We start from the raw sequence: 57,671 nt of genomic DNA, 5'->3' as shown, positions 1-57,671 counted from the left end.
TATATATATAATGTATATATGGGCCTTCTTCTTTTCCGGATGCAACGGAATTGAAGACCATGAAACCCGCCTATCCTCCGGAATAAAGATTCTGGGGAACGACGTTTACGGCTTCGGCCCGCAAGGCAGATCTGCAGGCAAGACCGCGTTTCAGACAGGCGACCGGATTCTGTTCTTCAGCGACGGAACCACAAGTCCGGACGGCTGCATCCTCACGTTCGACGGGAAAGAATGGGTGCCGGAAAAGCCCTTCGGACCGAACGGAAACGGAAAGATGCGCTACACCGCCGTCTTTCCCGTCATGGATACTGACGGAGAAGGGCTTTTCGGAAAAGAGCAATTGTACGAAAGCAGCGGAAAGACATTGAAAGATGTCCTGTTCTGCCAGGACTCGTGCGCATACGGCAACGTGATCCGCCTGAAGTTCAGGCACCGCTTTTCAAGAATAGACTTCAATACCGACAGCCAGCTGAGCGAAAAAGTCACAGGCATGATCTGCAAGACTGCCGGCATCGAATCGTTCTGCCCCATAACCGGAAACATCATCTACAGCCGGGATTGCCATGAAAGCGAACTGCACGGTTCAGAAGAAAACACTTACAGCTTCATCATTCCGCCCTCCCCTGCCGGTGAAACACCTCCTGTAGAACTATCCTTGACCGGTTCCGGGCAAAGCATCTGCCAGACAACGGTCGAAAACATAACCTTTAAAGAAGGAACAGCCTATTCCTGCAACTTGAAATCAAAAGGTTCGGGACGCGGAATATATACGGCAGAAGATTTCATCGCCTTCACTCACCTGATAAACGGAGAAGCATACGATGGCAGGAAGCTGGAGGAGTTCGGAGAAACCGCGGACGGAATCACCACGTACCGCCTGAAAAGCGACATCGCGTTTTCTGAGGAAGAGTCTGCCCGGATAATGGGAATCGGAATCAACTACAAGATGAACAAGGCATTCAGCGACATATTCGACGGAGAAGGGCATACGCTGTCGGGCATCCGCCTGAACAGGAAGCTCAACGGATATTCCAATTATGGTGTCTTCGGTGACATAGCACCGGATGGGATTGTCAGAAACCTGAATGTCTGCAACATATCTTACACCCAGAACGGAAAGATTGCATACGTCGGACTGCTGGCCGGAATAAACAGAGGGAAGATTCATAACTGCACCCTCCAAAACGGATCGATGGAATTGACCGACGCAAACCAGTACAGCGGATTTATAGCCTACAACCAGGGTGATGTATTCAACTGCCTGGCCGAAAACGTCACAATATCAACCGATGACGCCAAAGACCCGGCCGCCGGACTGGTAAGGACCAACGCCGGGAATATCCTGAACTGCGGCATCGGACACGCAAGCTTCAAAAGCCCCGAAAACGGAGCGCACTTATGCTTCGAGAACAAGAAAAATATACAGAACTGCTATGTATACGGCCCGGAAGGCAAATACAACGCTCTCTGCTTCAACACATGGGAAACAAGCTACATGGCGTACTGCTACCTTCCGGACACTTACAAGAAAGACTTTATAGGAAATGACCACAATTCGGCCTACGAATTTATCCTGAGATACGACAGCCGGACATTCGTTCTGGAAGAAGGCGGGCGGAAACTCCATGAAAAGCTGAATGAGTGGATCGGCAGCACAGGTGCATCTGCTTATCCCGAACTGGAATTTTGCAGATGGAAACAAGGCGACACCCGGCCTGCCACCTTCATATTGCCCTGACGTTATGTTTTTTTTAATCAAATAAAAGAGAAGGTCTATCTAAATTGTTGTATTTTTGCGCCAAACGCAAAACTGATAGAGAAATGAACAAGAACAAGAGCCTTATTACAGTTATCGTGATCCTGGCAGTTATCGTAGCGGGGGTTTCATTCTTCGCTTTCAACCAGACTCAAAAGAATAAGGAAATGACTGAACTGTTTGCCATCGAGAAACAGGAAATGGAAAACGAATACAGCAATTTTGCCACACAATACGACGAACTGCAAATCCAGATAAACAACGACTCACTCCGCGAAAAGCTGGAAAGCGAAAAGCTGAAAACACAGCGGCTGCTGGAAGAACTCCGTCAGGTAAAGACCAGTGACGCAGCAGAAATCATGCGCCTGAAAAAGGAGCTGAAAACCGTGCGTGCAGTACTGCGCACTTACGTCATACAAATTGACTCGCTCAACCGGCTGAACGCGGCCCTAAAGCAAGAGAATGAGGAAGTAAAAAACAAATACTCGGCAGCTACCGTGCAAATAACCAACCTGTCGCAGGAAAAAGAAACCCTTCACCAAAAGGTTTCTCTCGCTGCGCAGCTGGATGCCACAAACGTTACGGTGCAGACGCAGAACAAACGCGGAAGAAACACTTCCAGGGTGAAAAACGTAAAGAAAATAGCCGTCACATTCACCATCGTGAAGAACATTACGGCAGAAACGGGAAACAAAACCATCTATGTGCGCATCGCCAAGCCCGACAACAGCATCCTGACAAAAAGCGACGCCAACCGGTTCAAGTATGAAGACCGGGAAATAGGCTACTCCATCAAAAAATACATCGAATATACAGGAGAAGAGCAAACTGTCACCGTATACTGGGATGTCGAAGAGTTCCTGCCGGCAGGAGAATACCACATCTATATCTTTGCCGACGGAAACATGATCGGACAGGGAGCTTTCTCAATGAAATAAGAGCAATGTTATGAGGGCGATTTTCAACAGACTTGTGTTGGCCGGAACTGTTCTGGCAGGACTGCTGTCTTCATGCGGTGAAGACCGCTCGGGAGAATATTATGCGCTGATAACTACCAAAACCTGGATATACAATGTCATGCAGGAGAACTATCTGTTTTATGAAGACATCCCCTCGGAAGACGAACTGGACTTCTTCGACAGTCCGCAGGATTTCCTGTCATCGGCAGCCTCAAGCAAGGACAAGAAAAACGGCGTGCTTTTCTCTCATGTGGATTCAATAGCCACCGGTTCGCGAGCCACAAGCACTTACCCGTGCTTCGGATTCGAAGCGGCCCTTGTCCGCACAACTGAAGGAACAAATACCATGCGCATCCTTTATGTCCAGCCGGACTCGCCTGCAAAAGAAGCCGGACTGAAACGCGGCGATTGGGTCATCGCTGTGGACGGAGAAGAAATCTCCCAAAGTTCATATTATGAAGACTACATCGAACGTCCTTCGGGAGCGCATACCTTCACATTGGGCAAATACAATCCTTATGTAGAAATTCCAGATGATGGCACGGCTGAAGACGACTACAACTATGCTGAGTTCGACACCATCGGAGTTGTCCAGCTTCCGGCTCCACGCTATGTGGAAGAACAGGATGTGCTCGAAGCAAAGCCCATCGAAGTAGGCTCGCATAACGTGCTATACATCTTATATAATGAGTTCGGCGAGAATGCCGATGCGGTGGAAAGCATATTCACACAATATGCAGGCCAGTTCAGCGACATCATTCTCGACCTCCGCTACAATCCGGGAGGCTATGTTTCAACATCCCAGGTGATAAGCACGCTCCTTGCCCCACAAAGTGCCATGGGGCAGCCTTTCCTGAACATGACATACAACGACAAAATCAACAAAACGGAAACGTTGCTTTTTGACCCGAGCCTCCTCTCAACAGGAACTCCCGCTCAATACAACAACCTGTATGTCATCACGTCCGGCAATACGGCTTCTGCCTCTGAGATTGTGATCAACTGCCTGAGGCCTTACATCAACGGACGGCTTATCCAAGTGGGAGCGCCGACCTTCGGAAAGAACGTGGCCCAGCAATTGTTTACAGACACAAATTCTCCAAATATCGAACTTTGGCTCACAACCACTTACTTGAGCAATTCGCAAGGATATTACGAGTATTACGAAGACGGACTTCTTCCTGACTTTGAGATTGAAGAGAACTTGGGAGAAGATCTAGGAGAGTTCGGCACTCCGGGAGATTCGCTGCTGGCTCCGGTATTTTACCACATAGCCAATGGAAGCTTTCCTGTCGCCGAAGTCCCGGGAGAAGGATCAAGCAACACAGGCAGCAGTCTGTCAAGCCGAAACGGACACGGTTCATTCGCCGGCAAATGCAAAATCATAGACAATTCCATAAATCACAGACTGAAACTTAATCTGCTGAACTGAGATGCGCCCATCTCGGTGCAACTTAACAAATTTATAAGCTGCATTGAGAATCTTTACAACAAATCTTTTTGGTTATTTGTTATAAAAGTATACATTTGCAATGTTGCATAAGCAACCAAATAACAAAGTTCTTCTGACAATGAAAAAGTTTTTTAGTCTTATTCTGGCCATTGGTACTTCCTTAAGCGTTTTTGCACAGCATACGCTCACTTTGGACAGTTGCCGGACACTGGCTCTGAAAAACAACAAAGAGCTGCTCATATCGCGAGAAAAAGTGAATGCAGCTCATTATGAGAAAAAGGCAGCGTTCACCAACTATCTCCCAAAAATTGAATTTGCGGGCGGATATATGCGCACTCAAAAAGAAATTTCCCTGCTAAGCGACGAACAAAAGCAGACAATCGGAAATCTGGGGACAGCTGCCGGATCGCAGCTTCAGCAAGGGCTGCAGGCACTTGCCGCCCAAAATCCCGGTCTGGCCGCCGGACTGCAAGGACTTCTTCCCGGTGCTGTTGCAGGAGTTACAAACGGACTGAACGCTGTAGGCGAAGGAATCGTAAATGCGCTCCGCACCGATACAAGAAATCTGACTGTCGGAGCGGCTACACTCACCCAGCCGATTTTCATGGGAGGAAAAATCATAGCATACAACAAAATAACCAAATATGCCGAACAGCTCGCCGAAGCTCAACATGCGACAGGACTGCAAGACATCATTCTGAACACAGACCAAGCATATTGGCAGGTGGTTTCGCTTGCAAACAAGAAGAAACTTGCCGAAAGTTTCCTGAATCTGGTCCAGAAACTGGACTCTGATGTCAGCAAGATGGTCAACGAAGGAGTGGCCACAAAAGCTGATGCTCTAAGTGTAAAAGTAAAGGTGAACGAGGCAGAGATGACACTGACACAGGTTGAAAACGGCCTGAGCCTTTCAAAAATGGTTCTCTGCCAACTGTGCGGCCTCCCATTGGATACAGACATCACACTGGCCGATGAAGACATGAGCAGCCTTACGCTTCCAAACGCTTATACAGAAGCCAATGTCAACACGGCTTTAGCCAACAGACAAGAGCTGAAAAGCCTGGAGCTCGCATCCGAAATCTATCGCCAAAAGGTGAATGTCGTACGCTCCGACTTTCTCCCTTCAGTTGCAGTCACAGCAAACTATCTGGTAACGAATCCGTCCCTCGTCAACGGGTTTGAAAACCGTTTCCGCGGAATGTGGGCAGCGGGAGTCATCGTAAAGATTCCGGTATTCCACTGGGGAGAAGGCATATATAAGGTAAAGGCAGCCCAAGCAGAAGCGAACATCGCCCGATACAAGCTGGACGATGTGAAGGAAAAAGTGGAGCTTCAGGTTACGCAAAGTTCCTATAAAGTAAACGAAGCGGCCAAAAGGCTGACCATGGCTGAAAAGAACATGGAAAAGGCTGAAGAGAACCTCCGGTATGCCAATCTGGGATTCAAGGAAGGAGTCATACCGACAAGCAACGTGCTTGAAGCTCAAACGGCGTGGCTGTCTGCACAGTCTGGCAAGATAGACGCCCAAATTGACGTAAAACTTAGCGAACTTTATTTAAACAAATCAATGGGAACATTAAAATAACATCGATATGGAAAAGACACAACGCAACAATATCATGCTGGCATTCATCACACTTGCAGGAGCCGTAGCAATCGTCAGCATCATCGGATTCTTCACTCTCGGAAAAGGAACAGAAATCATTCAGGGAGAAGCCGAAGCGACAGAATACAGGGTATCCAGCAAAGTTCCGGGACGTGTCCTGAAATTTTTTGTCCATGAAGGCGACAAAGTCAAAGCTGGAGATACACTGGCAATCCTCGAAGCGCCCGATGTCATGGCCAAGCTGTCGCAGGCGCAAGCCGCTGAGCAGATGGCACAGGCCATGAACGAAAAAGCGATCAGAGGAACACGAAGCGAACAATTGCAGGCAGCTTTTGAAATGTGGCAGAAAGCAAAAGCGGGACTGGAAATAGCCGAAAAATCATACAACCGCATAAACCGGCTGTATGAAGAAGGAGTGATGACCGCACAGAAACGCGACGAAGCCAAAGCACAGTACGATGCCATGAAAGCGACCGAGCGTGCCGCAAACGCACAGTATACAATGGCTAAAAACGGAGCGCAGCGGGAAGACAAGGCTATGGCTGCCGCACAAGTCGAACGGGCGAAAGGGGCTGTGGCAGAAGTTTCATCCTACATCTCGGAAACATACCTTACGGCCTCGGCAGATGGAGAAGTTTCTGAAATATTCCCGAAAGTGGGAGAACTGGTCGGCACCGGCGCACCGATAATGAACATAGCCCAGCTCGATGATATTTGGGTTACGTTCAATGTGCGCGAAGATTTCCTGAAAGACTTCAATGTAGGCAATGAGATAAAGGCATATATCCCTGCTTTGGAAAGGGATGCAACATTCAGAATAACCTATATGAAAGATTTAGGGACTTATGCCGCCTGGAAGGCAACCAAGACAACCGGACAATTCGACCTGAAAACGTTTGAAGTGAAGGCAAAGCCCGTGGAAACCGTAGAGAATCTGCGCCCGGGAATGTCTGCAATCATCGAAAAATAAGATTCAACAATGTCATCTGATATGTGGAAAAGTTTGTGGAACATAGCCCGCAGGGAAACATACCGTATCGCAACGAAGCCGATGTATCTGTTCTGCATCATCATCGCTCCGATATTCTGCTTCGTGTTCTTCTCTACCCTCATGAGCAAAGGGTTGCCGACCGACATGCCCGCAGGAGTGGTAGATCTGGACAATACGGCTACCACACGAAACATCATCCGCAATCTCGATGCGTTCCAGCACATTGAAATCACCGCTCATTACAGCAGCGTTACAGAGGCAAGAAAAGCCATGCAGCGGGGAGAAATCTATTCATTCTACTACATACCCAAGGGTACTACGGAGAAAGCACTGGCAGGCAGACAGCCCAAAGTGTCTTTTTATATCAACTACTCTTACCTGATAGCTGGGTCGCTGCTTTACAAAGACGAACGAACGATGTCCGAACTGGCCTCTGCTGCTGTCGGACAAGCTACTTTGCTGGCAAAGGGAGCCACCGAAGCACAAGCCATGGCTTTTCTCCAGCCAATCGTAATCGAAACCCACGCGCTGAACAACCCGTGGCTCAACTATTCGGTATATCTGTGCAATACGCTGTTCCCAGGAATATTAATGCTGCTCATATTCCTGACAACAATTTACACACTGGGGACAGAACTGAAAGAGAATACGGCAAAAGAATGGATGCAGATGGCCGGAAACTCTATCGCGACGGCTATAAGCGGCAAACTGCTTCCGCAAACCGTCATCTTCTTTCTGATTGCTGTTTTCTATAATATCTATCTCTACGGATACCTCCACTATCCATGCAACAACGGCATCTTCCCCATGCTGCTGGCCGGACTGCTTCTCGTGATTTCCTCGCAGGCATTCGGAATATTCCTGTTCGGCTTGTTCGGCAATTTCCGCCTAGCCTTGAGCGCTGCGTCATTGTGGGGAGTCATCTCGTTTTCGATATCAGGCTTTACCTATCCGGTCATGGCCATGCACCCCGTACTGCAAGGCATATGCGTACTGTTTCCGCTGCGGCATTACTTCCTGATTTATGTCAATCAGGCACTCAACGGATACTCGGTCGTTTATGCCTGGGAGCCGATAGCAGCTCTGCTGCTATTCACATTGTTGCCGTTCTTCGTGCTGAAACAGCTCCGCACAATCATGCTGCACTATGTCTATCTACCTTAAACATTGTATTTCATGAACAATCATACACTTCCACATATCATCAGACAAGGTTTGGCTGGCTTATTCCATATCTGCTCGCATGAACTGAAACAGGTGTTCAAAGACCAGGGCGTGCTGATATTCTTTCTTCTGGTTCCACTGGCTTACCCTTTAATATACGCATTCATTTACACCAACGAAGTTGTAAGGGATGTGCCGGCGGCAGTGGTCGATTTAAGCAATACGGCACAAAGCCGGGAATTCCTCCGCCTTGTTGACGCGAGTGCAGACGTAAGAATCCAGTCGCACTGCACCGATATGGAAGAGGCAAAGACATTGCTGAAAGAAACAAAGGTATATGGCATAATCTATATTCCCGCCGATTTCAACAAAGACCTTTCGACAGGCAAGCAGGCAACTGTCAGTCTGTTCTGCGACATGAGCGGAATGCTCTACTACAAATCGCTGCTCCTTGCCTGCACCAATGCGTCTTTGTCTGTCAACAAACAGATACAGATTGAAAGGGCTGGAAACACAACCGACCGTCAGGATGAAATAACAACAGCACCGATCGAATACGAAGACATCTCGCTGTTCAATCCGCAAGACGGTTTCGCCAGCTTTCTCATTCCCGCCGTACTCATTCTTATTATCCAGCAGACGTTGCTGCTCGGCATCGGAATGTCTGCGGGAACTGCCAGAGAAAACAACCGTTTCCGCGACCTCATTCCAACGAGCAAACATTACCAAGGCACACTGCGCGTGGTAGCAGGCAAATCTTTTGCCTACCTGCTGATATACCTCATCGTATCAGCCTACATATTGTGTCTGGTTCCGAAGATATTCAGTCTGGTGCAAATCGCCCAGCCGTCCACATTGCTGGCCTTCATCTTCCCATACCTGCTGGCATGCATCTTCTTCGCCATGACCTGCTCGGTATTCATCCACCACCGCGAGTCGTGTCTGATGATTTACGTATTCACTTCCGTTCCGCTGCTGTTCATATCCGGAATTTCATGGCCGGGAGCAGCCATCCCCGAATTCTGGAAAGCGTTTTCTTACCTGTTCCCTTCCACATTCGGCATCAACGGATTTGTACGGATCAATACCATGGGAGCGGAACTCAACGAAGTGCTTCCCGAATACCGGGCATTATGGATCCAGGCCGGAGCATACTTCATCACCACATGCCTGGTATACCGCTATCAGGTTACATTAAGCCGTAAACATGCCATCGAACGGCTGCACCTGCTCAGACTCCGCAGAATGTCGGCAAAAATGCGGAAGGCGTGACACAAAACCCGCCTGTTCAGCTTTATTAACACAACGGCAATATTGAATCAAACAGAATACTTGTAGCTTTGTAACAATTTAACTGCAAGCATTTATGAAACACTATATTGCCACAGCTCTCATATTGGCTGCATCCGTCTTCGCAGGGAACAACTACGGACGGGCACACGTTGCGGAAGAAAAGAAACAAACGTTCCGCATCACCGTGCTCAATACCGACGGGGCTCCCCAAAACGGAATGATTCTGAAAATTTCAGGCTATGGAACAGAATATACCAGCAACGAGGAAGGGCTGTTTGAATTCGAACATGAAATCAACGAAAAAAATATCCGGACAGGAAACTTCTATTTCCCCGACGACAAACAGAAATCCGTAAAATCGCTGCGTCTGGACAAGGCAGCGACAGACACCATAATCCGCATCAACAGCCAGGAAGATCTGATACGCTACAAACAAAGCGGAAAAACTTTTCAGATCAGCGGCATTGTCAAAAACAGCGGACGCCCCATAGCAAACGCGGAAATATCCATCCAAGGTACAGGAAGACGGGCCTCGACAGATGCGAACGGTGAATTTGTCATCGAGGCCGACTACAACCACGTGGTTATGATACGCGCGGAAAAAATGGAAAACAAATACCTCGATGCAGATGTCTTTCTGGAGCATTCCGAAAAACCTTATACAATCAATATGATACGCAAGGGGGCCGACCGCATCTATGCAAGCGTAGAACAGATGCCCCAATATCCCGGAGGCATGAAACAGTTCTTCAACTATGTCCGACGAAAGGCACACACAACCGAACTTGCGGAAAAGACGCAGACCGAAGGAACCGTCATGATACAGTTTGTAGTGGAAAAGGACGGAAGCATTACATCACCTCATATCGTGCGCAGCCTGAAGGCAGAACTCGATACGGCTGCTTTGGATGCAATCATCGTGATGCGCGACTGGATTCCGGCAAAAGACCACGGCACGACCGTCCGCTGCAAATATTCCGTACCGGTTCCTTTCAAGCTTCCGAAACCGAAAGAACCGGAAAAGAAACCGGTATTGCCGAAAGATTCGCTCCTGGCCGACAGCATTGCAGCCGACTCAACGCACACCGACTCGCTTGGACTCTTTGCTCCCATAGCTGCCGGAGATTCGCTGAAACTCGATTCTCTGCAGAAAAAGCTGGCATTGGCTAAAGACTCACTTTTCACAGACAGCCTGAATGTTCACCAGAAGAATGACAGCCTGCAAACCGATTCTTTAAAGGCCGTACAGCAACCTGCCGCCGAAGTGAAGCCCAAAAAACGGAATGCTTTTGTAAGATTCTTCCGCTGGCTGTTCGGAATCAAAGACAAAGAAGCGAAACCGCAGGCAGATGTTCCCGGGCCGGAGATGACGGAGGAGAAAGAAATTCCAGCTGCGGAATCGACAGAATGAATACAAACTTAAAAAAGATAGATGATGAAAAAGATTCTCACACTTTTGTTTTCGCTGCTTGTTCTCGCATCGGGAACAACGGCAAAGAACGTGACACTGAAAGATGCGGCCGGCGGAACTTACCGGGCACAGAACATTTACGGACTTAAGCCGATGCTTGACGGAGAGCATTATACACAGATAAGCTCCGACCACAAGCGCATCGTGAAATACTCGTTCAAGACAGGCAAAGAGGCCGGCACGATTTTCGATGTAGCGACAGCACGCAATATCGAACTCAAATCATTCGACGGATACATCATGTCGCCCGACGAAAGCCTGATCTTAATCCAAACAGAAACCAAGCCGATCTACCGCCGTTCGTTCACTGCGGTCTATTACATCTACAACGTGAAGAACCGCACGCTGGAACCGCTCTCCAACAACGGCCCGCAGCAAGTTCCGCTCTTTTCTCCCGACAGCCATCAGATTGCCTTTGTACGGAACAACAACATCTATCTGGTCAAGCTGCTGTTCGGAAACAGCGAATCTCAGGTCACAAAAGACGGAGAATACAATAAAGTCATCAACGGCATTCCCGACTGGGTATATGAAGAGGAGTTCGCGTTTAACCGCGCATTTGACTTCAGCGCAGACAGCAAGATGATCGCCTATATCCGCTTCGATGAAAGCGAAGTGCCCATGTATTCTTTCCAATGGTATAAGGGACTGGCTCCGGAAAAAAAAGCGTACGCCACTTATCCGGGCAGCTACGACTATAAATACCCGAAATCCGGAGCAGACAACTCTAAAGTAAGCGTACACACATACGACATCAAAAGCCATGTAACGCGCAAGATGGACCTGCAAATCGAAGCAGACGCCTATATCCCGCGCATCAAGTTCACATCTGATCCCGACAAGCTGGCAATCATGACGCTGAACCGCCACCAGAACCGGTTCAACATCTACATGGCCAATCCGAGAAGTGCCGTCTGCCAGGTAGCTGTCCGCGACGAATCGGAGCAGTATATCAAGGAACAGGCTTACTCCAGCATCGTGTTCTATCCGGAGAACATCATTATGATGAGCGAACGCGACGGATACAACCACCTGTATCTCTATACCATCGGAGGGAATCTGGTAAAACAAATCACCAAAGGAAAATTTGAAGTGAAAGATTTTCTAGGATGGGACCAGAAGACAAACGAATTCTACTATACAAGCAACGAAGAAAGCCCGCTGAAAACAGCAGTCTATAAAATAGACGGGAAAGGAAAGAAAACCAAACTGTCCGCACGCACCGGAACAAACACTGCAATCTTCAGCACCAACATGATGTATTACATCAATACCTTCTCAAGCATCAGCACTCCCACCCTCATCACACTGAACAACAACAAGGGAAAGGAACTTGTCACGCTGCTCGACAACAGCCGGCTGAAATCACAGCTGGCCGAGCTGAACATGCCTCAGAAAGAATTCTTTACATTCAAGACCAGCGAAGGAGTTGAGCTGAACGGATGGATGATGAAGCCGGCAAACTTCGACCCCAACAAGAAATATCCAGTCATCATGCATCAGTACAGCGGACCCGGATCGCAGCAAGTGCTCGACAAGTGGGGCATCGGCAGCTTCGGCGACGGCGGAATGTTTGAAGCCTATATGTGCGACAAGGGATTCATCATGGTCTGCGTAGATGGCCGCGGAACCGGAGGACGGGGAGCGGCTTTCGAAAAATGCACCTACCTCTCAATCGGCGTGAAGGAATCCACAGACCAGGCTGAAGCCGCCAAATACCTCGGAAGCCTGCCTTATGTAGACGGCAGCCGCATCGGAATATGGGGCTGGAGCTATGGGGGATACAACACGCTCATGTCGATGAGCGAAGGCTCGGGGGCATTCAAGGCCGGCGTAGCGATTGCAGCTCCCACCGACTGGCATTTCTATGACACCGTATATACCGAACGTTTCATGCGTACCCCGAAAGAAAACGGCGAAGGATATAACGCCTCCTCTGCCATCGGCCGTGTAGACCAACTGAAAGGCGACCTGCTTCTGATTCATGGCAGTGCAGACGACAACGTTCACTTCCAGAACTTCATGGAGTATAACGAAGCCCTCATACAGGCCGACAAGTATTTTGAAACGCAGATTTATACCAACCGCAATCATGGCATATCAGGAGGAAACACACGCAACCACCTGATGAACCGCGTTGCCGAATTTTTCATCAGAAAACTTTAAGCCAACGCTATGGAGCATTTGAGAAAACCGGACTGGTTGAAGATAGATATCGGGACTAACGCCCGCTACACAGAAACGAAACAGATTGTAGACACACACAAGCTGCATACAATCTGCACAAGCGGACGTTGCCCGAACTTAGGAGAATGCTGGGGAAGAGGTACGGCAACATTCATGATAGGCGGAAACATATGCACCAGAGCGTGCAAATTCTGCAACACGCTCTCGGGCAAGCCGCTCCCGCTGGACCCTTCCGAACCGGCACAAGTGGCAGAGTCTGTCCGCCTGATGAAACTCCGCCACGCTGTCATCACTTCGGTAGACAGGGATGACCTGGAAGACTTGGGCGCACATCATTGGGCGCAGACCATAGAAACCGTGCGCCAAGTTAATCCACAGACCACGATAGAGGCCCTGATTCCTGATTTCCAGGGAAGAACAGAGCTGGTACAGCTTCTCATCGAAGCGCATCCGGAGATTCTTTCACACAATGTGGAAACCGTGCGCAGGCTCACTCCTGAGGTCAGAAGCGTGGCCCGCTATGACACCAGCCTGGCCGTGCTCCGGCAAATCGCAGAAAACGGAATCAAGTCAAAATCAAGCATCATGGTGGGATTGGGAGAAACTCCGGAAGAAGTGGAAGAAACAATGGACGACTTGCTTGCAAACGGCTGCAAACGGCTGACCATCGGACAGTATCTGCAGCCAAGCAGAAAACACTATCCGGTAAAAGAATACGTCACTCCCGAACAATTCCGGAAATACAAGGAAACCGGTATGAGCAAAGGCTTTGAGATGGTAGAGAGCGGACCGCTTGTACGCTCTTCCTATCATGCGGAAAGGCATCTTTGAGCCAACAAGTCCCGGCAGGTTTTCCGGTCCAAAGAAACCGGACAGACTGCGCGACAAACTGTATCTCCAACCTAAAGATATAAATCTCCAGCCTGAATATATGCATCTCCAGCCTGAACACACATATCTTCAGGCTGGAGATAAACTTTTTACGGAAAAGCCTCCGCTTTTTCACGCAAGCTATCAGATTTCCGGACAACAAAACAATAGCTCTTAAAGCCCTTTCCTCAGGAACTTCTGCCATACACTGCAAGAATCCCGGGCAACGCCATCTGCACAAAAAAACTCAAATCCGGAACGAACAAAACAAAAAACGAATTTGTTGCATAAAAAAATGCCATCACTATGAAACTGTTGATAAAATATAGACACAAGATCGTATCCTTCGGCCTGCTGCCTACTATAATCACACTGATAGGGCTGCATTTTTTCCCCGCCACAGCAATGCTCGGCATCGGACTGGCAATCAGCCTCATCGGTTTGGCCTACGATTTCTTCCAGCTTAAGTCCCTCAACTTTTTTCTACTGCAAGGAACCGCAGGCATAGGCACCTGCTTCTTGCTCCGACTCTTTACCGGCTACGAATACATACCGCCCCGCAGCATTACTCCCACGCTGGAATTCATGCTCCTTATCTTTGCCTTCATCTATTTAACGGCACCGGAAACATACCACAGCCTGCTCAAAAAGTTCCGGCTCGACTCCAGCATATCCTACCGGCTGGAGGCGAGAGTGATAGTCATTCTGTCGGGACTGCACCTGCTCAGCCTGTTTCTGCTCCAGAACGTGATTTCCATTCACACCAACTATGTGCATTACACCCTCGTCTTTTATGCTCCAGCTTTGATCTATATCATTTGCCTGATAATAAACATGACCGGAATCCGCATGGCGGCGTCAACTTACGCCCCCCCCTGCTGCGTGATAAGGATAGCCCCCATATGCAACGGAAAAATTTACCTTATCCCCTATGCCAAGGCTGACTCCGGAAAACGCGTATGGGATGTTCCGCTGATCTTCCCCTTCGAAAAATGTCCATACAAAAGCGAAAGGTTTGCCGCCGAAAAGGTGAAGGCGTCTCTGCAAAAACAGCCGGGAAAGTGTTCGTTCATCTCTCCCCGCCTGATCCTGAAGTACCGGATTGACAGACTGACTCCCTATCCGATACAACTGTTCATACTTCCGATTGACAAAGAAGAGAAAAGCATTGCTCCGGAAGGCAGATACTTTACTTTTGCAGAGCTGATCGAATCGCCCGAAAATTTCAGCGAAATACTGCTGGCAGAGAAAGAACACCTGCAAATCTCTGCCAATCTATGGAAAGAATTCAATTTCAGATAATTCCGCAACATGCCGATGAAGTGACAGATACAGTCCATGCCTTCGCCGGAAAGCTGCATCTGCCCGCTTTGCATGCCATCACCGGCAGACCGGTTGCTGCCGGCAGCATGAGAACCATTCAATCAGACACATCACTGCATGTCAAGCGTAACCTTCAGCACATAGACCGGATAATGCTTCTCGCCGGCATCCAGCGCAATATGCAGTCCGCCGGCATCCTGCCTCCATTCGGCAGTCTGATGCGAATCCATGCATTCCACCGAAACAACCCGGTCCGAAAGACGGAAAGCAGACAAGGTGAAAGACGGAGCCGTCACATGGCGCACGATGACATAAACGGCATTGCCCTTTTGCGTATAGCGGAAGTCCGGCACAATTTCCTGAGGCGTTCCGTCGTACACCGCATCATGAAAAGCCTTCTCATTGCTTTTTTCCCGAACAGAAGGGTCATACAGTTCGCCATACGTATGCCACGGGCGTGTGCCGTAGATGGCTTCGCCGTTCGTTTCCAGCCACAGATGAAAAGCGTCCAGCCCCGGACGCGCCAATGCCGGGAAACAGCCCTTGCCGTCCGGACCGATATTCAACAGCAAATTACCTCCCTTGCTCACAATGTCGGCCAAATGACGTATCATTACATCCGGTTTCTTATAGACCGTATCATGCCGGTTGTAACACCAGTTCTTGCCCATGGTCAGGCAAGCCTCCCAGGGACGGTTGTCTATCCCGCCGGTCAGTTTCTGCTCCACAATGCTATAGTCGCCCATTCCGTTGCCGATGCGGCTGTTGATAAGACATTGCGGCTGCAGCGAGTGAATCAGCTCTCTGATCTCACGGCTCATGTCCTTCGTGACCAGCTCCGGCGTATCAAACCACAGAAAGTCGATACGGCCGTATTGTGTAAGCAGTTCGCGCAGTTGCGGCTTCACTTTCCGTTCCATATAGCGGGGCAGTTGCTTGGCATCTTCGTCCGGATAATCCCACGTGTTGCTTCGTCCGGCTTTCACGGGCCAGTTTGTCGGCACGTCAGGATCTTCCCAGTCACGTCCCAATGAATAGTAGAAGCCGAATTTCAGTCCTTCCTCCCGGCAAGCCTCCGCCAGTTCTTTCATGGGATCCTTTCCCCATGGAGTGCATTTCACTATGTTATAGCCGCTGCATTTGGAATCATATATGGCAAAGCCATCGTGATGCTTGGATGTGATAATGACATAGCGCATGCCGGCCCGGCGTGCATCCTTCGCCCACTGGCGGGCGTTGAATCCCGTCGGATTAAAGTCGTTAGCAATCAGCGCATACTCTTTCAGCGGAATGCGCTCGTAGAGCATGAAGTGCTCTCCCCCTTTGGCCGGATGCCCTTTCCAGTCGCCCGCCGTCTGTGAGTAAAGTCCCCAATGCAGGAACAAGCCGAACTTGGCCTCCTTGAACCACGCCAAAGAAGCCGTGTCAACAGATTGTGCGTTTCCCATAACCAGTACAAAGCCCAGCAACAGAGCGCACCCGATTCGCTTAATGTTTTCCAATCCCATATGCTCTTAAATATTAACAAAGATGATCGATCAATAACCAGATACATCCGGAGAAACATCCTTATTTGTAAATAAGGAATATGCACGGAATCTTATTCAGATCGGGCAAATGTCCCTTCCATTCCTTTACGGTGCGTGTCTGGATATACTCGCCTTCACAGGTGATGTTGGCAGCAATGCACAGGCGAGTCTGAGGACGGCACACATGCAGGATTTCTTCCATCAGCTTTTGGTTGCGATAAGGCGTTTCGATGAAAAGCTGTGTCTGGTTTTCCTGATAGACACGATTTTCAAGTTCCTTCAAGCGTCTGGCGCGCTCGGCGGGATCTATCGGAAGGTAACCGTTGAACGCGAAATTCTGTCCGTTAAATCCGGCTCCCATCACCGACAAGATAATAGACGAAGGCCCGACCAGCGGAACCACTTTCAAACGCTTTCTCTGCGCAATGGCCACAACATCCGCTCCCGGATCGGCAACCGCCGGACATCCCGCCTCTGAAATGACTCCCATCGAATGCCCGTCGGCCAAAGGCCGCAGATAGTCAGATATAGCCTCCGGAAGCGTATGCTTGTTCAGTTCATAGAAAGTCAGGCTATTGATGTCAACCGAGGCATCCACCTTCTTCAGAAAACGGCGTGCCGAGCGCACATCCTCCACAATAAAATATTTGATATTCAGAATAATCTCCTTATTATAAGACGGAAGCACCCGCTCTATTGGAGTTTCTCCCAATGTAACAGGCAACAAATACAAAGCTGTTTCCATAATATTTCTCAATCAACTAATTGGACGGAGCCAGCATCTCACGGAAATCTGTTTTCTCAAGCAACTGGGCTACAGACATATCCTCATGGCTTTTCATCCATTTCTCAACCAACTGCATTCCGATCCATATGCCAAAAGACGGAGGCAACTGCTGTCCGGCAAAGACAAACCCCGGATTGGAAGAAATGTACGAGCGGATGATCATCGGGTCCGTGCTCATCAAGTGATTGCTGTCGGACATCCATTTCCACAGATCCTTGCCATGACTCCTGCACCATTTCAGTTCTTCGTCCGTATATCCCAAGGCAAACGCACCCGATTTGTTCTCTCCGAAGATATGCTCCACAATCCATGCTATTTTCCCGCGATGCATCATTATGTCAAACAATGCCCTGTGCCCCTCCTCCCAAGAGAAAGGGTATTGTCCCAAAAGATAAAATGCAAAGCAATCCGGAACGATACGCTCCGGCGACATAAACCGCCGCTGATAAGAATAGTAAAATTTCTTGTACAAAGGATAATCCGCTCCCATGTATTTGTCAAGGCTGAATCCCAGCAGACTGTCAGTTACGACAACCGACTGGTTCAAGGCAGCTATTTGAGAATAGACACGAGGAATCCTCAGCGAAGGGATTTCCTTTTTCAGTTTTCTGAAGCCTTTCGTCAATTCCTTTTCAACCGGCGTCATGTCTTTGAACTTCAGGCCGGCATCTTCCATCAGCCTGACCAATATGGAATCGGAAAAGAATGTGCAGAAACGTCCGTTTATATCCGGCTGATCCACCGATCCAAGTTCAAGCACATCTTCAATGAGCAGACGGGTGGCATGCGACCATTCCGTGCTCATCCGCTGCCACGCCAACAGGCTGTTGAGCTCTGTAGCCTCAAACTGCAGGCGGTCATAGCGGAAGACTTTTATATCCACATCATCAGCCGGATTGCCCTTCCGCCTGTCCAACTGACAGGCAGAAAGCGCAACCAGACTTATTAATATGAATAAAAGCCTGTTCATTTATCCGTAAATGATATTGCCGTTAGCGTCTTTATATTCATCCAGCCCCTTTTCGTAGGTCGCCATCGCACGCAGACTCATGCCCACGCTGGAGAATCCTCCGTCGTGATACAGGTTTTGCATTGTCACCTTACGGGTCAGGTCAGAGAACATCACAATGCAATAATCCGCGCATTCATCGGCCGAAGCATTGCCCAGAGGCGACATACGGTTTGCAAAGTCGAACAGCTTGTCCATCCCTTTCACTCCCGATCCGGCAGTAGTCATGGTAGGCGACTGTGAAATCGTATTGATGCGGACATTGTGTTCGCGTCCGTAAATGTATCCGAAGCTGCGGGCGATCGACTCAAGCAAAGCTTTTGCGTCTGCCATATCATTGTATCCGTAGAACGTGCGCTGTGCAGCCACATAACTCAAGGCTATAACCGAGCCGTAATCATTGATCGCTTCCAGTTTCTTGGCGGTCTGAAGCATCTTATGGAATGAAATGGCCGAAATGTCAAGTGTCTTGTCCAACATATCATAATCCAGATCATCATACGTGCGTTTTTTGCGCACATTCGGCGACATGCCGATCGAATGCAGCACAAAATCTATCTTACCGCCCAACACTTCCATCGAACGCTTGAACACGTTTTCCAAATCTTCCACGGAAGTAGCATCTGCCGGAATCACTTCGCAATTCAGTTTTTCTGACAAAGCTGAGACTTGTCCCATACGCACTGCAACGGGAGTGTTCGACAAGGTTATTGTCGCACCTTCTTCCACTGCACGTTCAGCAACCTTCCAGGCAATCGACTGCTCGTTCAAAGCACCGAAGACAATGCCTCGTTTTCCTTTCAATAAATTATAACCCATATTCTTTTTATTTGATATTGATGGGCAAAGATACAAACTTAATTTTCATTTCTCACACTTTTTAAAAGCAAAATATCTGAAACAGAACAAGAGGCTGTCTGAAACCTCCAGTAAACCAACCGAATCAGCCGCTTCACGACGGAGGCTGGACGCTTTTCCACAAAAGCAAAAAAGACGGAAAGCGGCTGCATGCCCGCCTTCCGTCTTTTCATCTGCCGGAAATCTCCAGCTCTATTCTGCCTTGGTTTCCCAGCCCAACGCACTGGCGCCCAGCACTGCGGCGTCAGCGTCTTTCAACTGCGAAAGAAGCAGTTTGGTCTTTCCTGCATATATTTTCAGCACATTCTCATTGATAGCCTTCTGAATCGGTTTCATCAGGTAATCGCCAGACCTGGCCAATCCGCCGAACAGAATGATTGCCTCAGGGCTGGAGAAAGCAATGGAGTTGGCCAAAGCCTCACCAAGAACACGTCCTGTAAATTCAAATATATCCAGAGCGAGCTTGTCACCCTTAACGGCCGCATCATACACATCCTTCGACTGGATCTCATCGGCCGGAATGTTCCGCAGAAGACTCGGTTCGGTGCTCTGCACCAGCATCTCGCGTGCGGTACGAGCCACACCGGTAGCAGAACAGTATGTCTCAAGACAGCCCTTACGGCCGCAGCCGCACTGACGTCCTCCGCGTTCCACAATCACATGCCCCAGTTCGCCGGCAAAACCGTCGTGTCCGTAAACCAGTTGTCCGTTGATCACAATACCGCTTCCCACGCCAGTGCCCAACGTAATCATTATAAAGTCTTTCATGCCGCGAGCAGCGCCATATGTCATTTCACCGATAGCCGCCGCATTGGCATCATTAGTCAATGTAGTCGGAATGCCTAACTGCTCTTCAAACATGGAAGCAAGGGGAATAATGCCCTTCCACGGCAAATTAGGAGCAAACTCAATCGTTCCGTTATAATAGTTGCCGTTCGGCGCACCGACACCCAGACCTTTGATCTTTTCAGCTCCGCCAAACTGAGAAATAAGGGGAATCAGCTTTTTGCAAACAGCATCCACATAATCTTCAATCTGCTCATACTGCTGAGTCTTTACAGAATCGGAAGCCAGAACATTTCCGCGGGAATCAACGACACCGAACACTGTATTCGTTCCGCCGATATCCATACCAACCACATAAGGTTTCTCTACATTGTTTATTGTCATGACATTTTAATGTTTAGGGTTAATTATTTGAAGCAAAAATAAAGAATCACATCATACAGAGCAAATTTTTCCCGCATTTATTTAAACGTTTGTGTAACTTTTTTATACCTTAGCAGCGTCTAACACGACAAAAAGGCTAAAAATAAAAGGAAAAGAAACAAGACTGATATGATCCGGCTGAAAGACATCAACAAAACCTACCATAACGGCGCTCCGCTTCATGTACTGAAAGGCATCAACCTCAATATCGAAAAAGGGGAATTTGTTTCTATCATGGGAGCCTCAGGATCCGGAAAATCAACGCTGCTGAACATCTTGGGCATTCTGGACAATTATGATTCGGGTGAATACTATCTCAACGACGTGCTGATACGCAATCTGAGCGAAACCCGGGCTGCCGAATACCGCAACCGGATGATCGGTTTTATCTTCCAGTCGTTCAACCTGATATCATTCAAGAATGCCATGGAGAACGTAGCGCTTCCTTTATTTTATCAAGGAATGAACCGGAAGAAAAGGAACCTGCTGGCCATGGAATACCTCGACAAGCTGGGACTGAAGGAATGGGCGCACCATATGCCGAACGAACTTTCGGGAGGACAGAAGCAGCGTGTTGCCATCGCCCGGGCCCTGATATCGAAGCCTCAGATTATTCTAGCCGACGAACCGACAGGCGCTCTCGACAGCAAGACATCCGTAGAGGTGATGAACATCCTCAAGGAACTGCATGACAATGAAGGCCTGACCATCGTTGTAGTGACTCACGAAAGCGGCGTGGCGAACCAGACCAACAAAATCATCCACATCAAGGACGGACTGATCGAACGGATAGAAAACAACACAGACCACAACGCTTCACCTTTCGGACAAAACGGATTCATGAAATAAGCATTATGACCGATCTTATACAGGAAATCTACGGAACCATCATGCGCAACAAACTGCGCACAGCCCTTACGGGCTTCTCGGTAGCATGGGGAATATTTATGCTTATCGTGCTGCTCGGAGCCGGAAACGGACTGATTCACGCTTTCGAAGGGCAGTCTGAAGGAATGATGATGAATTCGATGAAAATTTTTCCCGGATACACGTCACGCCCCTACAAAGGCATGCAAGAAGGAAGGAGCATTTCACTCGACAACAGCGACCTGCAAGTCACAGGCGCAGCCTTTCCCGACCACATCATTGCTACAGGGGCAACGGTAAGCCAGGAAAGCGTAACGCTGTCATTCGGAAAGGAATATCTTTCAATCGGAATCGACGGCGTGTTTCCCAACTACCCGGAACTGGAAGCGATAAAAGTCAAAGAAGGACGTTTCATCAACCGGCGCGACATGACGGAGAAGCGGAAGGTTATGGTTATCCATGAAAAGACAGCCAACTCACTCTTTGCAGACAAGAGCCCCGTAGGAGAGTACATCAATGCGACAGGAGTAGCCTATCAGATTGTAGGGGTTTATACAGACCAGAACAGCTTCTCTCCCACTGCCCTTGTCCCGTTCACAACCTTGCAGGCCGTATATGCCAAGGGCGACAGCATCGACAACATTACTTTTACGACCAAGGCGCTCGCCGATGAGGCGGACAACGACGCATTCGAAGCAGACTATCGCCGCGTTATCGGAAACCAGAAACAGTTTGACGCGGCCGACGACAGCGCCATCTGGATATGGAACCGGTTCACGCAATACCTGCAGCAGCAAACGGCCACCCGAATCCTGCATACAGCCATTTGGGTAATCGGCATATTCACCCTGCTGAGCGGCATCGTGGGAGTAAGCAACATCATGCTGATCACTGTGCGCGAGCGTACGCACGAATTCGGCATCCGCAAAGCGCTCGGCGCAAAACCGGCCTCCATTTTATGGCTGATTGTTTCGGAAAGTGTCACCATCACCACTTTCTTCGGATACGTCGGCATGGTAGCGGGCATCGCTGCCACAGAATACATGAATGCCGTGGCCGGAAAACAGACCATGGATGCCGGAGTGTTTTCCATGACCTTTTTCGAAAACCCGACAGTGGATCTGTCCATAGCCATACAAGCCACTCTCACATTGATCATCGCCGGAACGATGGCCGGTATTTTCCCTGCACTGAAAGCGGTGAAGATACGCCCGATAGAGGCACTTAGAACTGAATGAATATGAAACTGTTTGACTTAGACGTTTGGGAAGAAATACTTGTCACGATCACGCGAAACAAGACACGCAGCCTGCTGACCGCATTCGGCGTGTTCTGGGGAATATTCATGCTTGTCGCGCTTATGGGCGGAGCGAAAGGCATGCAGCAAATGCTCTCGCGGGAGTTTGAAGGATTCGCAACCAATTCGGGATTCATGGGAGCCAACAAAACCAGCAAGGCATACAAGGGATTCCAGCAGGGACGCTACTGGGATCTGGAGAACGGTGATGTGACCCGCATACGGCGGAGCGTGAGCGAAGTAGACATCATCACTCCCAGCCTGGCCAAATGGGGAGTGGACATCATCTATGAAGACCAAAAAATATCCGGAACGCTCAAAGGGCTGTATCCTGAATACGGAAAAATAGAAGAGCCGCTCATTTCCTACGGCCGTTACCTGAACGACATGGATGTGAAAGACAGGCGGCGCGTATGCATCATCGGAAAGCGCATCTATGAATCGCTCTTCCCCGGAAAAGAGAATCCGTGCGGGAAATTCGTCAAGATAAACGGCATTTATTACCAGGTGGTGGGAGTCAGCCTTTCATCCGGAAACATATCCGTCCAAGGAAGATCCGAAACTTCCGTTATCATACCGTTCACCACCATGCAGCAAAACTACAACTTCGGACAGAAAGTGCAAATGCTCTGCTACACGGCAAAAAAAGGATATTCCATCAGCGATGTGGAAAAAAAGGTGGAGCAGGTAGTGAAACGGGCACACTATATTCACCCGGACGACAGCCAGGCAATTATCCAGGTGAACGCCGAAGCCATGTTCAGCATGATGGACAACCTGTTTTCGGGAATACGGATTCTGGGATGGATGGTCGGCCTGGGCACGCTGCTGGCCGGAGCTATCGGAGTCAGCAACATCATGATGGTGACGGTGAAGGAACGCACCGTAGAAATAGGCATACGACGGGCTATCGGAGCGCGTCCGAACGACATTCTCCAACAAATACTTTCAGAAAGCATGGTGCTGACAATCATTGCAGGAATGGCGGGAATATCCTTTGCCGTATTTCTGCTGAATGCTGTCGAGGCGGGAACTTCCTCTCCCGGCTCTCCGACAGACTTCCAGATAAGTTTCTGGGAAGCGGTGGGAGCGTGCATGCTCCTGCTGATGCTGGGCCTGCTTGCCGGACTTGCCCCTGCATACCGGGCCATGGCAATCAAACCGATCGACGCCATCCGTGACGAATAATAGCCATAAGCTGAAAATATAAAACCAAAAATATGAAGAAGTTTATCAAAATCACCGCAATCATATTAGTAGCAGCGGTATTCATCGGCACATTCGCATTTCTCTACCAGAAATCGAAACCGGAAAAAGTGAGTTATCAGATTCTGAAAGTCACCACAAAAGACTTGAAGCAGACCACCGTCGCCACGGGAAAGATCGAACCGCGCGATGAAGTGGAAATCAAACCGCAGATTTCAGGAATCATATCAGAGGTTTATAAAGAAGCCGGACAGACGGTCAGGAAAGGAGAAGTTATCGCCAAAGTGAAAGTAATCCCTGAACTGGGAACGCTCAACTCGGCGGAAAGCCGTGTGCGCCTGGCCGAAATGAACGGCAAACAGGCTGAAACGAATCTGCAGCGCATGGAGAAGCTTTACAATGACAAGCTTGTGAGCAGTGAAGAATATGAGCAGACACTGCTGGCAGCGCAGCAGGCACGCGAAGAACTGCAGGCGGCAAAAGACAACCTCGAAATCGTGAAAGAAGGCATCACCAAGAACAGCGAATCATTCAGCAGCACACTGATCCGCTCTACCATCGACGGACTGATTCTTGACGTGCCGATCAAAGTGGGAAATTCCGTAATCATGAGCAACACGTTCAATGACGGAACCACAATCGCCACCGTGGCAGACATGAGCGACCTTATCTTCCGCGGAAACGTCGACGAAACGGAAGTCGGACGGATTCACGAAGGAATCCCTGTAAAGATTACGCTGGGGGCCTTGCAGAACATGAAGTTCGACGCCACGCTCGAATACATTTCGCCGAAAAGCACAGAAAACAACGGAGCCAACCAGTTTGAAATCAAAGCGGCCATAAACGTGCCCGACAGCATAACCATCCGCTCCGGCTATAGCGCCAACGCCGAAATGGTGCTGCAGCACGCAGACAATGCCCTCACCGTGCCGGAAAGCGCCGTTGAATTCAGCGGGGATTCCACATTCGTGTATATACTGACCGACAGCGTTCCGGAACAAAAATTCGAACGCCGCCAGATCGTGACCGGAATAAGCGACGGAATCAACACGGAAGTGAAAGAGGGTTTGAAGGAAAATGACGCCGTGCGCGGACTGAAAAACGAGAAATAAGTCATGAAACAGAACATCAAATCCATAGGCATAGCCATCGCCGCCTTTTCGCTGACGCTTCCGTGCGCGGCGCAAGAAAGATGGGATCTGGAAAAATGCATCAGCTATGCCGTCAGCCATAACCTGACAGTCAAGCAGCAGGAAGCAGCGCGAGATAAAAGCGCGATCGATCTGAATACAGCAAAATGGAGCCGGCTGCCGGATCTGAACGGAAACGCATCGCACTCGTTCAACTTCGGACGAAGCCTGCAGGCGAACAATACATACCAGAGCATCAACACGCAAAGCACGGGATTCAGCGTGAGCACAAGCATTCCGCTGTTTACAGGCCTGCAGATCCCAAACACCATAGCCTTGTCGAAACTGAACCTCATGGCGGCCGTAGAAGACTTGAACAAGGCCAAAGAGGACATCAGCATACAGGTGGCCTCGGCCTATCTGCAAGTCTTGTTCAACCAGGAACTGGCCAAGGTTGCCGAAGACCAGGTAAGCCTGAGCAAAGACATGCTCGTGCAGAAAGAGGCGTTCTTCAAGAACGGGAAAGCCTCCGAATCGGAATGGATGGAAGCCAAGGCACGGGTGGCACAGGACCAGCTTTCGGCAGTACAGGCCGGCAACAACCTCAGCATGGCACTGCTCGACCTGAGCCAGCTGCTGGAACTTCCCTCGCCCGACAACTTCGACATAGAGGCACCGGAAGTGAAGATGGACCAGCTGGAAAAGGAACTGACCTCGCCCGCTGACATCTACAATCAGGCCGTACTGACCAAACCGGCAGTAATGGCGGCCATGTACCGCCTGCAGGGAGCGGCCAAAAGCATCAAGATAGCACAAAGCGCATGGTATCCCCAGCTCAGTTTCGGAGCCGGGCTGAGCACGAACTATTATAAGGTTTCGGGAAGAGAAAATGCACAGTTCAGAACCCAGCTGCGCGACAACTTCAGCCAGTATGTAGGCGTATCGCTGAGCGTTCCTATTTTCAACCGGCTAAGCACACGCAACAGGGTGCGGTCGGCACGCCTGGACCAGACAACGCTGTCGTGGCAACTGGAAGAAACGAAAAAATCGCTCTACAAAGAAATCCAGCAGGCATACTATAATGCCGTAAACTCCAAGACACAATACTACAGCAGCGAAACCGCCAACGAAGCGGCGGAATCATCGTTCCAGCTGATGAAAGAGAAATATGTGAACGGCAAGGCAAACGCCACTGAATACAACGAGGCAAGGACAAACTGGATGAAGGCTTTGTCCGACTGCATTCAGGCTAAATATGAATACCTGTTCCGCACGAAAATACTGGATTTCTACAAAGGGATTCCGCTTACACTGGAATAAAGCATACAAACAGACAGTCATGAAAATCAACAAAGTACACCACATAGCGATTATCTGTTCCGACTACAGCAAGTCGAAAGACTTTTATACGCGTGTACTGGGAATGGAGCTGCAGCACGAATATTACCGCAAGGAAAGGGATTCCTACAAGGCCGACCTTGCATTAAACGGAAACTATATCGTGGAACTGTTTTCTTTTCCCAACCCTCCGGAACGGCCCTCCTATCCTGAGGCGGCAGGACTCAGACACCTGGCGTTCGAAGTGGCAGACATCGAATCGGCGGCCAAGGAGCTGGAGAGCAAAGGGGTAGGACACGAAAGCGTCCGCACGGACGAATATACCGGCAAACAGTTCTTCTTCATGCAAGATCCGGACGGACTTCCCATCGAATTTTACGAAGCATAACATGCCGGACCGCCATCCTTCTCCGGCGGCACAACCGCATCTCCGCCACCATCCGCTTGAGGCTGTGTCAAAACAAAATTTGGCCGGCAAAAAGTAATGCCACGCTGAACGGAGTGAAACACCTTGCATGCATCAGCTTATGTCACGAGTTCTTTCGCTTTGTCCAGGAAGGCAAAATGAAAGCCGCTGTTCATTTTGACACAGCCTCAGCCAGCCAAGAGAAGGCAAAGGGTATTCCTTGCCGCCGGACGAGGCAAACCCTTCGTCTTCTGCCTTTTCATTTTTCCACATAAAACAGCATTCTGCAAGCATTATGAAACAAATATTCCGAAATCCTTGACCGGGCATCCATTTACAAAAATCAATCTGCAACTGTTTTCTTAAGGAAACAAAAAGAGAAACCGCGTTCAGAAGGTATCAGAAAGGGACAGACCGCTCGGAACAGGAAGAAAAAAGTCACGGTTCCGGATAAAAAAACAGCCCGTCATCCCACATAAAATGTCCCAACATCTTCCGGAAAACAACGAATCATCCGAGGCAACATATCCCGTCATCTTTTCCAGGCCTCCCCAAACGGCATTTTTCTCTCTCCCGACACCGGGAACACAACCCGTCTGAATGAACCGCAAAGATACCGGACAGTCCAAACGGGCGTCATAAAGAAAAGGAAAAGGATCCATAACCACCAAAGCAAACAAGATTGATGCAAAACACGGACTATTTGAAACTACGCCGAAGATGACGGCTGCGATTTTCCGCGCCAGACTTCCCCGAAGCCCGACACAGCCCAATCTCACCGCACGGGATTGTCATTCTGACAAAAAGGCAACTTTGCCGTTTCCCTCCTCTTCCGCTTGAGAATCCTCGCTCCGCCCTACTTCAGCACCTCTTCCTGTTCAGGCACACTTCCGCTCCGGATCCGCCATTCCTGCGGATACAGGTTGTTGGCACGATTGCCCACATTCTTCACGAAGCCCAGCGGATGCCCCCTGAAAGTGACCATCACATAGCCGCGGGGCATGTCGGAAGGCAACACGACCGCTTCCTTGCGCAGATAGGCTATCGCCTCCTTATAGCTGAGTTCCGCCTGCGGAAACGCATCGCAACGGCATCCGGTGCTCATGGCCAGCGAATGAGCAGGCTGCCAGTCCTTGCCTTTCCACTCGGCCAAGGTCACTCCGGCACAAACCACTTTCAGCCGTTCTTTAAGCCTGTCATACAAGTCGGCATGGGAGGCAGGAAACGCCACGGCACATTCGCCTTCAACCTCCAGACGGAACCGCCCGCCCGCAAGAAGCCAGTCCCCCATTTCTTTCGGAACCTTCAGCGGATTCTTGCCCGGCTTCTTCCCTTTGTCTTTCCGCGGCTTCCGGCATCTTCCGGCCGGCTCATCCGCATCCGAAGTTTTTCTCAGAACAGCCATAAACAGGCCTTCTCCCGCCGTCTTGTGCGGGAAAAAGCGATAGACCGGAAACTCTCCTCCGGCCAGGTTTGCGGTTATATTCCAGTCCGGATCAACGCCAACGGGAAGCACCTCCGCTCCCAGCTCACCGGCTATCCACGCCACATTGTCTTCGTTCTCTTCCCGGTTAAACGTGCAAGTGCTGTAAATCAGCAGACCGCCTTCCTTCAGGCATGGCCAGACAGCCGACAAGATATCGCGCTGACGCTGCCAGCAAAGAGCCACATTTCCCGTGCTCCACTCTGAAACGGCCGTTTCGTCTTTCCGGAACATCCCCTCGCCGGAACAAGGGACATCCGTCAGAATCACATCAAACACAGGACCCAGTTCCGTAAAGTCTTCGGGAGCGTTATTGGTCACCGCCACACCCGGGTTTCCCCATTTGGTCAGATTCTCCGCCAGCACCTGCGCCCTCGCACGGACAATCTCGTTGGCTACAAGCAGGCTCCCTTCAGGCAATGCACTCCGGGCTAAGGTTGATTTGCCTCCCGGAGCGGCACACAGGTCGAGCATAACAGCCTCCGATGTCACGTATTCGCCGAGCACCTTGTCGAGAAACATCGAAGCCGCTTCCTGCACATAATAGCATCCTGCATGCAACAACGGGTCAAAAGTAAAGGCCGGACGCGAAGGCAGATAATATCCGTCCCTGCACCAGGGCACAGGCAGAGCATCGGCAAGCGCTCCACCGTATTTTTTCCGGTTGACACGAATGCTTACCGACGGTTCTCCGGCAAGCGCCGCTTCAAGTTTCTTCCACTCCTCATCGCCCAACAGCAGCCGGGTACGCTCTACAAATTCCAAAGGAAAGTCCATCTTTTTGTCACAATTAGTTGAGAAGATAAAAACAGTTCACACACATAAGGTCATTCCATACCAAACGCATCAGGATAATGCACCATGCCATGTATGCCATCCAGTCCCCCCGCCTTCAGCTCCATCGCCATGCAACATGCGTCAGGAGCGTCAAACGGAAATCTGATTCCGAACATGGAAGCTCTTCCGTAACCGAATCTCGGGTAATAGTCTTCATGCCCAAGAAGCAGCACGGCACCATATCCCAGTTCCAAAGCCCTCTTGTGGGCTTCGCGAAGGAGCATCCCTCCTATTCCTTTCCGCTGGTATGCCGGCAACACAGACAACGGGGCGACAGACAGCACCGTATGGACATCGCTGCCAGACACCACCTTCACTTCCGACAATAAGACATGACCTGCAATCTTACCGTCCGTTTCCGCCACCAAAGACAGTTGCGGAATGTATGCATCCGACCGGCGAAGCCGTTCAACCAGCAGATGTTCCGTATGGTCACTTTCTTCCACTCCCTGAAATGCAAGTCTTACGACCTCCTGCACCTGCCTGAAATCCTCTTCCGTTTCCTGCCGGATCATAATTACACCGTCCATCGTCTTTTTTCGGACAAAGATAACTATTTTCAAGAAATAAAGATGTTTCAGAATGCCGATATGCTCTTATACCGGTATTCTGAAACATTTCTTTGACCTATTAACTAATATTCAAGCCATTTCCGGAAAGGATATCATTCCGTGATTTCAATGCACTCCCCCGGTTTCATTGCTTTCTTCTCCACCCGACTGGTAAACGGATTCAATATCTTAAGCGTACCCCCCTTCTCTGAACGAACTGTTATACGTTCTACATTACCTCCCTTCATACTGGCACTGACTAGAAAAGCTCCCATCGCACGCATATCCTTGAAAGAAGCATCCAGCCAATACTCAGGCACAGCAGGAAATACGCGTATAACTCCCGTATGGCTTTGCAGAAGCATCTCCTGAATGGCAGATGCGCAAGCAAAGTTTCCTTCCAGCGTAAAGGGCCGGTACGTGAACCCGGAATAACCTTTTTTCAACTGATCCCCGTTGAGATGGAAACTGTTAGGCGAACAGAAAGCCTTAATAAAAATATGCAGCGAACGGGCAGCTGCGTCGCCATCCAGCACACGTGCCTGCATGTTGGCCAGCCAACTGTATGAATAGCCTACCCAACCTCGTGTTCCCATTTCTTCATAGTGATGGATAGAACGTCTGACAAGTCTTTCCACTTCCTTCCCCTGCGAAACGTCCAGCAAACCGAGCGGATGTATGGCCAACAGATGCGACAAGTGGCGGTGCGTATATTGCAACGGATAACCAGGAGCGATGCACAGACCGGTAGCATCGGAAGCAAAATCCGGCCACTCGCTCTCCAAATCTTTCCAGTGCGCTGCTTCTTCATCCAATCCCAAAGTTTCCGCCATCTCCCGCGCCGCACGAAGCGTAAAGCGAATACATGCCAAATCGAAATTAGTCGTTTCCTTGAACCACGCATCCAAACTGTTGTCATTGATTTCCGGAGAACTGGAAAGAGGCAGTCTGCGTTTCCCGTCAGCACCTTTTATGGAAATTTGCTCAAAATAGCGGGCAGCCTCTTTAACCCAAGGATATGCTCTGTCTTTCAAGAAATCCTGATCTGCAGAATATTTCCACTGAAGATAAAAATGATGTGCCAGCCAGCCGGAAGCTGCAGGCTGATGCGAGTATGGATTCCAGCCGCCGAGATTCTTACCGTCCAGCGTTGAGATACAAGGCACATTCAGCCCGTCTACTCCAAAGAACTGCCGAGTGTATGCTTCGCTATTGTCTTTAATACGCCACAACCAATCGGTAAACACGGCCGACTCCTCCAGATGGTTCGACGCATATCCGGGCCAGTAGCTCAGCTGGGTATTCAAATCGTTATGGAAATCTCCTCTCCAGGGAGGCGTCTGCCCGTTGTCAGCAGTCCAAACGGCCTGCAGACAGATAGGGGGCGCATCCTTGCGTGATGCCGCACCGAATTTGTACATTTCCAAATACCACTGCCGTTCCAAAACCTTGTCCGGCAAGTCTATCCGGCACTGTTCCCAATATCTTTTCCACCACTCAACGTGCTCTTGCAATGCTGAACGGAAGTCTTTCGTATAAGCGTCCATCACCTTGCCTGCGGCAGTCTGTTCGCTATACCATGTACCTTGTGTAGTAAGACAATAAACGCCCTCCAGCGAATGAGCATCCGGACAAGTCCAGCGTATGTCCACTTCATACTTCACATCGCCATATGCCTTCTGCGTATAAGTGATGCGATTCCCTTTGCGCACAGTCCTGCCCGGCTTGTAGCCCAAACGAGCCAGTGCATTCGAGGCAACCTTGCTTCCTTCCGGCGCCTCGAAAGCAGGAGCCTGCCAGTTCAATTCCAGCTTTCCGGGCAGATTGGTAAAGCGGAAATGTCCCGTCCTGTCTGTAGCGCTGGTAAAGAACTGCCCTGCAACCCCATTCTTCCAAACAATTGTACATACGGCTGTACGCACGTCAAGGTCTACACTCGCAACTTCCCCCAAGGCTTTCACGGGAAACTCGATGGCTCCTGCCGGAATCTTCGTGGGAGCGATATCCCGGCTGGTACGCGCATCAATCATTTCATAAACAGGCTTCAGATCTTTCTTCTCCACCGCATCGCAGATAAATTTATAGGAATAGTCCGGCCCGCTGAATTCCTTTACAGGCCTTAAATCCCACAAATCCGCACGATCCAGTGCAAGACGCAGGTTCTCTCCCTTTTGCCATACCAGGGTTCCCATGATGCCATTGCCCAAAGGTATACCCTCGTCCCACACCGTGGGAATATGGTCAAAGTGCAGTCCGTATACATCCGGCGAGCAGCACTCCCAGGTTGCCTGACAATCGTCCTGCAAATATTCACTTCCCACTTTTTTCAGACTGAAAAAACGCACCTGCGGATAGTCAGCTGCACCAATCTCCTGCGCCTGGTCAACAAGTCCGTTTGCCGGAGTCCATTCCATGTTAGACTGTCCGCTGCAAAGCCATACCTCTCCCAACATGACATCTTCCAGCATAATCCCTTCAGCCTCACGTTTCGGCTGGAAAATGCGAAGCGTATACGGTCCTCCATAATGCGCTGTCTTAACCTTCGCCATCCAGCGGCCATCATCTCCCACGCGGGCTGAAACCGTATCCTTTGAAGACCAGCTTCCAACAATACAAACCTTAGAGCCAGCTTCTCCCCAGCCCCACACCGGCACAGAATCCTGCTGCTGCAAAACAACATGATCCGAGAAGAGTGCAGGCAATGAAATCCGTGTATGCGACTGTGCCTTTACCGTCAAGCCGCTCCCAATGCCCAATGCAATCAATAAAAACAAATGTTTCATGGTATATATAAATCTGTAATTACAAAACGTCAGAAGGTTTGTCCTTAAGCTAGAGATACATATCTTCAGACTAAAGATATACATTTCTAAACTGAAGATACATATCTCCAGACTAAAGATGCAGAATTTAACAGAACAACAATCCCGGTCTAACAATATCTGATCGATTCGCCAGACCGGACACTCACAAACGGAATGCCGGCAGTTCTTTCTTGAAGTTCACGTCAAACAACCGCTAACTCTTTGATAAAAATAGCTGTTATCTTAAAACATCGCGGCAGATTGCGTCCAAATATACATACCTGTACGTATCAGATTCGCTTTTTAGCTTTTTCTTTCATTTTTCATAAAACAAGGCATGAAACGAACAAAGACTTTACTGCGCGGAAAGTCCGGCTCCATCTTTCACTTCGCAACCGTCTTTTACACAGGTTATTAACATTAATACAGCACACAATACATCCCCTCATTAGACAGATATGTATCCTTATGCCAAAGCATAAAAGAGCAAGGGACAGACAAATCAATGCGCCAACGGCATTCAATCTACTGCCAACAGATTATACAATCGATGCAAAAAAATCTCCCACTTGCATGATGCTTGTGGGAGATTCTTCGCGGCTCAACATGTCAGCACCCGAAGTGCATAACCGTGTCGCCAAAATCTAACCAGACCAAATGTCTGCATTTGAATGGTTCTCGGACAGCCAGAAAAGAATCTGTCAGCCCGGCTGTTACCGCTTCTTGCATTCAATGCGTGTTCCGTCTGCCTGTACGGCATATACCTTTGCGCCGTCCAGCGCAACAGACGAGGGCACATCAAATGTCAGGAAGTTGGAGAAGTAGAGCAGTTCGCTGCTTGGCGACTGGCGTATCTCAAAGGCTACGGCCTCATCGCCGTCAGTGATGCTGATACGGTTGCCCGAGCGCGTATAGCTCACCTCCTTCTTGATTTTCGTCCCTTCGCCTTCAAACTGCGTGTAATATCCTACATCGCCCACCTGATAGCTTTCGATGCCCACATCGCCGTTCTTGCGGTCTTCCAGGTAATAGAAAGCATGTTTGGGCGCGGGGAACTGCTTCATGTATTGCTTGGCAGATTCAATCATGGATTCATCCACCACGTAGTTCCATGTGCCGTACTGCTCGATGGTAGTATTTACCGGCTCGAAGAAGCCCCACATCTCGAAAAAGTCCGTGAGGTTTTCGTTTGCTGCCTGACAAGCTTTCATGGCAAACTTCAGCTGTCCGGCTCCCGGATCGCTCTCCACGATACGGTCTTCGCGCAGCAGTTTGAACAACGTGGGCCAGAAGTCGGGCTTGTGGCCGCAGCGGTGATAATAGTTCCACAACTGCCAGTTCATACGCATGTGCAGCTCTGCATCCTCGTTCTGGTGGGTGGCACTGCCCATGTTATACCAGCCTTGGCGGTTGATGCAGCGAGCGGTGGCAAGGGCGCTCAGTTCCTCGCCGCGCGAACAGTACTTGCCCAGCTTATAAAGGATGTAGTTGGAGAACAAATTGTTGGAAGACTCGGTTGAACTTGGCCAGTTGATGGCTTTCTGGTGTACGTGCCCTATTTCGTGGGCAGGTCCCCAGGCGTTGTCTTTGGCTGCCATCACATTGTCATACAGCAAGATATTGTTCAGGTACGTGTAGACGAAAGCCACGCGGTAGTCTGAAGCCCACATGTAGCTTCCTTCGGGCGAAATGGCGAAGAGGTGGTTGTTGACCTGCGAGGGGCGCACATCTTCGATGCCCATCAGTTCCTGCTGCCAGCCGATGATGTCGTCCCACAGGTTGATGGCAGAGAGAATGTCATAAGGCACGGCCTGCTTCATCTGCTGGCGGTGGAAGTAGAACATGATGCGTTCGCCGCGCACACAGAAGTACTTGTAGTTTGCTTTCCCGATCAGTTCGGCATACTTGTCGTTTGTTTTATGCGTCTCCAGGTCAAAGAAGCCGCTCACGATACCGCTGCCGGGCGGGATATGGATAGTTATCGGCTGGGCAGTGGGATTAAGCAGGTCAGCGGTATACATGACGAACAGCATGCCCCGCTGGCTGAATCCAACCTTGTTCACGCCTTCTTCCAGGAAACGTGTTTCACCCGAGGCTGCCGTCTGCACATAGTTTGTAGTGCCATCACTCGTGGTTTCTTCGCCGATGCACTGGATGCTAACGGACTGTCCGTGCGTGTCGCCCACCAGTACGATGACCGAATCGCCCGGTTCCACATAAATGCCGGTGGGATTGTCCAGATTGCTGTATCGGCTAGTCATCAGGTTCTGCGCCCATACTTCCACATCGCTGTAGGGTTTGTATGCCTGTACGCGGAATTCCTTTTCCCACGGGTCGTATGTGCCGTTGCGCAACTGTGTGGCGAGGCTGGCGAAATATCCCGGCAGCGCCTGTATCTGCGCATCGGTAGCATCGTCCTTCACTTCCGTACAGGTAATGTCGGTAAACACTTCCAGCAGCTGCCGTTCCAGCTTGTTGTCCGGGTTCTTCTGGAAGAACTGCATTTCCGAGCAGCTCACAAAACCGCCCAGTCCGGACTTGACGGAGAACTTGATTTTAGTAACCTTGCTGTACGAGGGCGAGAAAGTAACGCGGCTCGCTGCGTTCTGCATCCTAAAGTTGTACGAACCTTGCAGCTGATAGTCGGGGTTCTCCTCCGTGGCTACATAGACATCCACTTCACCGAAGTTGCCGTTGCCGCTCCGCGTGTTATACACGATGTAGTCAATGTCGGGCTTCTGCTCGAAGAAGTATTCCAGCGTCACAGGAAAATCTGCCGATTGACCCCAAACGGAATGGTAATGGTTTTCGTCTATCCGTCCGTCGTAAGTGTACTCTATCCCATTTCCCTGCTGGTACTCACTGGCCTGTGCACCCGTAGGAAATACCTGCACGTCGCCTTCCACCTCCACATCGTCCACGCCCGATGTCTTTGCTTCCTGCGTTACCGTGCAGGCGGCTGTTACCGAGGGGTCTTCAGTATAAGTATAGGTCAGCGTTACCGTGCGTTCCTCATACGTGGGATTGGCATCCACCGTGTAACGGTACACCTTGTCGGTCAGGGCGCGCGTAGGCACTTCGCGCATCCAGTTACATTCAGCGGGCAGGTCTATGGTATATTCAACGTTCGATGTCACCGTGATGTCCAGTCCGCCGCCGTCTGCAGAGACTGTGGGGTTCTCATCTTTCAACAGGATGGCAGGGCCATAGCCCAGCTGGCGCACCTGTATCGTATAGTTTGCCACACCGGAGGTCACGCTGACAGTTGCCGTGCGCACATCCGGTTCCTCGCTTTCCCGCACCGAAATCAGAATGGACGACGAGGTTGATGTGGGTTTTTCCTGCGACACGAGACACCAGGTTTCATCAGACGAAGCGACGCTCCATTGCGAGAGTTCCATATTGGTATTGACGGGAATGGATACATACGATGCTCCCTGCTCAAAATCTTGCTGCAGATGCTGCTCGTCGATGCTGAATACCGGAGTCCCGCCGAAATTGCCTTCATCATCGCTACAGGCTGCCAAAACAAAAGCTGTGCAGATGATGCAGATAGACAAAAAGATGATTCTTTTCATTGGGGTGAAGTTAAAGTAAAACATAGAAAGGAAATAAGGGCATGCCATAGTTCAATTGTCATATCATTTTGTCATCTTCACCTGAGCCCTTTCGACCACGCTCAAGGTGACAGAATGATAGCAGCCTTGCATCATGACATACCCTATAGAGATTCAGAGATCAATTAATTGCCGAAGATTTGCATTTCACCACAGTTCCAATAAGACCCGGTGCATACATTTCCAGCGTTACTCTCAGTAACGGAGAAACGTACGTGAGTAAACGGCTCATTTGACGAAAACACGCCAGAGTCATACTCTTCATCGCCTGCAGTAAACGCATTAGTTACCTGACCGATGCAGTGCCAAGTTTCCCCATTGTTGCTGGCGTAAATCACCGTGTTGACGGGTGCTCCGTCGGCATTGGAATAACGGGTCCAAAAGTTGTAGGCGAAATGTTGGATAGGTGTGTTCAATGCAAAGTCTACGTATTGCCCATAAACAGGATCGTTTTCTCCATAATAATAGTCGCCATGCATGAACAAGGCACTGCCACGCCCATCAAACAAACCGGCGAGGCCGGTACCATCATAGTCGGCGATGCCGTAACCAGAAAGCATGTCGAGCGACAGCGGTATCTGGGCCAATTCACTCCGCTCTACTGTAGAGTTGATGCCCAAAATAAGCGTCTGGCCGGCTGTATTAATTTCAAAGTTTTCGTTTGATGCCCCAGTCAGTCGCAACGGCAATGCATACAGTCCATAGCCCAACTGTGATCGATCAACGGTTAGTGATAGCGTAGCGGTATTTGAACCTACAACGAAAGAACCTACTTCCAAACTGTAGCTGTTCGAAGGAAGCAGCGTATAGTCTGGGTAAACCGATGCATTGTATTCGTCCAGCAGACTTTGGTCTACATCTACGGCGCAATCGAAATTCCATTGGTTAGCAATAGGCATTATAATGTTTTGCGTAATGGTCACAGCCCCGTCGCTTGTGATGTCTGTCTGGTGGTAACCTGCATTGGCAAACCCGATGGAAGGCGTTTCCACCTCGGGCACGATAAACGCATACCGTTTGTCTGCATTGATAGAATCAGCGCTGCTAGTAATTTCGAACGGGATGACGTAAATGCCGTCAGTACCAATATTTTCTTCGACAAGTTCAGGATTCATCGACACTGTCACCTGTTTGTAAAGGTCGGAAGATCCGAATGTCACTTCTCCTCCGGTATACGTATAGCAAGTGGCAGGCAATGCCTGATAGTTGTAGCCATGCGATAAGTTGTAAGCCTGCAATGCGGCTTCACTCATGGCTGTTATTGTAGCGGTAGTAGTGGCACCTAAGTTGGACCCCGATTTGTTTACCGTTAGATTATAGTCGGTATTTTCTCCTGTTTTATAGAGCGTTACCGCAATTTCTCCACTATTCCGGAAATAGAGGATGGTACTGAAGTCGCTCAGGAACTCATCCCTGTTGTCTTCGCATGCCGTGGGTACTATCAGAAGGCCGACGGCAAGTGCTGTTAATAATATATTCTTCTTCATGAATCGTCATTTTTATAAGGTTTGCATTACCATCCGTAATTCTGTACAAGCAAGCGGTTACGGTCCAGTTCGCGTTGCGAGAACGGATAGAGATAATGGTTGTTGTTGAAGACGCGGGTCTCGAACACCGTGCGTTGCCAGAATTCCTCAGGCGTATTGGTTGAACCTCCGGCAGTAGCATTGGTATTCATGCCATACATGGGCCCTCCGTCAGTTTCGGGGGCAATCATCCATGTGCGCGTGTCGAAGTAGCGATGGCGTTCGAAAGCCAGTTCCACACGGCGTTCCTTGCGGCAGAGATCAATAAGCTGTGCAGTGCTCGCATTGGGATAAACATCGGTGATGGGATCAAGTCCGGCACGGTCACGCAAGTCAGCCCAAACTTCCATAGCCAGATCTTCGTAGCCGGAAGGCAGAGCTACACCGCGGTTCTTGCACTCCAGCACGGATTCGATGAAGTTCAAGTAGATTTCGCCCAGACGGAATACCGGGAAGGTGATGTTGCCCCAATTGCCCTGCGTGCTGTTCAACGTATGGTCGTAAAAGCGATTCACCAGATAACCTGACTTTGGATAGTCGTGACTTTGGTTGCCGTTTCCACCGCTGGCAAAGGAGATGGGACCATAAGAACTGCTTCCAGCCAGCCAATAGTTACCGCCAAAGAACACAGTGACGTAGAAGCGCGGTTCGCGGTCCTTGTACATATTGGGAGCAGTGACATCGTAGTTGCCAATAAGACTCCATCCGGAGCTTGGATAATTCCAAGTGGAAAGTTCCAATTCGGCTGCAACATTGTAGCCCGAAGCCGGGTCAGCAATCGGAGTACCGTCTGACTCATAGCCGGTAATAGGATAAATTCCCGTTTTCATGGCGTAGGCGTCAACCTGTTGCTGCGTGGGGCCAACACCACCGTATCCACTGACACCAGCCGGCACTGTGTTTATACCCCAATAGTAACGATTGTTATATCGGTTTGTCCAGATCAGCTCACTGTTCCAGGTCACGTTGGTTATGCCATAATAGTCTTCGTAGGGGTTATCGTTGCCTGCGCGGTACAGACTATAGATGTCAAGATCCATCACCGCTTTGGCAGCATCGGCAGCTTTCAGCCACTTGTTGGCCTCGTAGGTCTGCGGGAAGAGGTTCTGACCCGACTGCTCAGGGAAGTCCGGTGTTTCAGGATTGCGCAAGTCGCGATACAGCGTGTTGCCGTTGAACAGGTCGCGTGCTGAGTAGAGCAGCAGGCGTGAAATTACAGCCCGGCACGTACCTTTGGTAGCAAGCCCGTATTCGGTTTCTCCGTATTGACGCTGCACAGCGTCGGCTTTGTCACATTCGGTCATTTCGCTTACCACATAGTCCACACATTGTTCCCACGTGTTGCGCGGACGGTAGAGTTCCTCTGTACTGGCGGTAAAGTCAAGCAGTTCGTCGCCCACCAGGAACACGGGACCGTAATCACACATCATCAGGAAGTAGTAGTAGGCACGGGCAAAACGTGCCTGCCAATACCATTTGTCAAGCTCTGCCTTCGTCACGTCGGGGTCAGTACAGTTGTACACGTTCTGCATGAAGATGTTGCACTCGCGGATACCCTGATAATAGCTGTCCATCTTGTAGTAGGGCACGGTAGAAGCATTCCACGTGCCGAAGTTGATATAACGGTAGGCGCGGTCGTAAGTGATGGTACACTCGTCCGAAGCCCCAAGATATGGATCAGAATCGCCAATGAAAGAACCGTCAAAGTTAGGCAGGAACGACATGCAGTTCAGCCAGTACCGACGCACGTAGTTGCGCGACAGCCAAATTTCATCAAAAGTAAGGTTTTCATCCTCCTGTCTGTCCAGGAAGTCTTCGCACGAGGTGCAAAGCAGTGTGCCTGCGGCGAAGCAACCCATGGTGAAGTATTTAATCAGATTTTTCATGTCTTTAATTCGTATGTTGGTGTTAGAAATTAGCATTGAAACCGATGGAGAATGTGCGGTTAAGCGGATAACCCGAACCGTCGGAAGTTCCCTTTTCGGGATCCCACAATTTGAAAGGACTGAAGCAAAGCAGGTTGTTGCCGGAGATGTAGAAGCGCAGCGACTTGATGAACGACTTCTGCAGGATATGCTGCGGCAGCGAATAACCGATTTCCATGCTCTTCAGACGCAGGAAAGAACCATCGCGCAACCACCACGTAGAAGCGCGGTTGTTGTTGGTAGAGCCTGCGCCTCCACTTCCTGCGCTAAGACGCGGATAGGTAACGCCAGCGTTCTGTTCGGCAGTATTGGTAGACATCCATACGTTGCCATACACGTCCTCATTGATGGCAGCACGTTCCATGTTGCCCGTTGAGAACGGCGAGCGGATGCTGCTGCCCGAAAGGAAGAAGCTGGTGCGTGCTACGCCCTGAAAGAAGAGATTGAAGTCCCAACCTTTCCACTGCGCGGTTGCACCGAAGCCATAGGTTATTTCTGGCAGGTTGGTGTAGCCGATGGCTACAGCATCCTGTTCGTCTACAATGCCATCACCGTTTACGTCCTGATACTTGATATCTCCCACACGGTATTCACCAAAGTTCTGTACCGGACTATTGGCGATTTCTTCTTCGCTTTCAAACAAACCAAGGGCTATCAGTCCGAACGGCTGCGTAGAACCGCCTGAGCCGAAAGGCTTGCCGATACGGTTCTGGTATCTGTATTCCCAATCGGGTTCATCATTGTTGATGAGTTTGTTGCGGTTGAAAGTAAAGTTACCGCGTGCGGTAATAAACAAATCGTCATTCACTTTATGCATGTATTCGACGGTAGCATCGAAACCTTGGTTCAGGGTTTCACCGATGTTCACGTAAGGAACGGTAGATACACCTACGATAGCAGGCAATCCGGCACGTTTCAGGAAAATACCCTGACGTTTTTCACGGAAGTAGTCGGCCTGCACGCGCACCTTGTTGAACAGCGAGAATTCCACACCCGCATTCAGTTTCAGGGCCTCTTCCCACGAAGCCTCCAGGTTTTCCACTTCGCCCACGCGGATGCCACTGCCGCCTTGGGTGCCGCTTTGTCCGTAGGACCAGCTGCCGCCAGTCACAATCGTAGGCTCATAAACCCAGCGGCGGGTACCGCCGATATCATCGTTACCAACCTTTCCGTAAGAAGCTTTCCACTTCAGCATGTCAATCACCTTGGTAGCGGGTTCAAACCATTTTTCACTGGACATCATCCATCCCAAAGCCACGGCAGGGAAGAAACCGAAACGGTGGCCGCGCGCAAAGTTTTCGGAGCCGTTGTAACCCATGTTCACTTCAAGGAAGTAAGTGTCACGGAAGGCGTAGGTCAGACGGCCTGCGATACCCTGGTCCTTGTAGGGCAGCGATGCTGATGGACTGCCCGCCTGCGTATCGGTATAAATCTTATGGTTGTACAAGAACAGGGCGCCCACGCGGTGCTCGCCGAACAGACGGTTGTAGGTCAGCGACCCTTCTACGTAGCGGGTCATGGTACCACTTCTGCCTATGTCGTAGGACAGCGTTTCGTCACCCGTATGCACGGGTTCCCATATGCCGTCCCCGTTTTCATCGTCATAAATCAAGCTCCCGTCTTCAGCACGTCCGCGCGCATGATAGAAGGTCGGCGACTTGGAACGGCGTTGCAAAGTGGTGTTCCATGCGTCCCATGAGAACTTGATATTAGCGGTCAAACCTTTCAGCGGCTCCCACAAGGCACCGATGTCTTGGGTTACGCCGATGAGCGACTGGGCAGAGTTCCAGAATTGCTCGCGGTAGCCTGAGTGTACCAGCATATTCCACGGGTTATAACCCGAGTCGGTTGAGGGACCGGACAGGCGGCCGTCGGAATATTCCACAGGGAAAGCGTTAGGCGAGGTCATGAAAAGATACGACCAGATATCAGAGTCAGTGTCGCCAAAGCCCGGACCGAACGACTTCTCATAGATGTTTGCCAGATTCAGGTTGATAACCGTACTCTTGGTCAGGTTCAGGTCCACATTGGCGCGGAAATTGAACTTGTTGTAACGGATAGACGAGTCGTAGCCGTAAATGTTGCCCGCATTTTTGTAGATGGAGCTTTCGTTATAGAACGAGCCGGCAACGTAGTAACGCACAATGTCGCTACCACCCGTAATATTCAGGTTAACACGCTGGTTGGCAGCCATATTATTAAACATGGTGTCAAACCAGTCCACATTGGGATACAAATCGGGATCTGCTCCCGAGCGATACATTTCAATGTCTTCGGCCGAGTAGTAATTGGTACTGTAGGCTTCGTTGTAGAGTTCCGCCCACTGTGCCGAATTAACCATCTTAGGCTTCTTGGTAGGCTGTGTAAAGCCGAACTCCGTACGTACGTTTACTTGCGGCTTGCCCACCGCTCCTTTTTTGGTGGTAATCAAAATAACACCGTTGGCACCGCGCACACCGTAAACGGCTGAGGCTGATGCATCCTTCAGGATGGAGAACGAAGCGATGTCTTCCGTGTCTACCAGGTCGAGGTCGCGCTCAACACCGTCCACCAATACCAGTGGAGAAGTATTGCCGGTAAACGAAGATACACCTCGGATGTAAAAATCGGCTGCACTGTTCTTGCCCGGCTCACCCGAACGGCTCATGGCGACAATACCTGAAAGCTGTCCAGCCAAAGCTGTAGAGAGGTTGGATGTGGGCACAATCAATTTCGTCACGTCCAGTGTAGAGATGGCTCCCACGACGCTTTCCTTGCGCTGGCTGCCATAGCCCACAACGACGACTTCGTCCAGCACCTCGTTGTCTGGCTGCAAAGTCACATTGATATTGCTCTGGCCTACCAGTGCTACCTCTTGTGTCTTGTAGCCGATGTACGAGAATTCGAGCACGCCTCCCAATCCTTCGATTGCGATGGAGAACTTACCGTCGGTATCGGTAATGGTTCCTGTCGTACTGTTGCGCAGATAAACAGTGGCGCCGACAGCCGGTTCATTGGTGTCGCCGGTTACCACGGTTCCGGTGATGGTGCGCTTGGTTTGTTGCTGCTCTACGCCTGCAACCGTTTCGCTTTCGCTGTCGCCCGTTCCTGTAACAGCCCGCAACGTGGTGGGCGAAAGAAGCAACGACAAAACAATACACGCTGCCATGTACTGTTTACTACGTAAGAATCGTTTCATTAGTTCATTGTTTTAGGGTTAGACAATAGGTTTATATTGGTTTGTTTCTATTTGCTATGGGCATACCCGACAGAGCTGCCCTTTTTTCCGTCCGCTGCACCGTTGACTGGATTGTTGCAGCCGGTGTTGTTTGCCGGAGACTGTTGCCTGCACTTGTTTTCCGGACAAGCTTCCGGCTATTACCAGAACTGGTGCCGGATAATGGTAAGCATTCTATTTCCCATGGTCCTTTATTAAATATGGTATACTCGCGCGGCATAGGCATTTGTCCCATGCCTTTCTGCCTGCACTATTTATAGCAACTCTTTTTAATGAATGCCGCAATCAGCCATCCTCCGTTCGGTTGCCGATTCCCTCAGGGATGAAACGCCGTTCCATGTACTGATGAAACCAAGCATTCCCTTTCTGCCGAGTTACCTTGACTCCTTGTGAACATTCATTCTTTGATTACGATTTTCAATTCATCTGCCAGCCATGCGGAAACTTTACAGAAATGTCTTTTTGCAAAAGCTATTGACAGCCTAAAGTGTTGTTTTTGTATTTGACCTTCATAATGTTCATGCTTCTAGTATTGATTTGTATTCGACAAAGGTTCATAGGCTATTTCCTGCCTTTTGTCATATCGCTACAAATATACACAAATTTTATACACTATAAAGGATTTCTATAAAATAATTTTTATCTTTGTGTGAATTTGATATAAGAAACATAATTATTTCTCTGAAAATCAGAAATGTAAAAATAAGAGTGTCAAACTTACAATGACAAATATAACATTTAAGTGATTATCATTATATCCCAGGAACTAAAACCTTGTTTAAATTTTGAATTTTGAAAGTTGAAAAGTGTTTCTTCTTTTATAAAAAAGACTATTTTTAAGTTACCATACCTAAAACAATTATGTATTCAATGGATTCCGGAAAAACATGGAGCAAACCACGGAAGACGAACGGCCATATACAACCAACATATGCTAAGTAGATGTTGAGAATCAGCCTATAAAAATCTGTGTTTCTGATCATATCATTTAATTTTGCACACTTGCTTAATTTCCCAAAGACTCCAGCTGTCAGCCTTCGGATTCTTTTGCAATGAATCCTACAGATGCTTATCTTTGCACAGAAAAAAACAGGAAACATGGAAACAAATAGCATGAAAGGAGTCAATACATTGCGCTATTCGGACATCTTTCTGGCAATGTACTTCGACAATGGCAGAAGCTGCCTGCACCGCAACCATTCGCATGTGCTGGTCTATATGTATTCCGGAGAACTGGAAATAAAGGAGCGCGGCCAAACAACCAAACTGCACAAAGGGGACTGCGCTTTCATCCGCAAAGACTTCAGCGTGCAACTGATCAAGCAGGGATATAAAGGTGAACAGTTCAAGGCTATCTTTCTGATGTTCACCTCCAGATTCCTCCGCAATTTCTACAGCAGGCTGAGCAAGAATAATCTTCCGGAAAATGCGCGGAGAAACGAAATCAGCCTGTACAAACTGCCCTCCAACCGTCCGGACATCGCAAGCCTGTTCGAGTCAATGACTCCCTACCTTGATTCCGGCATCCAACCCACGGACGAAGTGCTGAACCTGAAAATGACCGAAGGAATGTATGTACTTCTGAATACAGACCAAAACCTGTACGCATCGCTTTTTGACTTTGCCGATCCGTGGAAGATTGACATTATGGATTTCATGGAACAAAACTACATGAACGACCTCAGCCTGGAAGAAATGGCCAACTACACAGGGAGAAGCCTCGCCACATTCAAGCGCGACTTCAAAAAGGTAAGTAGCCTGACACCCCAAAAATGGATTGTCCACCGCAGGCTGGAAGCAGCATACGCACTTATACAGTCCGGCAAACAGAACATCTCTGACATTTGCTTTCATGTAGGCTTCAAGAATCTGTCGCACTTCTCGAAAGCATACAAAAGCATGTACGGCTGTTCACCGACAAACAGCCTCCAATCGGCAGGCATCCATTTGTAAAACCATAAACAAAAGCAACTTATGAATATCCAAGGACAGAACAACCAGATCACGTTTGCATTTCCGGACAGAGAAATATGCTGCCTGAATACAGAAGATACAAGAATCAGCCAATTGCTTGAAATGTCGGACATTTCCATTATCGGAAACGACAACCGCGTGCTTCTGCACTTCGATTCGGAAGAAAGCGCAGAAGAATTGCTGACCGGCGGCGGATTTCTGCTCATAGTCAAAGGAAACAACAACCGCGTGGACATGGGAACAGTTATTGTCCGTCATTCGCCCATATTAGGAATGACGGGACTGAAACTCATCATCGGTCAGTTGCCAGGACTGGGGGCAGGCGTTTCGCGCACAGCCGACGGATGCACTGTAACAATAGGCAACAGGGTGGTTATCAATGGAGTCACACTTTATCTTCAAGAAGACGGATCACATGTCAGCATCGGTGATGACAGCCAGTTGAGCTGGGGAGTGGACATATGGTGCACAGATGCGCATACAATCACAAACCTTGACGGCATTCCCATCAACTACGCTGAAAGCATCGAAATAGGACGCCACGTATGGATAGGCAAAGATGTCAAAATCGGCAAAAACGTACGCATTGCCGACAACAGCATCGTAGGCTGGGGAAGCATTGTGACCAAACGATTCAACGAACCGAACGTGATCATCGCAGGCATTCCGGCAAAAATAGTCAAGCACGGAATAAACTGGGACCGCAAGTGCATAAACAAATATATAAAAGGCATTTAGCATATCCTTCCAACCAAAGAAAGGCTAATCCGAAGTGCGCTGGGAATGTCGTCTGCTGCCATAAGAAGAAACAAGAAGCGCTGCGGTTTCCAATAAATTGAACAGACGCAAACGCGCATGCAACAAAAAATTGCCTACCTTTGCAGAAACAAACCAACAAAAGACAAATGAAACAATACCTTGATCTTCTCCACCGCATCCGGACGGAAGGAGTGAAGAAATACGACCGCACCGGAACCGGAACACTGAGCGTGTTCGGCCACCAGATGCGGTTTAATCTGGAAGAAGGCTTTCCGCTGCTCACCACAAAAAAGTTGCATCTGAAATCCATAATCTACGAACTGCTCTGGTTCTTGCAGGGAGATACAAATGTAAAATATCTGCAGGAGCATGGAATAAGAATTTGGAATGAATGGGCAGACGAGAATGGCGATTTGGGACACATCTATGGCTATCAGTGGCGTTCATGGCCAGGATACGACGGCAAGTTCATCGACCAAATATCGGAAGCTGTAGAAACAATCAAGCATAACCCGGACTCCCGGCGTATCATTGTCAGCGCATGGAACGTGGCCGACCTGAAGAATATGAACCTGCCTCCCTGCCATGCATTGTTCCAGTTTTACGTAGCCGACGGGCGGCTCAGCCTGCAAATGTACCAGCGCAGCGCCGACACCTTTCTTGGCGTGCCGTTCAACATCGCATCGTATGCACTCCTGCTGCAGATGATGGCACAAGTGACCGGACTCAAGGCGGGTGACTTTGTCCACACGCTGGGCGACGCACACATTTATCTAAACCACCTGGAGCAGGTCGATCTGCAACTGACCCGCACTCCCCGCCCGCTCCCGACCATGAAACTGAACCCAGACATAAAGGACATTTTCAGTTTCAGATACGAAGACTTCCAGCTCGATAACTATGATCCCTGGCCTCACATTGCCGGAAAAGTATCCGTTTAAAAACAAGAAAGACATGACATTATCCATCATTGCAGCAATCAACAGGAACCGCGGCCTGGGCTTCGGGAACCAACTGCTTTACTGGCTGCCCAACGATTTGAAACGTTTCAAGGCACTGACAACCGGACACACCATCATCATGGGAAGAAAAACATTTGAATCGCTTCCCAAAGGTGCGCTGCCAAACCGCCGGAACATCGTACTGACATCGCAGAAAAAGACATTTGAAGGAACAGAGTGTTTCAGCAGCCTGCAAGAAGCATTGGACGCCTGCCGGAAAGAAGAGGAAGTATTCATCATCGGAGGCGCCAGCATCTACAGCGAAGCTATGGCATTTGCCGACAGACTTTATCTGACGGAAGTAGACGATAACCAAAAGCCCGCCGATGTCTTTTTCCCGGAAATAAAGGAAACAGACTGGAAAGAAAAAAGCAGAGAATGCCATCCGAAAGACGAAAAGCATCTCTACTCCTACAGCTTTGTCGACTACGAACGATGCCGCCGACAATAACAGTCCGAAAAATCAGTCGTCATTCGCCAGATCCAGAATAGGCATCTGGCGCTTGATGGCTTCACGGAACGAAATGATCGTTTCAGAACGTGACAGCCCCAGCGGCTGCAGCTTATCGTGGATTATCTCCAGCAAATGATGATTGTTCTTCGCATAAATCTTAATGAACAGATCATACTGTCCGGTAGTGAAATGGCACTCCACCACTTCAGGAATCAACTTCAACGCCTCGGTCACAGAATCAAACTGCTCCGGATCTTTCAGATAAAGGCCGATATAAGCGCAGGTTTCATATCCTATTTTTTCCGGGTCGATAATGAACTCAGAACCTTTAAGGATTCCCAAATTAGTCAACTTCTGGATGCGCTGGTGAATGGCTGCTCCCGATACGTTACATGCACGCGCTACCTCCAGAAACGGAATGCGCGCATTGTCTGCTATCAATCTTAAAATTTGCTCGTCTAAACTGTCTAATTGATGATGTCCCATCTCTTCTATATTTTTATTTCGGCAAATATAAGGATTTTCCTTTAAAAATCTTCCAGACTGATAATTTTTACCGCCAGAAAGTATGAAAGTCAAGTCGCCCCAGACACGATGCAGTCCCAAAGCTCCTGATTCTCACCCCGAATATTTTTTGCAGATTCAACGGTTATTCGTACATTTGTATGCAAACGATAAAACTTAACCGTACATGAAAAGACATCTTCTCGCAGCTATCTGCATCGGTCTGTCTGCTTTCGCCGGACAGGCACAAAACTTTGACGATTATTTTGTAAATAAAACAATCAGGGCTGACTATATTTTCAGCGGAAACTCAGAAGCACAGGCTATCTGCCTTGACGAGCTCTCATCGCTTCCCCAATGGGCCGGCAGACGCCATCACCTCAGCGAACTTCCGCTGGCAGGAAACGGCGAAATCGAAATGAAAGACAAGGCAAGCGGCAAAATCATTTACCGCACATCCTTTTCAAGCCTTTTTCAGGAATGGATATGCGAAGCCGAAGCGAAAAAAGTAACCCGGGGATTTGAAAATACGTTTCTGATTCCTTTCCCTAAAAATACGGCCACCGTCACAATCAGGCTGAAAGATGTGTATCATAAGGAAACCGCATCATTGACGCACGAAATCGACCCGAAAGACATACTCATTCATCAGCGGGGCGACGAAGCTTCCATCACCCCCCACCGATACCTGCTCAAAAGCGGAAGTGAAGAAAACTGCATTGATATAGCCATTCTTGCCGAAGGATATACAAAAGAAGAAACGGAACTGTTCTACAAAGACGCACAGACCGCATGCGAGGCACTTTTCAGCCACGAACCGTTCAAGAAACTGAAGAGCCGCTTCAACGTGGTTGCCGTGTTCAGCGAATCAAAAGACAGCGGCGTGAGCATTCCAAGGCAAAACGAATGGAAGAAGACTGCGGTAAGCTCACACTTCGACACTTTCTACTCCGACCGCTACCTGACTACACGCAGCGTAAAGGCCATCCACAACTGGCTTGCCGGCATTCCGTACGAACACATCATCATTTTGGCAAACACCGATACATATGGCGGAGGCGGCATCTACAATTCATACACCCTGACCACAGCTCATCACCCGATGTTCAAACCGGTGGTCGTGCATGAGTTCGGACACAGCTTTGGAGGACTGGCCGATGAATATGCCTACGATGCCGCACCGAGCCCTCAATATCCCTACAGCATCGAACCATGGGAACAGAACATCACCACATTGGCAGACTTCGATGCAAAATGGAAAGACATGGTTGAACCCGGAACGCCTGTTCCCACGCCGGTACAAACCGACAAATCACTGATATACACCAAAGTAGGCGTATACGAAGGAGCGGGATATACGCAGAAAGGCATCTACCGCCCCACCACGGAATGCAGAATGAAAATCAATGAAGCGCCCGTATTCTGTCCCGTATGCCAGCGTGCACTGGAAAAGCTGATCCGTTTTTATACAGACAAATAACCTAAAAACTCAACCATCCGATGATTACATTTACAAAAATCAACACATCCGACAGCAACTACCCTTTTGTTGAAAACCTGCTGCACTTCTCGTTTCCGGAAGCAGAACGGAGGGACGATGAAGAACAACGCAAGAATACAGATACAAACCCCAAGTTCTCCTGCTACCTGATAACAGACGGAGATATACAGGTAGGGCTGTTCACCCTCTGGAAGCTCGACGGATTCCATTATGCGGAACACCTCGCCACTTCACCGGAAGTAAGAAACCGGGGATACGGAAAACAAATCATGGAGAAAGTCAAAGAAATCGTTCCCGACATATTGGTACTGGAGGTGGAAGAACCGGTCGACGAGATGAGCATCCGAAGAATCGGATTCTACAAACGGTGCGGGCTGCAGCTGTGCGAGAAAGATTATTTTCAGCCTCCATACAGAAAAGGAGGGGAAGGAATGCCGCTCAAACTGATGTTTTACGGAACGGACAGCATCGACAACCGGTTTGAAGACATACGGAAAGACATTTACAAAGAGGTTTACGGGGTGTAACCCCAATAAAAGAACCGCCGACGGAGGCTCCATCGGCGGTCATATTTTTTTTCAAGGCATCTTTTTTTAAATCAGAACAGTTTCGAAGGATATTCTCCTGCATCCACCAAAGCCTGGAGCTTGTCGACTACTCCCTGACGGTCGGCTGCATATGTCACGCCAAACCATTTGGAAGTTGTGTCAAGCACCTTTACGGTAGCTGTACCTTCGTTGATCAGTTTGTTCACCATCAGCGGGATGAAGTACTCGCATTTCAGGTTGCTGATGTTTTCTTTCAGGAATTCGGCAAAATAGTCTTCAGAATATTTGAAGTAGTCGGGAGTAAAGCCCCACATGTTCATTGATACCGGAGTATTGTCAGGAATGCCGACCCATTCGCCCTTCTCATCCTTGTAAGAAACTACTCCGTCAACACGCATGATTTCAGTACGTTCAACAACGGTAGTCAAATGTGCATTTTCGTCCATCGCGCAGACACCGCGTGCCACCGTTCCGCTTTCAGACAATGTGTTGCCGATACGGAATCCTACCATACAGTAATCATTCTTGACACCTTCCGGGAGTTCAGACAGGTACTTGCCCAATACGGCAAAGCTGTCCCTTCCGTAAAAGTCGTCTGCGTTGATAACGGCAAACGGTTCCTTGATTACATCCTTAGCCATCAATACCGCATGGTTCGTACCCCACGGCTTAACACGTCCTTCAGGACAAGTGAAACCCGCCGGCAAGTTATCCAGATCCTGGAACACTACCTCAACGGGGATATGATTCTCATACTTGCTTACAATCTTTTCACGGAAATCTTTCTCAAAGTCACGGCGAATCACAAACACAAGCTTACCGAATCCGCCACGGATTGCATCAAAAATAGAATAATCCATGATCGTTTCACCGCTTGGGCCCAGACCGTCAAGCTGCTTCAAACCGCCGTAACGGCTTCCCATACCGGCGGCCAATACAAATAAAGTTGGTTTCATAAGTGTATTAATGTTTAGTAACTGTACAAAGGTAAAAAAATAATGGCTATAAACGAATAGTTTCCCGACAAAATCTTTTTTTCAATACTTTTTTTATATATTCGCAAGAACTAACTAGAATTTTGAAAATGAAAAGGTACGTAAAATGGGGCGGAATCGTTCTGGCGAGTCCTATCCTGCTGTTTATAATCATCTGCATATTGCTCTATATTCCTCCCATACAGAATTTCATTGTCGGGAAGGCCACCCAATATGCGGCAGAGGCTACAGGAATGAACATACAGATCCGACGCATTTCCCTCTCATTTCCGCTTGACCTTGTCGTCCACGACACAAAAGTCACAGAAAACAATGACACGATTCTGAACGTCAGCAAACTGACCGTACAGATTCAAATGCTCCCCCTGTTCAAGAAGCAGGTGGAAATAGACGGAATAAAGATTGAAAAGGCTGCTGTCAACACGCTCAACCTGATTGAAGGCATGCAGCTGAAAGGAAACTTGGGGGAACTCTTTCTGGACTCGCACGGAGTGAAGCTGACTCCCGAAACGGCCGTTCTGAACAATCTGAAACTGAAAGACACACAGCTTGCCATGGTACTCGCCGACACGACCGCAGCCGACACGGCTGCAGCAAGTTCGCCTCTGTACTGGAAGATCAGGCTGGAAGATATCAGCCTCGAAAACGTGTCCTTCCTCATGCAGATGCCGCTCGACACGATGGACATGGGATTCGACATAGGAAAGGCATCCCTGCGTGACGGATTCATCGACCTCCACAAGGAAGCGTACACCGCCGAAGAATTCAACCTCCAGCAAACGAAAATCACATATAACTCAGGAAACGCGCCACACGAAGACAAAGGACTGGATCCTTCGCACATCGAACTGACCGACATCAACATCGGACTGGATTCAATCTGCTATGCAGGAAACAACATACGCGCCCTCATCCGTCAGTTCGACCTGAAAGAGCGTTCCGGACTTCAGATCGTGTCAACGCAGGGCGAACTGAGAGCCGACAACCAGGCCATCCATGTGCCATCTCTGCAAATAAACACGGCAAACTCGTCGCTTGAGTTCAATGCCACGGCCGACTGGAGTGTCACGGAGCAGAACAAAGACGGAAAGCTAAGCGCCCGCCTGATGGCCGACATCGGCAAGGCCGATCTGATAAAAGCCGCTCCTGACCTTCCGCAAGAGGTAACGAACGCACTGCCTTCCGCTCCGATACAATTACGGCTCGGAATAGACGGAAGCCTGGACGAGCTGCGCCTCACCACCTGCTCAATGGGCATTCCGGGCAATTTCCGCCTGGAAGCCGACGGCGTACTGCACCATATGCTGGACAGCATAGCCAGAGAAGGGGGAATCAGTCTGACCGGGAAGTTCATCCAAATGTCATTTCTGGAAAAACTGACAGGAGGCGTCACAATTCCTTCCGGAACAATATTGAAAGGAAAAGCTGAACTGAAAGGAAATGCTTTGTCTGCCGATACCCGAATCGAACAAGAAGAAGGTCTGCTGGAACTGAAAGGAAAATTCAACATGAAAAGCGAAGCTTACGCAGCTTCCGTACTGGCAAACAACCTGAATATCCACAACTTCATGCCAAACGATTCAATCTTTGAGCTGACGGCGTCCGTCGCAGCAGAAGGAGAAAAACTCGATTTCTTCTCGCCGGCTACCGTCATGCGGGCAAATGCGTCGCTCGACCATCTCCGGTATGGGTCGAGAGTGTTTTCAGGAATCGGACTTGACGCAGAGCTGAAACACTCGGAAGCTGCCTTGCATTTCAATGCCAAGGATAATCTCATGCACATATCTTCGGAACTGAACGCCCGAATCAACCCGAAAAGAATCAGCGCCAAAGGCACCGTCAATGTGCTCAACCTTGACTGGCACGGACTGGGCTTTACGTCTGCTCCGTTCAAAACCACTCAAGACATCGAACTGAGTGCGGCAACCGACATGAAAAAGAGCCACAGCGCGAGGGTATCCATGAAAAACATCCATCTCATAACAGACAAGAAAACATTTACAACCAAAGACCTGCATGTGGGAGGGACTACGGCGCGCGACTCCATCCACTGCTACGTGAACGCAGGCGACCTTACTTTTCTGTTCCGGAGCAAAGGAGGCATTGACGAACTTGCATCCCAGGCGCAAAACGCAATCAATATGCTGAACGCGCAATGGGAAACACGCAAATTCAACTTTGACGAGCTGAAACAGGTTCTGCCCACCGCCCAACTGCGGATTTTCGCAGGGCACGATAACCCCGTTTCAAACACGCTCGCCATCCGGAAACTGTCTTTCAACAAGCTCAGAGTCAACCTGAAAACAGATCCGCAGGCGGGACTGAACGGAAATGCTTACCTGCTCGGACTGCACACAGACAGCCTGTCGCTCGACACGATCAGGTTCAATGCGGCTCAAGAACATAACGGACTGACGTTCAAGAGTGAAGTGAAGGCTGGGGACAAGCCCTATCAGGAGGCGTTCGACATCACCCTTCAAAGCAGGGTGGATTCTACACATGCCAACGTGAACATCGGATATTTCAACGGGAAAAAAGAATGCGGGGTCGACTTAGGGATGACTGCCGGCTTGCAAAAGGAAGGCATCAGCCTGCATATCATGCCGCTTGACCCGACACTGGTCTACCGCAAATTCTTCGTTAACGAAAACAACTATATTCTTCTCAGAGATGACGGACGGATCATGGCAAATCTGTCCATATACGACAAAGACCACACCGGCCTCAGCCTGTATTCTACGCCCGACAGCCTTGCCACACAAAATCTTACACTGGGAATTAACCGGCTGGACATTGCCGAGTTCAGACGAATCATTCCCTATATGCCCGACATCGCAGGAATCATCAACCTGGAAGCGCACTATGTGCAGACGGACCAAAGCGACCAGATTGCAGTTGAAACAAGCATCAACAATCTGGCATACAGCAAACAGCCTATGGGCAACTGGGCGTTGAGCGCAGTCTACCTGCCCAAACAATCGGGAGTGCAGAGCATCGACGGATTCATCACAAGAAACGACGAAGAGATAGCCAGCCTCAGCGGTTCCTATTATCCGGCACGAAGCAAGGAAGAAACAGACAAAATAGACGCGAAGATGGAACTGCACCATCTCCCGCTCGACATAGCAAATTCGTTTGTCCCCGGAAGAACGGCAGTGCTGAGCGGAGATCTCGACGGAGGACTGTCTGTGAAAGGAGATGTCAGCGCGCCGCTGATCAACGGAACGATCAATCTGGACAGCGTAAATGTGTTCGTGCCCCAGGCATCACTGAACCTGCGCTTTGACGACCGCCCGCTTGAGATTAAAGACAGCAAACTGATATTCAACCGGTTCAAGATATTTACAAAAGGAAAAACGCCTTTCACCATCGACGGCAATGTAAATATGGCAGACATGGCAAACATCCAAATGAACCTGAAAATGGATGCCAACAACTTTGAACTGCTCAATGCGAAAAAGACAAAAGAATCCCTCGTCTACGGCAAGCTGTATGTAGACTTCCACTCCGTGCTGAGCGGAACTCCCAACCTGATGATGATTCGGGGGAACATGAACATCCGGGGAGGAAGCGACTTTACATACATCCTGAAGGATTCGCCGCTCACCGTAGAGGACAAGCTGGGAGAAACCGTCACATTCGTCAACTTCAACGACACCGCCTCTGTCAGCCCCGAATCCCTCCAGATGATTACACTGGGAGGTATAGACATGCTCATGACGCTTCATATCGACGAAGGAGTGCAGTGCCGGGTAAACCTGGACGAGCAGGGAAGCAACTACATGAGGTTTGAGGGAGGGGGAGATCTTTCATTCCAATATACAATGGAAGGAAACATGATTCTGAGCGGACGGTACACCCTGCTGAGCGGAGAGATGAAATACGAACTCCCTATCATTCCGCTGAAAACATTCCACATAAAGGAAGGAAGCTACATCGAATGGACGGGCGACCTCATGAATCCGAACCTGAACATCAAGGCAACGGAAAGAATGAGAGCCTCCGTAGCACAGGAAGGACAGAATGCCAGAACCGTCAACTTTGACGTGGGAGTATACATCACCAACCGGCTTGACAACCTGGGATTCACCTTCACGATCGATGCCCCGGAAGACGGAAGCGTGCAAAACGATCTTGCATCCATGTCGGCGGAAGAAAAGAACAAGCTTGCCGTAACCATGCTCGTTACGGGAATGTATATGGCCGAAGGAAATACTGCCGGAGGCGGGCTGGACGCCAACAGCGTAATGAATTCGTTCTTGCAGGATCAGATCAACAAGGTGGCAGGAAGCGCATTGAAAACCATCGACGTGAACTTCGGAATCGAACAGACCGACGACGGAGAAACGGGATCTACACGGACCGACTATAACTTTGAATTTGCCAAACGCTTCTGGAACAACCGGATAAGGGTAGTTATCGGAGGAAAGGTGTCTACGGGAAACAATGTGCAGCAACAGGACGAGTCCTTCATCGACAACATCTCGCTGGAATACCGGCTGGACGACAGCGGCACACGATATATAAAGGTATTCCACGACAAGACGTACGAGAATATACTTGACGGCGAAGTTACGGAAACAGGAGCAGGCATTGTCCTCCGCAAGAAGGTGGGAAAACTGGGCGAACTGTTCATCTTCCGGAAGAAAAGGAAAAATGACAAACCTACAAGCGCAGAAGAAAATGAAGAAACTGAATTATAAGACTCTACTGACCGGACTGATGCCGGCGCTCATTCTGGCATCCTGCTCCACAACCAAACACCTGGCCGAAGGAGAAGTGCTGTATGTCGGTACACCGACACCGAAAATCACAAACTACGAAAAGAGCAAGACCGGAGAAAGCACGCTGGAAGAGGTGATGGGGGCAATCAACGTGGCGCCGAACAACTCGTTCTTCGGAAGCCCGAAATCCCGCTGGCCGTTCCCCTTCGGGCTGTGGATATACAACCGGTTCGAAAGATACGACAAGGGAATAGGCAAATGGATTTTCAACAAACTGGCCGCCGACCCGGTCTATATCTCCACCGTAAACCCCGACACCCGAAGCAAAGTGGCCACCAACCTGCTGAAGGATTACGGATATTTCAACGGAAACGTAACCTATACGGTAGATACATTGAAAAATCCTAAAAAAGCCAAGCTGAACTATACCGTCAACTTCGGCCACGGATACCTGCTGGATTCTGTCATGTATGCCGGATTCGACGCGCGCTGCGACAGCCTGATCCAGGCAAACAAAGATGAAACAATGCTGCACAAAGACGACCCGTTCAACGTGAACACGCTCAACCAGGAAAGAGAACGGCTCGTAGAGCTGTTCAAGAACAACGGGTATTACTTTTACCGTTCCGAGTTCATCACGTTCCTCGCCGACACCATCATGAAGCCGGGATATGTCAACCTGAAAATCGCGCAGCAGCCCAACGTGCCGAAAAACGCCCTGAGAACCTATCATATAGGAAACACAACGGTCAACCTGATCGGACAGAACGGAGAACAGCCCATCGACTCGATCAAGTTCCGCCACTTCCAGGTCAACTATGCAGGGAAAAAGCCGGGCGTACGCTTCGGCGTACTGCGCAGAAGATTCCTCTACAGAAACGGCGAAATCTTTTCGCAACAGAAACAGAACTACTCCCAGCAGGCTCTGTCGCGCCTGGGCATATTCAAGTTCAACGAATTCAGATACAATCCGAAGGGCGATACAGACACGCTGGACATCACGATAAACGCCATGTTCGACTTGCCATACGACAGCGAGCTGGAACTGAACGTAAAGACCAAAAGCACGAAGCAGACAGGACCGGGAGCCGTATTCAAACTGTCTAAAAAGAACTTCAAGCGGATGGGGGCGTCGCTGAACCTGGAACTGAACGGATCGTACGAATGGCAGACCAGCTCGACGGTGGACGGAGAAAGCTCCGTGATGAACTCGTATGAACTTGGAGCGGCCCTGTCGCTGAACTTCCCGCGTCTGGTCCTCCCCTGGCAGCAGAACCGGATGAACGCTTTCCGCTTCCCCTCGCAGACCGACTTCAAGATCTATGCCAGCCAGGTGAACCGCGCGCGCTACTTCAAGATGCTCTCTTTCGGAGGAGAAGTGACTTACAACTTCCAGCGGCGGCGCGGACTGAAGCACACGGTTACGCCGGTGCATCTGGCTTTCAACATGCTGCAGAGGCGAACGGCCGAATTCAACGCCATCGCCAGCCAGAACCCGATGCTCTTCCACAGTCTGGACGACCAGTTCATCCCGTCGTTCTCTTATACGCTCACCTACGACAACACGTACAAGCAGAAGCGCAACCGCCTGTGGTGGGAAAACTCGCTGACCTCGGCAGGAAACGTAACCTCCATGATTTATGCGGCATTCGGACAGAGTTTCAAGAAACAGGAAAAGAAACTGCTCGGAAACCCGTTTGCCCAGTTCGTAAAATACTCCACAGAGTTCCGCTATCTGTTCAACATCAGCGAGAAACAGCAGATTGCCACGCGCGTGATGGGCGGTGTCATCTGGGCATACGGAAACAAGACCATCGCCCCCTACAGCGAACAGTTCTACGTGGGAGGTGCAAACAGCATCCGTGCGTTCACCATCCGTTCAATCGGACCGGGACGTTTCCGCCCGGCCTCCAGCACCAACTATTCGTATGTCGACGAAACCGGAGATATCAAGCTGGAAGCGAACATCGAATACCGTTTCCGCATGCTCTCCAACTTTTTGGGAGGGAATCTGAACGGAGCCGTTTTCCTCGATGCCGGAAACGTATGGCTGATGCGGAAAGACGAAGCCCGCCCGGGTGCGGAATTCACCCTCAACCGCTTTTTCGACAGCATAGCCACAGGCACCGGCTTCGGAATCCGCTACGACCTGTCGTTCCTTATCCTCCGCCTGGACTTCGGAATCGCGCTCCACGTGCCGTATGATACGGAGAAAAAAGGATACTACAACATCCCCAATTTCAAGGACGGCATGGGCATCCACTTTGCCATAGGCTATCCGTTCTGACCCCTGCCCTGCTGCCTGCTCCGGAATGTCCCGTTGCCTTCACCTCTTCACTCCAGTGAAGAAATCGTATCACTGGAGTGAGGAGAACGAATCGCTGGAGTGAGGAGAACGTATCACTGGAGTGAAGAGGTAACTTTACCGGGACATATTCAAGTCTTCATGCCAGGCAAACGCACTGTAATCCAGCACAACAGAATTCATCAGCCGAGATTCGGAATCCTTTGCGCAGGATGCGGCAGGGGCGGCATGCAGCAG

At 49.6% G+C, this 57,671-nt stretch carries 39 protein-coding genes (1 of these 39 running past the window's edge); 25 read left to right on the top strand and 14 right to left on the bottom strand.

The annotated features are described in order from the left end of the window. The 11 genes from NW212_RS08200 to NW212_RS08150 all read left to right on the top strand — a co-directional run. A protein-coding gene (locus tag NW212_RS08200; RefSeq protein WP_258338163.1) for a fimbrillin family protein crosses the window boundary here: on the top strand, positions 1-1,738 show its 3' portion. The gene continues 23 nt to the left of window position 1, outside the view; only the last 1,738 of its 1,761 coding nucleotides appear in the window; the start codon falls outside the window, past its left edge; the stop codon is at positions 1,736-1,738. An 83-nt stretch (positions 1,739-1,821) separates the two neighbouring features. Continuing rightward, the gene (locus NW212_RS08195; RefSeq protein WP_258338162.1) at positions 1,822-2,694 is read left to right on the top strand and encodes a hypothetical protein; all 873 of its coding nucleotides are present in this window, start codon (positions 1,822-1,824) and stop codon (positions 2,692-2,694) included. A 10-nt stretch (positions 2,695-2,704) separates the two neighbouring features. After that, positions 2,705-4,147 (top strand): S41 family peptidase, encoded by a 1,443-nt coding sequence (locus tag NW212_RS08190; protein ID WP_258338161.1) that lies wholly within the window; start codon positions 2,705-2,707, stop codon positions 4,145-4,147. Between the two features lie 139 nt (positions 4,148-4,286). Beyond that, positions 4,287-5,753 (top strand): TolC family protein, encoded by a 1,467-nt coding sequence (locus NW212_RS08185; RefSeq protein WP_258338160.1) that lies wholly within the window; start codon positions 4,287-4,289, stop codon positions 5,751-5,753. Between the two features lie 7 nt (positions 5,754-5,760). Continuing rightward, a complete protein-coding gene (locus tag NW212_RS08180; RefSeq protein WP_258338159.1) occupies positions 5,761-6,744 on the top strand; it encodes an HlyD family secretion protein in 984 nt (327 codons plus the stop codon). 21 nt (positions 6,745-6,765) lie between these two features. Then, positions 6,766-7,929 carry an ABC transporter permease gene (locus NW212_RS08175; RefSeq protein WP_375337972.1) on the top strand — a complete coding sequence of 388 codons (1,164 nt, stop codon included), beginning with the start codon at positions 6,766-6,768 and terminating at the stop codon, positions 7,927-7,929. A gap of 12 nt (positions 7,930-7,941) precedes the next feature. After that, entirely contained in the window at positions 7,942-9,201 is a 1,260-nt protein-coding gene (locus NW212_RS08170; RefSeq protein WP_258338157.1) for an ABC transporter permease, read from the top strand. A 94-nt stretch (positions 9,202-9,295) separates the two neighbouring features. Next, positions 9,296-10,633, top strand: a complete 1,338-nt coding sequence (locus NW212_RS08165; protein WP_258338156.1) for a TonB family protein — start codon at positions 9,296-9,298, stop codon at positions 10,631-10,633. Between the two features lie 21 nt (positions 10,634-10,654). Next, positions 10,655-12,859 carry a S9 family peptidase gene (locus NW212_RS08160; RefSeq protein ID WP_375337971.1) on the top strand — a complete coding sequence of 735 codons (2,205 nt, stop codon included), beginning with the start codon at positions 10,655-10,657 and terminating at the stop codon, positions 12,857-12,859. Between the two features lie 9 nt (positions 12,860-12,868). Continuing rightward, positions 12,869-13,711: a lipoyl synthase gene (lipA, locus tag NW212_RS08155; RefSeq protein ID WP_258338154.1), complete on the top strand. Its 843-nt coding sequence runs from the start codon at positions 12,869-12,871 to the stop codon at positions 13,709-13,711. 345 nt (positions 13,712-14,056) lie between these two features. Next, positions 14,057-15,052 carry a hypothetical protein gene (locus NW212_RS08150; RefSeq protein ID WP_258338153.1) on the top strand — a complete coding sequence of 332 codons (996 nt, stop codon included), beginning with the start codon at positions 14,057-14,059 and terminating at the stop codon, positions 15,050-15,052. A 131-nt stretch (positions 15,053-15,183) separates the two neighbouring features. Here the strand turns inward: NW212_RS08150 and NW212_RS08145 are convergent, their stop codons facing one another. The 5 genes from NW212_RS08145 to NW212_RS08125 all read right to left on the bottom strand — a co-directional run bounded on the left by NW212_RS08145 (position 15,184) and on the right by NW212_RS08125 (position 20,426). After that, positions 15,184-16,575 (bottom strand): alpha-L-fucosidase, encoded by a 1,392-nt coding sequence (locus NW212_RS08145; RefSeq protein ID WP_258338152.1) that lies wholly within the window; start codon positions 16,573-16,575, stop codon positions 15,184-15,186. Between the two features lie 67 nt (positions 16,576-16,642). Then, entirely contained in the window at positions 16,643-17,347 is a 705-nt protein-coding gene (locus NW212_RS08140) for an SAM-dependent methyltransferase (protein ID WP_258338151.1), read from the bottom strand. Positions 17,348-17,363: 16 nt separating this feature from the next. Continuing rightward, a complete protein-coding gene (locus tag NW212_RS08135) occupies positions 17,364-18,359 on the bottom strand; it encodes a gliding motility lipoprotein GldB (protein ID WP_258338150.1) in 996 nt (331 codons plus the stop codon). Further along, positions 18,360-19,217: an enoyl-ACP reductase gene (locus NW212_RS08130; protein ID WP_258338149.1), complete on the bottom strand. Its 858-nt coding sequence runs from the start codon at positions 19,215-19,217 to the stop codon at positions 18,360-18,362. A 231-nt stretch (positions 19,218-19,448) separates the two neighbouring features. Continuing rightward, positions 19,449-20,426 carry an ROK family protein gene (locus NW212_RS08125; RefSeq protein WP_258338148.1) on the bottom strand — a complete coding sequence of 326 codons (978 nt, stop codon included), beginning with the start codon at positions 20,424-20,426 and terminating at the stop codon, positions 19,449-19,451. Positions 20,427-20,594: 168 nt separating this feature from the next. On the opposite strand from NW212_RS08125, the gene NW212_RS08120 reads away from it, so the two are divergent. Genes NW212_RS08120 through NW212_RS08095 form a run of 6 tightly spaced genes read left to right on the top strand, consistent with a single transcriptional unit; the run spans position 20,595 to position 26,691 of the window. After that, the gene (locus tag NW212_RS08120) at positions 20,595-21,314 is read left to right on the top strand and encodes an ABC transporter ATP-binding protein (RefSeq protein WP_258338147.1); all 720 of its coding nucleotides are present in this window, start codon (positions 20,595-20,597) and stop codon (positions 21,312-21,314) included. Between the two features lie 5 nt (positions 21,315-21,319). Beyond that, positions 21,320-22,570, top strand: coding sequence for an ABC transporter permease (locus NW212_RS08115; protein WP_258338146.1), 1,251 nt, complete (start codon positions 21,320-21,322; stop codon positions 22,568-22,570). A 2-nt stretch (positions 22,571-22,572) separates the two neighbouring features. Continuing rightward, positions 22,573-23,817: an ABC transporter permease gene (locus tag NW212_RS08110; RefSeq protein ID WP_258338145.1), complete on the top strand. Its 1,245-nt coding sequence runs from the start codon at positions 22,573-22,575 to the stop codon at positions 23,815-23,817. A gap of 32 nt (positions 23,818-23,849) precedes the next feature. Continuing rightward, positions 23,850-24,947 carry an efflux RND transporter periplasmic adaptor subunit gene (locus tag NW212_RS08105; RefSeq protein WP_258338144.1) on the top strand — a complete coding sequence of 366 codons (1,098 nt, stop codon included), beginning with the start codon at positions 23,850-23,852 and terminating at the stop codon, positions 24,945-24,947. Between the two features lie 3 nt (positions 24,948-24,950). Continuing rightward, positions 24,951-26,285 carry a TolC family protein gene (locus tag NW212_RS08100; RefSeq protein ID WP_258338143.1) on the top strand — a complete coding sequence of 445 codons (1,335 nt, stop codon included), beginning with the start codon at positions 24,951-24,953 and terminating at the stop codon, positions 26,283-26,285. A gap of 19 nt (positions 26,286-26,304) precedes the next feature. Beyond that, the gene (locus tag NW212_RS08095; protein ID WP_258338142.1) at positions 26,305-26,691 is read left to right on the top strand and encodes a VOC family protein; all 387 of its coding nucleotides are present in this window, start codon (positions 26,305-26,307) and stop codon (positions 26,689-26,691) included. A gap of 874 nt (positions 26,692-27,565) precedes the next feature. Here NW212_RS08095 and NW212_RS08090 read toward each other — a convergent pair. The 7 genes from NW212_RS08090 to NW212_RS08060 all read right to left on the bottom strand — a co-directional run bounded on the left by NW212_RS08090 (position 27,566) and on the right by NW212_RS08060 (position 42,600). Then, on the bottom strand, positions 27,566-28,969 hold the full coding sequence (locus tag NW212_RS08090) for an rRNA cytosine-C5-methyltransferase (RefSeq protein ID WP_258338141.1): 1,404 nt from the start codon (positions 28,967-28,969) through the stop codon (positions 27,566-27,568). A gap of 50 nt (positions 28,970-29,019) precedes the next feature. Then, entirely contained in the window at positions 29,020-29,559 is a 540-nt protein-coding gene (locus tag NW212_RS08085) for a GNAT family N-acetyltransferase (protein ID WP_258338140.1), read from the bottom strand. A gap of 134 nt (positions 29,560-29,693) precedes the next feature. Then, entirely contained in the window at positions 29,694-32,363 is a 2,670-nt protein-coding gene (locus NW212_RS08080) for a glycoside hydrolase family 95-like protein (RefSeq protein WP_258338139.1), read from the bottom strand. Between the two features lie 734 nt (positions 32,364-33,097). Next, complete coding sequence (locus NW212_RS08075) at positions 33,098-35,962, bottom strand: M60 family metallopeptidase (RefSeq protein WP_258338138.1); 2,865 nt, start codon at positions 35,960-35,962, stop codon at positions 33,098-33,100. A gap of 164 nt (positions 35,963-36,126) precedes the next feature. Beyond that, positions 36,127-37,488, bottom strand: a complete 1,362-nt coding sequence (locus NW212_RS08070) for a DUF1735 domain-containing protein (RefSeq protein ID WP_258338137.1) — start codon at positions 37,486-37,488, stop codon at positions 36,127-36,129. Positions 37,489-37,514: 26 nt separating this feature from the next. Continuing rightward, positions 37,515-39,413 (bottom strand): RagB/SusD family nutrient uptake outer membrane protein, encoded by a 1,899-nt coding sequence (locus NW212_RS08065; RefSeq protein WP_258338136.1) that lies wholly within the window; start codon positions 39,411-39,413, stop codon positions 37,515-37,517. A 22-nt stretch (positions 39,414-39,435) separates the two neighbouring features. Beyond that, positions 39,436-42,600, bottom strand: a complete 3,165-nt coding sequence (locus tag NW212_RS08060; RefSeq protein ID WP_258338135.1) for a TonB-dependent receptor — start codon at positions 42,598-42,600, stop codon at positions 39,436-39,438. A gap of 1,182 nt (positions 42,601-43,782) precedes the next feature. On the opposite strand from NW212_RS08060, the gene NW212_RS08055 reads away from it, so the two are divergent. The 4 genes from NW212_RS08055 (at position 43,783) to NW212_RS08040 (ending at position 46,854) form a co-directional block, all read left to right on the top strand. After that, on the top strand, positions 43,783-44,622 hold the full coding sequence (locus NW212_RS08055) for an AraC family transcriptional regulator (RefSeq protein ID WP_258338187.1): 840 nt from the start codon (positions 43,783-43,785) through the stop codon (positions 44,620-44,622). Between the two features lie 21 nt (positions 44,623-44,643). Further along, positions 44,644-45,381 carry an acyltransferase gene (locus NW212_RS08050; protein WP_258338134.1) on the top strand — a complete coding sequence of 246 codons (738 nt, stop codon included), beginning with the start codon at positions 44,644-44,646 and terminating at the stop codon, positions 45,379-45,381. Positions 45,382-45,548: 167 nt separating this feature from the next. Further along, positions 45,549-46,343 (top strand): thymidylate synthase, encoded by a 795-nt coding sequence (locus tag NW212_RS08045; RefSeq protein WP_258338133.1) that lies wholly within the window; start codon positions 45,549-45,551, stop codon positions 46,341-46,343. A 13-nt stretch (positions 46,344-46,356) separates the two neighbouring features. Beyond that, positions 46,357-46,854: a dihydrofolate reductase gene (locus tag NW212_RS08040; protein ID WP_258338132.1), complete on the top strand. Its 498-nt coding sequence runs from the start codon at positions 46,357-46,359 to the stop codon at positions 46,852-46,854. 12 nt (positions 46,855-46,866) lie between these two features. Here NW212_RS08040 and NW212_RS08035 read toward each other — a convergent pair whose 3' ends face one another. Further along, a complete protein-coding gene (locus NW212_RS08035) occupies positions 46,867-47,343 on the bottom strand; it encodes an Lrp/AsnC family transcriptional regulator (protein WP_258338131.1) in 477 nt (158 codons plus the stop codon). A 205-nt stretch (positions 47,344-47,548) separates the two neighbouring features. Between NW212_RS08035 and NW212_RS08030 the strand changes: the two genes are divergently transcribed. Both NW212_RS08030 and NW212_RS08025 read left to right on the top strand, forming a co-directional pair. Then, complete coding sequence (locus tag NW212_RS08030; protein ID WP_258338130.1) at positions 47,549-48,841, top strand: IgA Peptidase M64; 1,293 nt, start codon at positions 47,549-47,551, stop codon at positions 48,839-48,841. 20 nt (positions 48,842-48,861) lie between these two features. After that, on the top strand, positions 48,862-49,389 hold the full coding sequence (locus NW212_RS08025; RefSeq protein ID WP_258338129.1) for a GNAT family N-acetyltransferase: 528 nt from the start codon (positions 48,862-48,864) through the stop codon (positions 49,387-49,389). Between the two features lie 71 nt (positions 49,390-49,460). Here NW212_RS08025 and NW212_RS08020 read toward each other — a convergent pair whose 3' ends face one another. Further along, positions 49,461-50,366, bottom strand: a complete 906-nt coding sequence (locus NW212_RS08020; protein ID WP_258338128.1) for a nucleotidyltransferase — start codon at positions 50,364-50,366, stop codon at positions 49,461-49,463. Positions 50,367-50,494: 128 nt separating this feature from the next. Here NW212_RS08020 and NW212_RS08015 point away from each other — a divergent pair, with 128 nt between their 5' ends. Beyond that, a complete protein-coding gene (locus NW212_RS08015; RefSeq protein ID WP_258338127.1) occupies positions 50,495-55,108 on the top strand; it encodes a translocation/assembly module TamB in 4,614 nt (1,537 codons plus the stop codon). After that, positions 55,089-57,416: a BamA/TamA family outer membrane protein gene (locus tag NW212_RS08010; RefSeq protein WP_258338126.1), complete on the top strand. Its 2,328-nt coding sequence runs from the start codon at positions 55,089-55,091 to the stop codon at positions 57,414-57,416. Before NW212_RS08015 ends, NW212_RS08010 begins: the two co-directional genes overlap by 20 nt. The last annotated feature ends 255 nt before the right edge of the window (positions 57,417-57,671 follow it).

Source organism: Bacteroides sp. ET225, assembly GCF_024733745.1.
Lineage (GTDB): Bacteria > Bacteroidota > Bacteroidia > Bacteroidales > Bacteroidaceae > Phocaeicola > Phocaeicola excrementipullorum.
This window is presented reverse-complemented; position numbering and strand designations above follow the sequence as displayed.

Bases quoted from the DNA above. Each gene is read 5' to 3' on its own strand.
- NW212_RS08195 (WP_258338162.1), top strand. From the start codon at position 1,822: ATGAACAAGAACAAGAGCCTTATTACAGTTATCGTGATCCTGGCAGTT.
- NW212_RS08190 (WP_258338161.1), top strand. From the start codon at position 2,705: ATGAGGGCGATTTTCAACAGACTTGTGTTGGCCGGAACTGTTCTGGCA.
- NW212_RS08185 (WP_258338160.1), top strand. From the start codon at position 4,287: ATGAAAAAGTTTTTTAGTCTTATTCTGGCCATTGGTACTTCCTTAAGC.
- NW212_RS08180 (WP_258338159.1), top strand. From the start codon at position 5,761: ATGGAAAAGACACAACGCAACAATATCATGCTGGCATTCATCACACTT.
- NW212_RS08175 (WP_375337972.1), top strand. From the start codon at position 6,766: ATGTGGAAAAGTTTGTGGAACATAGCCCGCAGGGAAACATACCGTATC.
- NW212_RS08170 (WP_258338157.1), top strand. From the start codon at position 7,942: ATGAACAATCATACACTTCCACATATCATCAGACAAGGTTTGGCTGGC.
- NW212_RS08165 (WP_258338156.1), top strand. From the start codon at position 9,296: ATGAAACACTATATTGCCACAGCTCTCATATTGGCTGCATCCGTCTTC.
- NW212_RS08160 (WP_375337971.1), top strand. From the start codon at position 10,655: ATGATGAAAAAGATTCTCACACTTTTGTTTTCGCTGCTTGTTCTCGCA.
- lipA (WP_258338154.1), top strand. From the start codon at position 12,869: ATGGAGCATTTGAGAAAACCGGACTGGTTGAAGATAGATATCGGGACT.
- NW212_RS08150 (WP_258338153.1), top strand. From the start codon at position 14,057: ATGAAACTGTTGATAAAATATAGACACAAGATCGTATCCTTCGGCCTG.
- NW212_RS08140 (WP_258338151.1), bottom strand. From the start codon at position 17,347: ATGGAAACAGCTTTGTATTTGTTGCCTGTTACATTGGGAGAAACTCCA.
- NW212_RS08135 (WP_258338150.1), bottom strand. From the start codon at position 18,359: ATGAACAGGCTTTTATTCATATTAATAAGTCTGGTTGCGCTTTCTGCC.
- NW212_RS08130 (WP_258338149.1), bottom strand. From the start codon at position 19,217: ATGGGTTATAATTTATTGAAAGGAAAACGAGGCATTGTCTTCGGTGCT.
- NW212_RS08125 (WP_258338148.1), bottom strand. From the start codon at position 20,426: ATGACAATAAACAATGTAGAGAAACCTTATGTGGTTGGTATGGATATC.
- NW212_RS08120 (WP_258338147.1), top strand. From the start codon at position 20,595: ATGATCCGGCTGAAAGACATCAACAAAACCTACCATAACGGCGCTCCG.
- NW212_RS08115 (WP_258338146.1), top strand. From the start codon at position 21,320: ATGACCGATCTTATACAGGAAATCTACGGAACCATCATGCGCAACAAA.
- NW212_RS08110 (WP_258338145.1), top strand. From the start codon at position 22,573: ATGAAACTGTTTGACTTAGACGTTTGGGAAGAAATACTTGTCACGATC.
- NW212_RS08105 (WP_258338144.1), top strand. From the start codon at position 23,850: ATGAAGAAGTTTATCAAAATCACCGCAATCATATTAGTAGCAGCGGTA.
- NW212_RS08100 (WP_258338143.1), top strand. From the start codon at position 24,951: ATGAAACAGAACATCAAATCCATAGGCATAGCCATCGCCGCCTTTTCG.
- NW212_RS08095 (WP_258338142.1), top strand. From the start codon at position 26,305: ATGAAAATCAACAAAGTACACCACATAGCGATTATCTGTTCCGACTAC.
- NW212_RS08090 (WP_258338141.1), bottom strand. From the start codon at position 28,969: ATGGACTTTCCTTTGGAATTTGTAGAGCGTACCCGGCTGCTGTTGGGC.
- NW212_RS08085 (WP_258338140.1), bottom strand. From the start codon at position 29,559: ATGGACGGTGTAATTATGATCCGGCAGGAAACGGAAGAGGATTTCAGG.
- NW212_RS08080 (WP_258338139.1), bottom strand. From the start codon at position 32,363: ATGAAACATTTGTTTTTATTGATTGCATTGGGCATTGGGAGCGGCTTG.
- NW212_RS08075 (WP_258338138.1), bottom strand. From the start codon at position 35,962: ATGAAAAGAATCATCTTTTTGTCTATCTGCATCATCTGCACAGCTTTT.
- NW212_RS08070 (WP_258338137.1), bottom strand. From the start codon at position 37,488: ATGAAGAAGAATATATTATTAACAGCACTTGCCGTCGGCCTTCTGATA.
- NW212_RS08065 (WP_258338136.1), bottom strand. From the start codon at position 39,413: ATGAAAAATCTGATTAAATACTTCACCATGGGTTGCTTCGCCGCAGGC.
- NW212_RS08060 (WP_258338135.1), bottom strand. From the start codon at position 42,600: ATGGCAGCGTGTATTGTTTTGTCGTTGCTTCTTTCGCCCACCACGTTG.
- NW212_RS08055 (WP_258338187.1), top strand. From the start codon at position 43,783: ATGAAAGGAGTCAATACATTGCGCTATTCGGACATCTTTCTGGCAATG.
- NW212_RS08050 (WP_258338134.1), top strand. From the start codon at position 44,644: ATGAATATCCAAGGACAGAACAACCAGATCACGTTTGCATTTCCGGAC.
- NW212_RS08045 (WP_258338133.1), top strand. From the start codon at position 45,549: ATGAAACAATACCTTGATCTTCTCCACCGCATCCGGACGGAAGGAGTG.
- NW212_RS08040 (WP_258338132.1), top strand. From the start codon at position 46,357: ATGACATTATCCATCATTGCAGCAATCAACAGGAACCGCGGCCTGGGC.
- NW212_RS08035 (WP_258338131.1), bottom strand. From the start codon at position 47,343: ATGGGACATCATCAATTAGACAGTTTAGACGAGCAAATTTTAAGATTG.
- NW212_RS08030 (WP_258338130.1), top strand. From the start codon at position 47,549: ATGAAAAGACATCTTCTCGCAGCTATCTGCATCGGTCTGTCTGCTTTC.
- NW212_RS08025 (WP_258338129.1), top strand. From the start codon at position 48,862: ATGATTACATTTACAAAAATCAACACATCCGACAGCAACTACCCTTTT.
- NW212_RS08020 (WP_258338128.1), bottom strand. From the start codon at position 50,366: ATGAAACCAACTTTATTTGTATTGGCCGCCGGTATGGGAAGCCGTTAC.
- NW212_RS08015 (WP_258338127.1), top strand. From the start codon at position 50,495: ATGAAAAGGTACGTAAAATGGGGCGGAATCGTTCTGGCGAGTCCTATC.
- NW212_RS08010 (WP_258338126.1), top strand. From the start codon at position 55,089: ATGAAGAAACTGAATTATAAGACTCTACTGACCGGACTGATGCCGGCG.